This window comes from Leucobacter sp. MMO-125, assembly GCF_037148395.1.
Classification (GTDB): domain Bacteria; phylum Actinomycetota; class Actinomycetes; order Actinomycetales; family Microbacteriaceae; genus Leucobacter.
Window position 1 is genome coordinate 170,986 of the sequence record NZ_JBBCTL010000004.1, and the last position, 57,671, is coordinate 228,656.

Consider the following 57,671-nt stretch of genomic DNA (forward strand, 5'->3'; position numbering starts at 1 on the left):
CGCCCGCTGCGCATCGAGCATCGTGAACGCCGACGACGAAGCGATCGGTGCCTCGCGGATCAACGCGATCGCCTCGTCCACGGAACGGCACTCCGACAGCACCACGCTCGAAAGCACATGCATGGGCACCCCATCGGGGCCGTCCTGGCGGTGCCCGAGGATGTTGAAGTGCAGCGCAAGCCCGGCCTCGTTAACGCCGATCTTCGACAGGATGCCCTGCTCGGTGAGACCGGCATAGCGCAGGCCGGGGCCGATGACGGAGTGCGTGTGCCAGAACGGCTCCAGCTCGATGTGCCAGTCCCAGGTCTGCACACCGAGTCGGTGCCCGCCAATCTGCGCGGTGAGCGTCGAGCATTCGCTGCTCGCCGCCCCACCGAGGGCGATGATCTCGGTGCGCGCGTTCAGCGCGATCACCTGGGCGACGTCGACCCCGGCACCCTCGGCAATGCCCGCGAACTCCTCGAGCAGCGCCGGCCGCCACGGCTGCAGCGCGGCGATGACGCGTTCGGTGCCCTCGCGCTCCAGCTCCTCGCTCACGCCCAGCAGGCGGAACAGCTCGGCGTACTTGGCGTATGCGGCCGGCAGGGTGGCCCGCAGCGCGGCACCCCGGCTCAGCCCCAGCTCACGCGGGGTGGCGCCGGAAACATCGATGTGCAGGCGTTCGGGTCTGGTGGTCATTGGGATTCCTTCTGGGTGAGTGCGGGGTCGGGGCGGGCGGGTGCGGATCAGGATCAGAATCGGAGACCGCACGCCCGCGGCCCGGACCCGATATCTCGGCTATCGGATCCGGGCCCGGATTGTCACGAGGCTCAGGCCTCGTCGGTGAGCAGCGCCTCGCGGAGGCCGCGCTGCGGATGCCATCCGGGGCGGGGTGCGGAGGCGATGAGCAGCTGAGTGTAAGGCTGCTGCGGGCTGTCGAGCACGGCGTCGACGGTGCCCCGCTCGATGATGCGGCCCTTGCGCATCACCACGACGTCGTCGGCGATGTCGCGCACCACCGAGAGGTCGTGCGTGATGAAGAGATACGACAGGCCATGCTCGGCGCGCAGCTTCTTGAGCAGGTCGAGCACCTGCGCCTGCACCGACACGTCGAGCGCCGACACTGCTTCGTCGAGCACGATGATCTCGGGCTCGGCTGCGAGCGCCCGGGCGATCGCGACGCGCTGCTTCTGGCCGCCCGAGAGCGCGGCCGGCTTGGCGTCGGCGTGGCGTTCGGTGAGGCCGACCTCGGTGAAGAGTTCGAGCACACGGGCGCGGCGGCCCGCCTTGTCGAGGTCGGGGCGATGCGCGCGCAGCATCTCGTCGATGGTCGCCGACACCGGCAGCGAGCGGTTGAGTGAGCCCTGCGGATCCTGGAACACCATCTGCACCAGCTTCGCCCGCTCGCGCAGGGCGCGCCTCGCAGTGGTGGGCTTCACATCGTGGCCCGCGATCCTCACCGTGCCTGAATCAGCTGATTCGAGGCCGACGACCACGCGGGCGAGCGTCGACTTGCCAGAGCCCGACTCCCCCACAACGGCGAGGCAGGTGCCTGCTCGCAGCTCGCAGGAGACGTCGTCGAGCGCGGCCACGCTGGCTTTGCGGCTCAGGTGGAAGGTGCGCTTGAGGTGCTCGACCTCGATGATGGGCTGCCCGCTCATGCGCCTGCCTCCTCTGCGTTGTCGCTGCTCTCGACGCCCGCGGCGTGCGTTCCCGCTTCGGGCACGGGGTGGCCGGCAGGGTAGAGCAGGGGCCGCGCGGCCATGAGCGCGCGGGTGTACTCGGTTTTGGGGTGATCCCGGATGTCTTCCGGGGTGCCGATCTCGAGGATCTCGCCGTCTTTCATCACCGCGAGCCTGTCGCAGACCGCGGCGGCGAGGTCGAGATCGTGAGTGACGAAGATCATCGACAGGCCGTGTTCGCGGCGCATCTCATCGAGGATCGCAACGACTTCGGCCTGGGTGGTGACATCGAGGGCCGTGGTTGGCTCGTCGGCGAGCAGCAGTTTCGGCGATCCGGAAATCGCACCGGCGATCACCACGCGCTGCAGCATGCCGCCCGACAGCTGGTGCGGGTAGGAGTGGAGCACCCGCTCGGTGTCGGTGATGCCCACCTGGCGCAGCAGCTCGGCAGCGCGCGCCTGCGCGTCTGCTTTGCTCATGTTGCGGGCGTCGCTCATGCCCTCGATGAGGAAGCGGCCGACGGGCAGCACCGGGTTGAGTGCGCCGTGCGGGTTCTGCGCGATGAGCGCGAGATCGTTCGCACGGATCTTCCGCAGCGGCTCCCCGCTCGAAGCGAGCAGATCGGTGCCGTCGAGCTCGATCCGCCCCTCGACCCGAGCCCCTGAGGGTTCGATACCGAGGATGCACTTGAGCGTCATCGATTTGCCGGATCCCGACTCGCCGACGAGGCCAAGGGCCTCACCCTGCGCGAGCGCGAAGGAGTTGCCGTGGAGGATTTCAGTCTCGGCCCCGGTCTCGGGATCGGTGACGGTGAGGACGAGGTTCTCGATATGCAGCATCAGCGGGTCCTTCCTGAGGCGCGGCGACCGCCGAGCTGTTCGCCGACGTAGCCGAAGGCGGCAACGGTGATCACGATGGCGAGACCGGCGAAGATGCTCTGCTCCCAGTAGCCCTGCTGCAGCGACGCCTGACCGTTCGAGACCATGAGGCCCCAATCGGGGGTGGGCGGCTGCACGCCGAGGCCGAGGAAGGACAGCGCCGCGAGCTCGATCATGGCGTAGCCGAAGTTGATCGTCATGCCTGTCAGAATCTGCGTGCGCACATTCGGCAGGATGTGGCGCACGGTGATCACGAAGCCCGAGATGCCCTGCAGCTGCGCCGAGGAGACGTAGGGCAGGTTGCGCTCCCGCAGCGCGACGGAGCGGATGACGCGCGCCGAGTAGGGCGTGAAGCCGATGGCGAGCGCGATCGATGCGGTGAGCAGCGACGGCCCGAAGATCGCGACGGCGAGGATCGCGAGCAGCATGTTGGGGAACGCGAACAGGATATCGAGGATCCGGCTGATGAAGGCGTCAACCTTGCCGCCGAACCAGACCGCGGTGAGCGCGAGCGTCGTCGCGAGCACCGCCGTGACAACGATCACGATGAGCGGCCCGATGAGGCTGGTACGCGCACCCCAGATGATGCGGGAGAAGATGTCGCGGCCCGACTGGTCGGTGCCCATCAGGTGCGCGAGGCTCCAGGCCTCGTGACGGGAGGTGACGCTGCCCTCGTAGGGGTCGTAGGGTGCGACGATGGGCGCGAGCACTGCCATGAGCACGACGAGCACAATGATCCCGAGGCACACGATGCCGATGGGGCCGAGACGTTTCGCGAGGACGCGCCAGCCACTGACGGGCACGTCGTTGCGGTGCTTGCGGAGCAGCTGCACCGCAACGGTGTCCTGCGAGGTGGTGTTGGTTGACGGTTTGCGCGTGAACTTCTGCTGAGTCATCGTGCCGCTCCCTTGCTCAGCCGGACACGGGGGTCGATCACTGCATAGAGCAGGTCGACGATGAGGTTGATGAGGCCGAAGGCCAGCACCATGATGAGGGCGATCGCTTGCACCACCGCGAAGTCTTTCTTCTGCACGGAGTTGACGAGCAGCGAACCGATGCCGTCGAGGGTGAAGGCGTACTCGATCACGAAGGCGCTGGCGAGCAGGCCCGCAATCTGGGTGCCGAGCACCGTCGATACCGGCAGCATGGAGTTGCGGATCGTGTGGCGCCAGAGCACGAACTGTTTGGGCACACCGCGCGCGATTGCCATGATGACGTGCTCGGAGCCCTGCTCCTCGCGCACTGCGGTGCGCGTGATGCGTGCCACGACGGAGATGCCTGGGAAGGCCAGCGCGAGCGCTGGCAGGGTGAGGTGCCAGAGTCTGTCGGTGAATCCCTCACCGGATCCCGAGACCGGGAACCATCCGAGGTTCGAGCCGAAGATCGCCATGAGGATCAGCGCGGCGAAGAATGTGGGAACTGCGAAGCCGAGGTTCGAGCCGAACACCACGAGCTTTTCGAAGACGCCCGATCGGGTGGCGGCGAGCACGCCGAGGCCCACACCGAAGACGATGATGAGGATCGCGGCGAAGGCCGCAAGGAACAGCGTGGTTGGCAGGCGCGACATGACGAGGGTCGAGACGTCCTGCTGCGTGAGCAGCGAACGGCCGAGGTCTCCCTGCAGCACATCGATGAGCCAGTGCCAGTAGCGCAGCAGGAAGGGGTCGTCGAGACCGTACTGGGCGCGAATCGCGGCGAGTACCTCCGGGCTGACGGTGCGTCCCTGTACGAGGAACTGCTCCGGACTGCCCGGCGCGAGGTACATGCCCGAGAACACGATGAAGCTGGACACGACGAGCACTGCGATGAGCGCTCCGATCCGTTTCAGCACGTAGATCATTGACGATCCCTTCCTGCTGCGGTCACCGATTACTCGGCGGAGCCGAGGTCAGCGGCCCACGGGTAGTAGAGGTAGACGAACGAGGCGGGAGCGCCGGTGACGGCTTCGTTCATGTACATGCGGACGCTGAGGTCGTTGATGGGAACCCAGGGCTGCTGGTCCATGATGAGCGCCTCGGCCTTGACGGTGAGTTCGGCGCGCTTCTGCGGGTCGGCCTCGGCCAGCGCGGCGTCGAGGGCCGCGTCGACTGCGGGGTCGGAGAAGCCCGAGTAGTTCTGGTCACTGCCGGTCTTCGCAACGCTGACGAGGTGCAGCAGCGGATCGGGTGCGCTCATGTAGTTCGTGGTCACGAAGCCGTCGTAGCCCTCACGGGCGGCGGGATCTGAGAAGAACTGGCCGAACTGGGCGCTGGGCACCCCGACGGGCTCGAAGGTGATGCCGAGCTCCTTGGCGCCGTTGGCCATCTCGTTGAGGATGTCGGCGTAGAAGCTGCGCTCGCTCGGGTAGGCGATCTTGATGGGCTGCGAGAGGTCGACGTCGCTCTTCTTGAGGTCGGCCTTAGCGGCTTCGATGTCGAAGCTCAGGTCGGGCAGTTCCTTGTCGCGCAGTTCGGCGACACCCTCGATGGCGTTCCAGGGAGCCTGCGGCACCACGGAGCGCGACGGCGTGCCGGTGCCCTCGTAGACGGTGTCGGCGATGGCCTGGCGGTCGGTGGCGCGGGTGATGGCGCGGCGCACATCGGGATCACCGAAGAGACCGTTGCCGGTCGAGATGATCGCCATGATCTGCATGCCCTCACCGAAGTAGAGGTTGCCCGTGGAGCTGTCGGCGAGTTCACTCAGGGCGGGCAGCGGCACGTCGTAGGAGCCCTGGATCTCACCGGCTGCGAGCGCGGTCGAGATGGCGGTGGGGTCGACGACGAAGCTGATGTCGATCTGCTTGGCCTTGGCCTTCTTGTCGGCGTTCCAGTAGCCGTCGTAACGATCGAGGGTGATCGACTGGCCCTGCTTCCAGTTGCCTACCGTGTACTGGAACGGGCCGGTGCACATGACGCCGGTGTCGGGGTTGCCGTAGTTCTCGCCGGCGGCCTTGCGCTGCTTCTCCTGCACGACAACGCCGAGCACGGTCGAGAAGGACGAGGGCAGCAGCTGGTCGGGGGTGTTCAGCTTGACGGTGATCTCGGAGTCGCCGCTCTTGACGACATCGGCGATGTTCGCGGTGACGCCGCCGGTCCAGAAGCTACCCTCTGCGGGGTCGTTGTGACGCTTGAGCGAGTAGACGACGTCTTCGACGGTCATCGGGGTGCCGTCCCAGAAGGTGACATCGTCGCGAATGCCGATCTTCCAGCTGAGGCCGTCCGTGGTCTCGGCGCCCGTCGCGAGGTTGGGCTTGACCGAGAAGTCGGGCTGCATCTGGAAGAGCGGCTCACAGAGGTTCGCCACCACGGTGTTCTCGGAGTAGTTGAAGGCCTTGGCGGGATCGAGGCTGGCGAGCTCGCCGTAGGTCGAGTTCCAGGTGACCTTGTCGGCTTCACCCTTGGGGGCGGGGGTGGTCTGCAGCAGCTCGAGGTCGGCAGCGGCACCGCCGCTCTCCCCTCCGCCACGGCTTCCCGAGGCGCAGCCGGCGAGTGCCAGGCCCGTGATGGCAAGCAGGGCGATGGCCGCCCGTGTCTTTGCGAGAGTCACGTTGTTCTCCATTCGAAGTTTCGTCATTGAATCCTCTTGGTCCGGCACTGCGCTGGACGAAGACCCAGGAGGATCGTAACACCCAAAACGATTTGTGAAAAACGTTTTGGGTGCAACGTTTCGATAACGGAACTGGCCTTCTGCCCGGGTTCGGTACCCCACGCACCACCACCCTGCGGCTATCCTGACGAGGTGCAGCGCAGCAATGGCAGACCGACAATCAAAGACGTGGCGCGGGCCGCCGGCGTCTCCCCCACCACCGTCTCGCACGCCCTCAACGGCAAAGGGGTGGTGCGTCAAGAAACCGCAGAGCGCATTGAGCGCATCGCCTCCGAAATCGGCTACCGACCGAGCGCCATCGCACGCGGCCTGCAGAGCTCACGGCTCGGGCTGCTCGCCCTCGTGATCAGGCCTTTCCACAGCCTTGACACCTTCCTGCCCGAGGGCGTCGACTACTTCCTTCGCATCGCGGGCGCCGCCTCGCTCAGCGCTATGGAGCACGGCTACAGCATGATGCTCATCGACGATCCAACGCGCCCCGGAGTGCCCCCCAGCGCTCTCGCCGCCGACGCCTACATCGTGACGGAACCTTTCGAGAACGACCCCGTGCTCACCATGCTCTCCGAGCAGCGCATTCCCTTCGTCACCGTCGGCGCAGACCCCGCGCGTCGCGGCATGTTCCCCGAAATCGACGAGGGTGCCGAACTCCAGGCCAGGCTCATCCTGTCGCACCTTGCCGAAGCCGGCGCGCAGCGCATCGCACTCGTCACAGGAACCGACCTCAACGACTGGAACCTCGGCTCCCAGCGCACCCTCGCCGAGTGGAGCCGCGAACGCGGGCAGCGCCCGCTCGTCATCTCCCTGCCGGAGGCCGAGGGCGAGCGCGTCGGCGACACCGTCATCGACGCCTTCTTCTCGGGCGATCCCGCCGAACACCCCGACGGGATCTTCTGCCTCACTGGCCGGCACGCGGCCGGCGTCACCGAGGCCGCGATCCGCCGTGGCATTCGTGTGCCAGAGGATCTGCTCGTCGCCGCAGGATCCGGCGCGATGCAGAACCGCACTTCGAAGCCCACGGTCACCACACTCGACCTGCATCCCGAGGAGACCGCGCAACTCGCCGTCGAAATCGCCGTCGCGCTCGTCGAGGGCCGCCCCGTCGCGTCGCCGGTCGCCGTGCCCGCCGCAACCCTCGACATTCGCGAGTCCACCAGCCGCTAACGCACCTCGCGCAGCCGAGCGCAAGGGGCGCGAGCTGCACCACACACGCAAAAGGGGGCGGCGCCGCAGCGCCAACCCCCTTCGCGAACCGCGAGGCTACAGATCAGGCGAGTCGCTGCTGCAGGTTCTCGTCGATCGCCGCGAGGAACTCCTCGGTGGTGAGGTAGGCCTGATCCGGACCAACGAGCAGCGCGAGATCCTTGGTCATCTTGCCCGACTCGACGGTCTTGATAACGACATCCTCGAGGGTGTGCGAGAACTCGATCAGCTCCTGGTTCTCGTCGAGCTTGCCGCGGTGCGCGAGACCGCGCGTCCAGGCGAAGATCGAGGCGATCGGGTTCGTCGAGGTGGGCTTGCCCTGCTGGTGCTGGCGGTAGTGACGGGTCACGGTGCCGTGCGCAGCCTCGGCCTCGACGGTCTTGCCGTCGGGCGTCATGAGCACGGAGGTCATCAGGCCGAGCGAGCCGAAGCCCTGGGCCACGGTATCCGACTGCACATCGCCGTCGTAGTTCTTGCAGGCCCAGACGTAGCCGCCCTCCCACTTCATGGCCGAGGCGACCATGTCGTCGATGAGGCGGTGCTCGTAGGTGAGGCCGCGCGCGTCGAACTCGGCCTTGAACTCGGCGTCGAAGACCTCCTGGAAGATGTCCTTGAACTGACCGTCGTAGGCCTTCAGGATGGTGTTCTTCGTCGAAAGGTAGACGGGGTAGTCGCGCGACAGGCCGTACTTGAACGAGGCGCGCGCGAAGTCGCGGATCGAATCGTTGAAGTTGTACTGGCCCTGGATCACGCCGCCGCCCTCGGGCAGGGTGACCACGTCGAACTTCTGCGCCTCGGAGCCGTCGGCGGGCTCGAAGGTGATGGTGACCTTGCCGGGGCCGGCCTTGAAGTCGGTCGCCTTGTACTGGTCGCCGTGGGCGTGGCGGCCGATGATGATCGGCTTGTTCCAGCCCGGCACGAGGCGGGGGATGTTCGAGATGATGATCGGCTCGCGGAAGACGACACCGCCGAGAATATTGCGGATCGTGCCGTTGGGCGAGCGCCACATCTTCTTCAGGCCGAACTCCTCGACGCGGGCCTCGTCGGGGGTGATGGTGGCGCACTTCACGCCGACGCCGTGCTTTTGGATCGCGTGCGCGGCGTCGATGGTGACCTGGTCGTCGGTGGCGTCGCGGTGCTCCATGCCGAGGTCGTAGTATTCGAGCGCGACGTCGAGGTAGGGGTGGATCAGGCGGTCCTTGATGAACTGCCAGATGATGCGCGTCATCTCGTCGCCGTCGAGCTCGACGACCGTACCTTCAACCTTGATCTTCGCCAACGCTTCTCCCACTCTCGTATTCCATCTGTATGAAGCCGCCGCCTATCCTACCCGAGCGCGGCTGGGATATCTCGACATCGAGATAAATCGTCCTCTCGTCCGCCACGAATCACCTCGGCGACGCGCAGATCGCGGTCGAGCACCACGGCGTCCATGCGCCGCCCGACGGCAAGATCTCCCACGTCATCCCAGCCCATCGCCAGCGCCGGGTTCACGGCCGTCAGCTGCGCCGCCTCCCGCAGTGCATCGTCACGGTCGGCGGCCGCGCCCTCAACCCAGTCGCGCAACAGCCTGTCCATCGTGGCGGTGCTCCCTGCGATCGTGTCGCTTCCCGCCACGCGCGCAACGCCGCCCGTCACCTCCACATCGAGCGACCCCAAACGGTAGGCGCCGTCTCCGCACGCGGCGGCACCCATCGCGTCGGTGACGAGCATCGCCGCGCCGCCCTGCGCGGCCGCCCACCTCGCAAGCGCCGGGTGCAGGTGGGTGCCGTCGGCGATCAGCTCGACGGTGACCCGCTGATCCTGGAGCAGCGCGAGCACAGGCCCTGGCTCACGGTGGTGCAGCGGGCGCATCGCGTTGAAGAGATGGGTGGCCACCGTGGCGCCGGCGTCGATCGCGCGCGTCACGCAGGCGTAGTCGGCGTCGGTGTGCCCGATGGCGACCACGACTCCTGCGCGCACGAAGCGCTCAATGGCCTCGATCGCGCCGGGCAGTTCAGGTGCAATGGTCACCATCGCAATCGCATTGCGGGGTGCGGATCCGGCTCCGCCGCCCGCCACCGCCTCGGGCCGCGGCTTCGCTACTCGACCCGCACCCTGATCAGCGTGCGGATCCGCCAGCTGACCGGCGAGCGAACCCGCCCGCAGCAGCGCGTCGATCTCCGCAGGGTCGGGCGCGCGCAGCAGCGCCTGATCGTGCGCTCCGGCGCGCTCCGGGCTCAGCCACGGGCCCTCCAGGTGAATTCCGCGCAGCACCCCAGCAGCGACCAGCCCGGCGAGCATCCGCACCCCGGCGAGCATTCGCTCAGGGGTGTCGGTGACCAGGCTCGCAAGGCTCGTCGTCGTGCCGTGCGCGAGATGCGCAGCCCGCGCGCGCCGCGCGAGATGCGCTGAGCCCTCGGTGTAGCCGGATCCACCGCCACCGTGCACATGCACATCGACGAAGCCGGGCACGATGACAGCGTCACCGAAATCACGATCGACGGGCGCAGGCGGGCGCCCGCCGCCGACCGCCGTGATCGTGCCGCGCTCGAATGCCACCCAGCCCGGCGCGTGCACAGCCGCTGCCGTCACCACCGTGCCAGCAGCGATGAGGCCTGTGCCCGACAGTGCGCTCGTCACGCCGATCCCTCGGGAAGCTGATCCTGCACGTATTCGTAGTAGTCGGAGAAGCGCAGTTGCGAGGCCGCTGCCCGGTCGATCACCACGACGGCGTCGGGGTGCAGCTGCAGCGCGCTCGCGGGGCACACACTCGCGAGCGGCCCCTCGATCATCTGCGCCACAGCCTCGGCCTTGCCCTCGCCCTGCGCCACGAGCAGCAGCTGCCGCGCCTCGAGAATCGTGCCGAGCCCCTGCGTCACGCAGTGCACCGGCACGCTGTCGGGCGCGTTGAAGAACCTCGCGTTGTCGGCCCGGGTCTGCGGTGCGAGCGTCTTGACGCGGGTGCGCGACGCGAAGGAGGAGGTGGGCTCATTGAAACCGATGTGGCCGTTGGCGCCGATGCCGAGCAGTTGCAGGTCGACGCCGCCGGCCGCGCGGATCAGCCGTTCGTAGCGCGCGCAGGCCGCTTCGAGATCGGCGGCGGCCCCATCGGGCACATGCACCCGCTCGGGGTCGAGGCCGAGCGGCTCGGTTACGGTGCGGCGGATCACCGATCGGTAGCTCTCGGGGTGCGCCGGGTCGAGGCCGACGTATTCGTCGAGCGCGAAGGCGCTCACGCCTGTGACGTCGAGCTGCCCGGCGCGCACCCGGGCGGCGAGCGCGGCGTAGGTGCCCAGCGGAGAGGAGCCTGTGGCGACGCCGAGCACGGCTGGTGCTGCGGATTCAGCACGGGCGCGGATCACCCCGGCAACCCTCTCGGCGGCGTACTCGGCGACGGCTGCGGCGTCGGCGACGATGGCGATCTGCACGGGGCCTCCTTGGCGGGTTCGGTGTGCGTTGGCCTCGGCGGCGAACCGGAGACCTTCCCCGCCGCATCCACAAAAGGACTAGACCAATACCGTGGTGTTTAAGATAGGCGTAGACCAATCGAGGTGTCAAGCACATGACCAGCACGCCGAAGTACTACACGCAGAAACTCCGCATCCTCGACCTCATCGAGGAGGCGGCCCCCGGTGATCCGCTCCCCACCGAACGCGACCTCGCCGGACGCTTCGGCACCTCGCGCACCACCGTGCGCCAAGCGCTTACCGAACTCGTCACCGAGGGGCGTATCGAGCGCAGCCAGGGCCGAGGCACCTTCGTCGCGGCCCCACCGCTCATCACCGTGCGCCAACTCACCTCCTTCAGCGAAGACCTCAGCGGCGCCAGGCTCGACAGCGACGTACTCGGGATCACGCTCGAAGCAGCCGACGGCGAAACCGCCGCCGCACTCGCGCTCGCGCCCGCAGCCGAGATCACCAGAGTCGACCGGGTGCGCCGAAGCGACGGCGTCGCGCTCGCCCGCGAAACCGCGCTGCTGCCCGGCCACTACCCCGGGCTCGCTGCCGAACTCGCCCAACACGGGTCGCTGTACCGAGCCCTGCGAGAGCGCTACAGCGTCGCACTCGACGCCGTCGACGACGAAGTCGGCACCGAGCTCGCCGAACCGGCCGAGGCGCGCATCCTCGGCATCGAGGTCGGCCGCCCCCTGCTCGTCGTGCGCCGCACCGGCCGCGCCGCAGACGGCACTCCCGTCGAGTTCACGCGATCCGCATTCCGCGGCGACCGCTTCCGCTTCCGCGCGAGCACCGCCCGCGGCTGAACGGCGCGGCGCGGCGCTGCCGCGCAGCAGCACGCAGCCACGCCCAACCGCCGCCGCCACGCGAAGATCACGGTTCGGTCACGGGCGCGCAATCAGCAGGGGTCCGGGTTGCAAATATTTAGTTCGTTAGCTTTACTAACTCACATGACGGTCGCAACGCCGCGCTCCGAGTTCACTCCAGAGCCCCCCTCACGCATCCAGACGCCGGGCACGCCCGCGCACGGCGCCGCGCGCACGACAGCCGCCCCGACAGGCGCGGCAACAGCCGCAAACACCGCTCCAGCAACCACCACCGCAACCGCCGGCCCCGCAGCAGCCTTCGGCTCACGCGCCCTGCGCACCGGCATCAAAGCCACCCCCGGCGACGCGAAGCAGCACAATCGCACCCTCGTGCTGCAGACCCTGTACGTCACCGGCCCACTCAGCCGCGCTGAGATCGCCCGCACCACCGGGCTCACCAAAGTCACGATCTCCGTGATCGTCGCCGAGCTCATCGGCGACGGGCTGCTGCACGAGCTCGGCCCTCAGGAGTCGCAGCGCCCGGGCAAGCCGGCGATCCTCGTCGACCTCGCACGCGACGCGTTCGTGGTAGTCGCCCTCGACCTGAGTGACCACCGGCTGCTGCGCGGCGCGCTTATGAGCCTCGACGGCGAGATCGTGTTGCGCTCAGAGATCGAGCTCGGCGACGCCACCGGAGACGCAGCGTGCGAACTCGCGGTCGGGCTCGCAATTGCGCTCCGAGACAGGGCCAAGGTGCCCGTGCTGGGGCTCGGCGTTGGCACCCCGGGCGTTGTCGACGATGCCGGCACCGTGCGCACCGCACCGAACCTCGGCTGGACCGAACTGCCGCTGCTGCGCATCCTCGAAGAACGCACCGGGCTGCCCACCGTCGTCGCAAACGATGCGAACGTCGCAGCCCTCGCCGAGTACAGCTTCGGCGATTCGAGCGACAACTTCATTCTCGTCACCATCGGGCACGGCGTCGGCTCCGGCCTCATCATCGGCGGCCAGCCCGTCGCCGGCAGCCGATTCGCCGCTGGCGAGATCGGCCAGGTCATGGTGGGCACCGATCTCGGCCTCGAAGCACCGTATTCGCGCGAGCAGGTGCTCGAGCACTGGCTGTCGGTGCCCCCGCTCACCCGTTCGCTGCAGACCGCCGGCCCGGAGGGCCGCGACCGCGTGCTGCGCGAGGCGGGGCAGCGGCTCGGGGTGGCGCTCGCTCCCGTTGTGGGCGCTCTCAACCTCGCCGAAGTCGTGCTCGCCGGCCCACCCGAACTCATCGAGGGCACGCTCGCCGAGGCGACGCTTGAGATTCTGCGCCGCCGCACCATGCCGGACACGCACGACGGGCTCGTGCTGCGCACCAGCACGCAGGGTGACGACCTCATCCTGCGCGGCGCGACGGCGACGGTGCTGAAAGATCGGCTCGGCGTCACCTGATCCGAGCGCAGCACCCCCACAACTTCACATCCAAGGAACGAACGCGGTGCGGCCTCGGCCGGATCGCACTCCACGCCCCGCGGCCCGCTGGTCGGCGAGGTTCATCGAAAGGAAACACCATGAAGAGAAAGCTCACTGGCCTCACCGCGGCGGCCGTGGCCTCGGTGCTGCTGTTCACTGGTTGCAGCCAGGGCAGCAGCAACAACAGCGATCAGAACGCCGAAGGCAAGACGATCACGCTCTGGCTTGCCGGCGGCGACACCCCCGACACGCTGCGCGACTACCTCAAGAAGGAATTCAATAAGAAGACCGGCGCCACCCTCAAGATCGAGGAGCAGGGCTGGGGCGATATCGTCACGAAGCTCACCACGGCGCTGCCCGATGAGAACAACACCCCCGATGTCACCGAGATCGGCAACACCCAGTCGCCGACCTTCACCAATGTGGGCGCTTTCCTCGATCTCAGCGATATGTACGACGAGCTCGGCGGCGACAACCTGATCCAGTCCTTCGTCGAAGCAGGCAGCGTCGACGGCAAGGAGTATGCGCTCCCCTACTACTTCGGTTCGCGCTACATGTTCTACCGCAAGGACGTCTGGGATGCGGCGGGCGTGCAGGTGCCGAAGACCCTCGACGAGTTCAACACGACGGTCGCCACGATCACCGAGAAGAACCCGAAGGGCATCACCAACTTCTCCGGTTTCTACCTCGGCGGCCAGGACTGGCGCGACGGCATCTCGTGGATCTTCGCGAACGGCGGCGATATCGCGAAGCTCGAAGATGGCAAGTGGAAGGCAACCCTCGATTCGCCGGAGTCGTTGAAGGGCCTCGAGCAGCTGCAGCAGCTCTACCTCACCGCTTCGAACGCGCCGAACGACGCGAAAGATGCGAACCAGTACCAGTTCTTGAACGACTCGGATCAGGTCAAGGATGAAGCCGGCAACGTCACCGGCGACCTGTCGCTGGCTGCTGCAACGATCATGGCCCCGGGTTGGGCGCACTGGTCGATCGGTGATCTCGTCGAGGGCGAAGACGGCGAGCCCGCACGCGAGTGGAACGACAAGGTCTTCGGCACCTTCGTGCTGCCGGGCAACGACGGTAAGCCTGCCCCGGTGTTCGCCGGCGGTTCGAACATCGCTATTTCGGCGAAGTCGAAGGAGCCGGAGCTCGCCAAGGAGCTCATGCGCATCATCTTCTCCGAGGAGTACCAGACGATGCTCGGCGAGAACGGTCTCGGCCCGGCGAACCAGAAGTTCACTTCCTCGCTCGGGGACGACCAGTTCGCGAAGGCGCTCATCGAGTCGGCTTCGAACTCGAAGCTGACCCCGGCAGCCCCGGGTTGGGCCGCTGTCGAGTCGAAGAACATCATGGAGGAGTTCTTCGCGCAGATCCGCGATTCCGATGATCTCGCGCAGCTGGCGAAGGATACGAACGCCAAGCTCGATCCGCTCCTCAACCAGAAGTAACACCGCGGCCGCGCTGCGGCACCCGAGTCGCAGGATCCACAGCCGTCAGGCAGGATCTTGCGACTCGGGTGCAGCGGGCCGCACCCGCAGCGTCGCCCGTGCGTGACGCCCCCGATCAGAAAGGCCGGCGATGACCGCAACCGGCACTCCGCGAGCGCCCCGCCGGCGCCGGATCCGCATCACCCCCTACGCGCTGCTGCTGCCCGCGACACTGATCGTGCTGCTCGCGCTCGGGTATCCGATCGTCTGGCAGTTCGCGACTTCGATGCAGCAGTTCGGCCTCGCCCAGCAGTTCGGGCAGCCCCCGGAGTGGGTGTGGTTCGCGAACTATGTCGAGCTGTTCTCGAACCCTGCGACCTGGCTCGTGGTGGCCCGCTCGGTGGCGTTCTGCTTGATCACCGCGGCGGTGACGATGGTGATCGGCGTGGGTTTGGCTCTGCTGATGCAGGCCGTCGTAACCCCGCTGCGCCTCACCCTGCAGATTGCGCTGCTGCTGGCCTGGGCAACCCCGGTGGTCGCGGCGATGACGATCTGGAACTGGATCTTCGACTGGCGCCGTGGGCTCGCGAACTGGGTGCTGTCAGGTCTCGGGCTGCCGATGCAGGGCCACAACTGGTTGCAGCACCCGCTGAGCTTCTTCGCGGTGGCCCTCATCATCGTGGTGTGGATGAGCGTGCCGTTCGTGGCGTTCTCGGTCTATGCGGGTCTCACCCAGGTGTCCGGCGAAGTACTAGAAGCCGCTCAGATGGATGGCGCGAATCGCTGGCAGCGACTGCGCTTCATCATCATCCCGATCATCAAGCCCGTGCTCGGCATCGTCATGCTGCTGCAGATCATCTGGGATCTGCGCGTCTTCGCTCAGATCAAGCTGCTGCAGGATCGCGGATCGATCGCCAGCCAGACCGATGTTCTCGGCACCTACATCTACCAGCTCGGCGTCGGTTCGAGCGATTTCGCTATGGCGAGCGCGATGTCGATTTTCGTGCTGCTGCTCACCATCGCCCTGAGCTGGGCGTATGTGCGCAATCTGCTGAAGGAGGATGAGCAATGACTCGCACGGATACCGCGGCGATGACCGCTCCCGTCGAGGTCGTGCGGCGACGCGGCCGAAACCGTGTGGGCGGCCGTGTGGCGCGCTGGCTGTTGGGCGCGCTCGCCCTGGTGGTGGCGGCTCTCTGGGCGTTCCCCGTGTACTGGATGCTCAACTCTTCGCTGCTGCCGAACGCGGTGCTGGAGAAGACGACACCGACGCTGCTGCCGTTCGGCGGCTCATTCCGCAATTTTCAGTCGGTCATCGCCGACGGCTCGTTCTTCAGCGCGCTCGGCATCAGCTTGGCTGTTGCGGGGATCGCGGTATCGTGCTGCCTCATTTTCGCGTTTCTGGCGGCGCTGTCGATTAGCCGTTTCCGTTTCAAGGGTCGCCGTAGTTTCGTGCTCGCGGTGCTGTTCATTCAGATGCTGCCCGCTGAGGGCATGTTCATCGCGCAGTACAAGTTGATGGGCTCGCTCAATCTGTTGAACTCGGTGATCGGGGTGAGCATCATCTACATCGCGGCGGTGGTGCCGTTCACGATCTGGATGCTGCGCGGTTTTGTGGCGGGTGTGCCTGCCGATCTTGAAGAGGCCGCGATGGTTGACGGGCTCAGCCGCACGCAGGCGTTCCTGCGCATCACCTTCCCGCTGCTCGCGCCGGGCCTCATCGCGAGCGGGGTGTACGCGTTCTTGCAGGCGTGGAACGAGTTCACTGTCGCACTCGTGATCCTGCAGGATTCGGGGTCGCAGACCTTGCCGCTGTGGTTGCGCGGGTTCATTCAGCAGTCGGCGTCTCGCGCGATCGACTGGGGCGATGTGATGGCGGCGTCGACGCTTGTTGCGGTGCCGGTGATCATCTTCTTCCTCTTCGTGCAGGGTCGTATGACGAGCGGTCTCGTGAGCGGCGCGGTGAAGGGATGAGCGAGTTGGAGGGTCTTGCGCGGGAAGTTCGCGCCACGCTGATGCCTGGCTTCGACGGCTATTCAACGCCTGCCTGGGTGGTGCAGGCGCTGGGTGATGGGGTGCTGTCGGTCTGCGTGTACGGCGGCAATGTGCGCGATCGCGCGCAGTTGACGGCGCTCGGTGCCGAATTGCGGGCGGCGGCGCCGAACGCGCTCATCGCGATCGATGAGGAGGGTGGTGAGGTGACGCGGCTGCACTATCTTGAGGGTGCGCCGTACCCCGGTGCAGCAGTGCTCGGCAGGATCGGCGATCTCGCCTACACAGAGGAGATCGGCCGCCGGGTCGGCAATGACATTCTCGCTTCCGGGTTCAATCTGGCGCTCGCGCCGGATGCTGACGTGAACAGCAATCCCCGCAATCCTGTGATCGGCACGCGCAGTTTCGCTGAGGATACCGCGGTGGCTGCGATGCATGTGGCGGCCTGGGTGCGGGGGCTGCGCAGCACGGGCGCGAAGGCCTGCCCGAAGCATTTTCCGGGGCACGGCGACACCGCCCAGGATTCGCATCTTGCGCTGCCCACTATCGACGCCGATCTTGCTGTTGTGGAGGCTCGGGATCTGCCGCCGTTTGCGGCGGCGATAGCGGCGGGGGCCGAGGCGATCATGACCTCGCACATTCTGCTGCCGCAGCTCGATGCTGATGCGCCGGCGACGTTCAGCAGGACGATCTTGCAGGGGCTGCTGCGCGAGCGGCTGGGGTTCGAGGGCGCCATCGTGTCGGATGCTCTGGATATGCAGGGCGCGAGCGGTGGGATCGGGATCCCTGAGGCTGCAGTGCGCGCGCTTGCGGCGGGCTGCGATCTGCTCTGCCTGGGCACAGGCACGACGGCTGCCAGTTTGCGCGAGATCGAGGATCATGTGCTCGCGGCGGTGCGCGACGGCAGGCTTTCGGAGGCGCGGGTGCGTGAGGCGGCGGATCGGGTGCGGCTGCTGGCCCGGTCTCGCGAGCACGGCTCAGAGGCCGCAGTGGTTGCTTCGCCCGAGCCCTCGGCTGAGGAGGTATCGCGGATCGCGGCCTCTTTCGACGGCGGAGCTGCGGCACGCGATTGGCTGCGCGAGCACCCCGAGGCTTCGGTGCTGCGCGTCGAGTCGGAAGCGAACATGGCTGTCGGCTTCGCCCCGTGGGGGCCGTTCGCCGCTGCCGCCCACCCGCTGACTCATCAGCGCGCTGCCGTTGCGGCGTTCTCGCGGCGGGGCAGCGCCAGCGTCGACGAGTCGACGCCGACGCCGTGGCCGCTGCGCGCTGAGGCGCGGAACGGCCTTATCGTGATCGGGCGGGAGCTGCACCGGCACGAGTTCTCGCGCGACGGCATCGACGGCTTGCGGGAAGCCGATGTGCCGCTGCTGCTCATTGAGATGGGCTGGCCGGAGGCTGCGGAGGGCGGAACCCGCCGCTACGCTGATGTCGCCTGCTTCGGTTCGTCTGCGCTTGCGGGCGCGGCGCTGCTCGCGCTGCTCGCGGAGCCGGCGGGAGGCGGGGCATGACTGATACGTTGCGGATCGGCATGGACATCGGCGGCACCAAAACCGAGGCTGTTGCGCTCGATGGTGCCGGCGGGGTCGTGGCTGCGGCGCGCATCGCAACCGTTGCGGGGGCGGATGGTGTGGTCGGCACGGCGGAGCACGTGATCGCGTTGCTCTCCGAGCAGACGGGGTGCGCGGTCGCCGATTTCGCGTCGGTGGGTGTCGGTATTCCCGGTCGTATCGACCGCGAGCGGGGCGAGGTGCACAACGCCTACAACCTGGGTCTTGCGCGGCTGCCGTTGGCGGCTCGACTTGCTGAGGCTACGGGGCTGCCGGTGGCGATCGATAACGATGTCACGGCTGCCGCGATCGGCGCGGCCCACCTGATGCGTCTTGACGGCGTAGTGGCCTACTTGAATCTGGGCACTGGTCTCGCAGCCGGCCTGGTGATCGATGGCGCCCCGCTGAGGGGAGCGCACGGGGTTGCGGGCGAGATCGGTCACCTGCCGATCGATGCGCTGGGGCGCCCCTGCCCCTGCGGGCAGCGCGGTTGCCTCGAAACGGTGGCGAGCGGCTCGGCGCTGAAGCGCTACTGGCCTGCCGGCGGAGACCATCCCGGCAGGGTGCTGCTCGCGGCGGTCGACGCAGGCGACGTCGAGGCCGCCCACGCCTTTGAACAGTTGGTGCGCGGTGCGGCTGACTGCGTGCGACTGCTGTCGTTGACGCTCGATCCGCACACGGTGATCATCGGCGGGGGCCTGCGCTTTCTGGGGTCTCGCTTGCTCGATGGGATTCGCGACACTCTCGACGGCTGGGCGGCGCAGTCGCCCTTCCTCGGAATGCTCGATCTCTCGGGCCGAGTGGAGCTGCTCGCCGCCGACTCCTCGGCGGCCGCGGTGGGCGCAGCACTCGCCAGCGAGGGCGGGAGACGCTAGCCTGGGTACATGAGCGCTCTCAGACTCGAAGAACTGTCCGCCGCGACAATCGTGGCCGTGAACATGCTCGGCCTGAAGCCTGGTCAGGAGCAGTTCATCACGCCCGTCTCGTACGCAGCGGCAGCAGCTGTGACGCCGGCGCACACCGCTTGGCAGCGCGTGGTGCTCGACAACGACAGGGTTGTCGGTTTCGTGCACGGCAATTTCGACCCTGATGCCCCGCAGGAAGAGTTCCGCGCTGCTCTCTGGCGAATCAATATCGATGCTGAGGCGCAGGGCATGGGTGTCGGCGCGTTCGCGGTGAACGCGCTCGTCGAGGAGGCGCGTCGGCGTGGTGTCGACCGCCTCACTGTGCTGTGGGAGCCCGGCGATGACGGCCCCGAGGGCTTCTTCCTGCGCATGGGTTTCACACCGATCGGTGAAACGCCCTACGGCGAGATCATCGGCGCAATCGACCTTTCAGATTGACCCGCGCGCTCCGTCCGGGCCCGCTCGGCTCGGGCGGTCGCGGCATTCTCGTCTCTGTCGCCTCTTCGGTGCTGTTCGGCGGCATCTACTTCGTCACACCGTTGCTCGCTCCGGCGTCGGCTGAATCGATCTGGGGTATTCGCAACCTCATCACGATCCCGGTGATCGCGTTGGCGCTGCTCGCTATCAGGCAGTGGCATCTCATTACCGAGGTGGGTCGGCGCCTGAGGCGGTCACCGCTGCTGGCGCTCGGGGTGGCGCTCTGCGGTGTGCTCGTCGCGGCGCAGCTGTGGGTGTTCACCTGGGCTCCGCTGCACGGGCGTGGCATGCAGGTGGCCCTCGGCTATTTCCTGCTGCCGCTCGTGCTCGTGGTGGTGGGGCGCTTCTTGTACGGTGATCGTTTGGTGTGGTGGCAGTGGCTCGCAGCGGCGTGCGCGGCCGCCGGTGTGGTCTTCGAGGTGATCCGAGTGGGCGGGGTGTCGTGGGAGACGCTGCTCGTGGCGCTCGGCTACCCCGTCTATTTCGTGCTGCGGCGGGCACTCGGCATTGCTCACCTGGGCGGCATGTTCTGGGAGTTCTTGGCGCTCGCTCCGGTTGCTGTGGTGATGCTGGTGGCTGAGATCGCTGGCGGATCTGCAACGGCCGCGAATCCTGCGTTGTGGTGGGCGGCCCCGCTGTTTGCCGTGGCCTCGGGAGTTGCGCTCATGTTCTATCTCGCGGCTTCGCGTCTGCTCACGATGAGCTTGTTCGGCCTGCTCAGCTATCTCGAGCCGGCACTGCTGATGATCGCTTCATTGCTGAACGGCGAGCGTATTTCGCCGGAGGAGTCCGTCATTTACGGAGCCATCTGGGTGGCGGTGCTGGTGCTGGTGGCCGGTGGGGTGTCGCGCTTGCGGAGGGGGCGCGGATCGTCTCCTGCGGATACTCCGCGGCACGACGTGTAAGGTTCTGGCATGAGCGACGCCACAGACGCCTCCTGCGAGCACGACAGCCACGGCTACATCGATCACAAGGATGATCTGCTGAAGCGGCTGCGACGTGCCGAGGGTCAGGTACGAGGCGTGCACCGCATGGTCGAGAACGACGAGTACTGCATCGATATTCTCACGCAGGTATCGGCGGCGACGAAGGCCCTCGAACGGGTGGCACTCGCCCTGCTCGACGATCATCTCGCGCACTGCGTGGCTTCGGCGGCCGCGGAAGGCGGAGAGGTCGCAGCTGAGAAGCTGCATGAGGCTTCCGCAGCCATCGCCCGCCTGGTGCGCTGAGACTCTGCGGTGCCGAGGTTCTACGGCACCGAGCTTCTGCGGCGAGCGGTGTTGCGGCTCCCTCCAATCGGCGGGTCACTGAACGGCAACGCGTTGGAGGTGTCCTCGGTGTCTGCTGTGAGCGAAGCATGCCCGCCGTAGACTGGGAAGCGCGCCCGCGCTGATCCACCCGAACCGAAGGAATCACATGGTCAACGGCCCCGAACACGCGCCCGCAGACGACACCTTCGAGATGGCCGCTCCCGGCCAGATCGACGTCACGCCCGAGATCGACGAGATCGCCGAGCTGCGGCGCAAGGGCCGCGCTCCGAAGCTCGACGACGGCCCGGATGCGGCGTGGCGGCAGGGCTACCCCTACGACGTGAAGATCTCCCGTCGCGCGTACGAGCGCGAGAAGCGCAAGCTGCAGATCGAACTGCTCAAACTCCAGGCCTGGGTGAAAGAGACGGGCCAAAAGATCGTGATCCTCTTCGAAGGTCGCGATGCCGCTGGCAAGGGCGGGGCCATCAAGCGCTTCACCGAGCACATGAACCCGCGCGGTGCGCGCGTGGTGGCGCTCGAGATTCCCACTGAGCGCGAGCAGACGCAGTGGTACTTCCAGCGCTACGCCGCGCATCTTCCCGCGGGAGGCGAGATCGTGATGTTCGACAGGTCCTGGTACAACAGGGCCGGGGTTGAGCGGGTCATGGGCTACTGCACGCCTCAGCAGTACCTCGAGTTCACCCGATCCGCCCCCGAGTTCGAGCGCATGCTCGTGAACTCGGGCGTGCACCTCATCAAGTTCTGGTTCTCGGTGGGCAAGGCCGAGCAGCACGAGCGCTTCGTATCGCGCTCCTCCGACGAGGTGAAGCAGTGGAAGCTCTCCCCCACCGACCTCGCTTCGCTCGACAAGTGGGATGACTACACCGCCGCGAAGGAGGCAATGTTCTTCTACACGGACACCCCTCACGCGCCCTGGACCGTCGTGAAGTCAAACGACAAGAAGCGGGCCCGCCTGGAGGCCATGCGCTGGGTGCTCTCCCGCTTCGACTACCCGGACAAAGATGTGAAGCTCGTGGGCAATCCGGATTCGAAAATCATTGGCCCGCCCGCCACGGTTTACGATGAGGGTGAGACGCCCACCGGCACCTTCCCGGTGGTGGGTTCGCCGAGGTAGTCGGGCCCGCTCGCGCGGCGCCCGCTGACATCCAAGGAGCAGGCCATGACCGACGATCGAAACCCCGCATCGTCAGCTCCGGGTCGCACGGGTGCCGCACCCCGCCGCATGCGCCGCGGCCTGCGCAACACGCTCATCACGCTCGGGGTGCTCGTGATGCTGCTCGGCATCGCCGCGGGCGTCGCCTACGCTTTACTGTCGAGTAGCTACAACGAGGTGCAGCGGGTGAGCATCACGCAGGATCCCGCCCTCGAACGACCAGCTGCGGTGCAGCCCGCCCCCGGCGAGCACGCGCCGATCAACATACTGCTGCTCGGCTCCGACTCCCGCGAGACCACCGACCCGACCGCAAAGGCAGCTGATCTTCGCGGCTTCCGCAGCGACGCGATCATGGTGGCGCAGATCTCGCCCGACCGCCAGCACCTCACCGTGATGTCGATCATGCGCGACAACTGGGTCGAGATCCAGGGGTACGGCGAAGCGAAGATCAACGCTGCGGTGGCCTTCGGCGGGCTGCCGCTCGCGGTCAACACTGTGGAGAACTTCATCGGGGCGCGCATCGACCACGTCGCGCTCGTCGATTTCGAGTCGTTCAAGGGGCTCACCGACGCCGTTGGTGGGGTGACCTTGCACAACGATGTTGCGTTCACCTCGCTGCACGGCGGCTTCGACTTTCCGGCGGGCGAGGTGACGCTCAACGGCGAACGGGCACTGGGCTTTGTGCGCGAACGCTACGCCTTCGCCGACGGCGACTACCAGCGGGCACGCAACCAGCAGGCGTACCTCAAGGCGCTCGCGCAGAAGGTGCTGAGCGCTGAGACGCTACGCAGCCCCGGGCGCCTCGTCGATACCTTCCAGGCCGTGAAACCCCATCTCATCCTCGACGAGGGCCTCGACCTCGGCACCGCGGTGGCGCTCGGCTACGACATGCGCGATCTGCGAGGTGACGACATCGAGTTCTTCACGAGCCCCACACTGGGCACGGGCACCTCGGCCGACGGCCAGTCGATCGTGCTCCCCGACTGGGCCGAGATGGCGAAGGTGCAAGCTGCGTTTCAGAACGGCACCCTCAACGAGTACGCGGCGACCCGCACCCCGGGCTCCGAACTCCCCCAGGGCTGAGCGCCAAGCGCCCACCCCACCCCACCCACACCACGCCCGTTCAGTCGGTCTGTTCGTACCGAGCCTGCCCACAATTCGCGCGAAAAGCAGGCCGACTCGACACGAATAGGCCGACCCAGTGGGCGAAGGCTAGCCCTGCAGCACGGCGACGGGCGCGGTGTCGAAGCGAGCGGCCGGTGTGTCGAGCCGTTCGAGGGCGCGGCGCAGCGCGGTGCTCGAGGTGTGCGCGGTGTACGGGAAGTAGACCACCTCGACGCCCACCGCAGCGAAGCGACGTTCGAGCTGCATCCCCTTCTCGGTGCCGCGCCAGTCGTCGCCCTTGAAGAAGTGCGTGAAGCGCACCTCCCGCCACACCTCGAGCTTGTCGGGCACGCGCTCCACGTACACCTCGTCGACGAAGTCGATGTGGCGCACGATTTCCTCGCGCTCTGCGGTGGGGATCACGGCTTCGCAGCCCTTCACCTCGCGCAGCATCTCATCGCTCACCACCCCCGCGACGAGGTAGTCGCAGTGCTGTTTCGCGTGCCGTAGCAGGTTCAGATGCCCGATGTGAAACAGATCGAATGCCCCCGCTGCGTAGCCGATGCGCGTCATGGTGCTCCCCTTCGCCCCGCCGGCTGCCCCATTGCAGAACCGTGCGCTTCACGTCAGCGTAAGTTCGGCGCCCCCTGCGGCGCATCGGCGGGAACTACGTAAGCTGCGCGTGCGATGCGGCGGATTGCCGAACTGCGCCCGGCCCCGGCTCGATCCGGTGCTCGGCGTCGCGCGATCCGCCCCCGCCTCGCTCACCGACGTCTCGTTCTCGCAGCGCGAGCGCCGCGACAGCGAAGGAGACGATCAGCCCGTTGGGCAGCAGGCCGTAATATGTGCTCTCCACAAGTGTCACCAGCTGCACCGTGTGCAGCACGAGCACCACAGGCCCCTGCCATCGCGCCGTGGCCACCACGAGCCAGACGAGCGCGAGCACGAAGCAGATCAGTGCCGGCAGCCCGTGCGAGAACATCACCATCCACACATGTCCCTGCGTGCCGACGGCTGGCGGCGAAGTGTATGAGGGCCGTGGAGCACCATAGCCGAAGAGCGGCGAGTCGAGGGTGCGCACCCAGGTCTCCTCGTAGAGGGTCGAGCGGGTGGTCGTCGACCCGCTCACCTCAACGCGCTCGGTGAGCCGCGAGAACAAGTCCAACCCCACCGCGAAGCCGGCACCGAGCAGGCCGAGCGCACCAAGCAGCAGCACCTCGCGGGTGCGGCCCACAATGATGAAGCGCACCAAGCAGTAGGCTCCGGCGACGATGAGCCCGATGAACATGCCCCGGTTGAGGGAGAGGATCGCGGGCACCAGAGACACCGGAACCGCAATGAGCACGCACCAGAAGCGCCAGCCTCTGCGCACCACGTCGAGGTAGGCGATCGCGATCGGCAGGGTGACGGAGTACACATTGCCCCAGGCGTTCGTGTACAGGAACGGGGCGGAGGGCCGCGGCGCGAGTTCGAGCCAGCCGTCGGGGTTGTACTGCGCGGTGCGGCGCACCGCCATCTCGTCGATCAGTTCGTTCTGCAGCAGCGGCGGCGGCAGAATGTAGCCGAGGGGCGATCTGAACGAGAACTCCGGGAAGAACACCCCCGCATAGCCGCCCAGCCAGGTGTAGATCCAGAATGCGGTGAAGACGCCGAGCACATAGCGCATCGTGAGCCGTTCACGAGCGTTGTAGACGTACACGAACACGATCGTCACCACGAGGTAGAGCAGCGCACGGTAGACGAACCCGACAAGCCGCCCGCTCGTGTCGATGCCGATCACCGAGACCAGCATGAGCACCAGGAACAGCAGCCAGATGCCGAAGCCGCGGGGTGCGCGGATCCCGCCCCGCCTGATCATCAGCACCAGCATGCAGCCCGCAAGCGGAATCCAGGCCATCTCGGCGATGCCCAGCACCCACCACAGCGGAAACCAGACAATCATCGCGGTGAGCGGCCATCTCGGCAGCGCAGCGCGTTCGACGGCCATCGCCGCCCCGGTCACGCCCCCTGATCGCATGCTCTTCTCATTCCCCTGCTTTCCCTTAGGATAAGCACACCACCGGGTTCTCGGGCGTTTCGTTCACGAGATCCCCTGCCGAAGGAGGCGGAGCGTCAATGGGCGGCAGCACAGCATACGACCAGACCCTCGGGATCTCGAGGTATCTCGCGGTGCTGCGGCGGCAGCGCTGGGTGGCGATCACCGGCGTTGTCGTCGGCGTTGCGGCGGCGGGCATCTATCTGCTGGTGGCCCCGCATACGGTCACCGCAACAACCGCGGTCAACCTCAACGTCATCACCACGGAGCCGTTCAACCAGCAGCGGCCGGCCTCGGGGCTGCTCGACGCCGCGACGGAGGCCGACATCGCAAGTTCGCACGCCGTCGCGGAGGGCGCCGCCAAACTCCTAGGCGGCGCATTCTCAGCGTCTCAAGTGCGCGCCCTGTCGCGGGTCTCCTCCTCAGGGGGCGCCTCGGTGGTGCGCGTCTCCTTCACCGCGCCGACTGAGAAGGAGGCGGTGCGCGGCGCCGACGCGATCGCGCAGGCCTACCTCGAGTTCCGCAGCGACCAGGCGCAGCAGCGCATCGACACCATGCTGACGAGCATGAACTCGCGCGTCGAGAAACTCAATGACGCACTGCTCGAAGCCAATCGCGAGCTGGTCTCGGCCCAGCCGGGCAGCACCGACTACGCGCAGGCGGTCTCGCAGCAGCAGCAGATTCAGGTCGAACTCGACAGCCTGCTGTCGCAGCGCAACGCGCTGTCCACCGTCGACACCACGGGCGGCATCGTGCTCACCTCGGCCCGCGACAGCGAGCTTGAGCAGAGCCCTTCGGCACGGACAACGCTTGCGACCGGGCTCGCGGGCGGGCTGGTGCTCGGGATCATTGCCGCGTTCGTGCGCAACCCCTTCGACAGGCGGCTGCGATCCGCCTCCGATATTGTCGACGCGCTGGGCGCGCCCGCGCTCGCCGATCTCGACCCGAGACACGGCGAGGTTTCCGACGATGCGGCGCAGGAGCAGATGCGGATCGTGTTCGAGCGCTTACGCAGCGATGCAGCGGCGACTCCAGGCCCCGTGCTGGTGTTCGATGCGCGCAGGAGCGAGCAGGAGTCCCGCGCCCTGCAGCGTCTCGAAGCGATCTCAGACGGCTCAGTGCAGTTCGAGCGGGTGGACGCGGCGGGGAGCCGTGCGGATGGGCTCGCGATGTTGCGGGAGGCGACGGCGGTGCTGGTGCTCTGCTCTCGGCGCACCGCCCTGGTCGAGGATATGCGCTGGATCACGGAGGAGGCGCGCCGCGCCGGCACCCATGTGGTGGGGTTCGTCTCAGAGCCGTAGCATCACCGAACACGACCGTTGCAGCGAGGCGGACGGCTCCAGAGGCTCTGGAACTGTCCGCCTCGCTGCAACGGTCGCTCTCGCCGACGGCACTCGCCTCAGAGCGCGCGCAGCTTGCGATACTTGCGCCGCATCGACACCGCCGCGTACACGGCGTTCACCGCGAACAGCAGGAGGTAGACAGGCACAAACAGCACGGGCGCACCCCACAGCGCGAAGCTCCAGCAGAGGGTGCCGGTGTCCGTGGGAATCAGCGCGATCGACTTGCGCCTCCCTGACGGCTCCGGATCCTCCCCACCGCGCTGGCGCACCAGCTGCTCGGCGAGAATCTGACTCATGAACTGTCCCGCCGCAACCACGGCGTAGGCGAGGGCGACCCCAGCCAGCCAGATCAGCTCGGGGCGGTGCACCACGAGGGCCACCGCCACAGCGATATGGGTGAGCGGGGTGCGGATCGCGTCGACAACGTGGTCCATCCACTCGCCGGCAGGCCCGCCCGCCCCGGTGAGGCGGGCGAGCTGACCGTCGGCGGAGTCGCAGGCGAAGCCGAGTGCGAGCAGCAGGGCCACGGCGATGCCGGTGCCGATACCCGGCTCAGCGACGACGAGCAGCACCAACCCGGCGAGCGAACAGAGAGCGCTGATGGCGGTGACTCCGTTGGGGGTGAGCCCGACCACGGCCGCGGCTGCCGCGATGCGCCGCCCGAGCCACCGGTTGACCCAGCGCATGTAGGCGGGCACACCGGCTCCGCTCTTCTGAGCGTGCTGCAGCGTTACGACGTTTTCGCGGTATGAGCGCGGGCCGCGGTCGAGCATGATCTCATTCCTTTCCGGGAACCGCGGGGGCGGGGGCGATCACAGATCGCCCCCCGCCCTCCGGCGAGGATCCGCCTGTAGCCGGGGGAACGGCCGGGGAAGGAGCGGCGGGATCCTGTGTCACCTCAGGCGATGGGGTCGCCTGAGGAGCTGGGCTGCTCGGGGTCTCGGCCTGCGGGGCGGCAGGCGCGGGATCGGCAGGCGCTTCACTGGGCGCCTCAGCCGGTGCCTCGGCCGGTGCCTCGGCCGGCGCTGCGAGCAGCGCGGGCGGCGCAGCCGCCCGCAGCGGGGTCGGGCTCACGGTGCCGATGGCTTGCAACTCGAAGCTGTGGCTCGGCGTCGTGCGGTAGCCCGAGTGCACCGACACGGCGATCACGTTCGTGCCGGTGACGAGCAGTTCGCCTGGCACCGTGATCGTGACCGGGTTCGCGAGCGCGGCCGCGGCGCTTGGCGAGGCGGTCGCGTAGCTGTTCACCCCGGCCGGCCCGGCGGCCATGTTCTGCCGGCCGACCTCGGTGCCGTTGACGTACACCACAACCCCGTCGTCGGCGCGCGTGGTGATCTGCATCGACTCGACTCTCGTCGCGTCGGCCACCTCGAAGGCCCGCCGGTAGAACGAGGCGTAGGGTTTCGGCGCGGGCGCCGAAAGTGTCGTTGCGAGCCCGGTCTGGCCCCACCCGATGGGTGCAGCCCCTGATGCCCAGCCCGTGGTGTCAGCGGCGATGGCTGTCCAGTCGCCGCTCGGGCCTGCAGTGTTATAGAGGTATGCCCACTCCGAGCCGGGGTTCACATAGGCGACGGTTTCGTTACGCACCGGTTCGGCGCTCAGCGTGCCCACCGCTTGCAGATCGAAACTGTGGCTGGGGGTCGTGCGGTAGCCCGAGTGCATCGACACCGACACCACATTGGTGCCGGTCACCAGTAGCTCGCCGGGCACGGTGATCGTGACCGGGTTCGCGAGCGCGGTCGCCGCGTTCGGCGAGGCTGTCGCGTAGCTGTTCACCCCGGCCGGGTTGGCCGACACGTTCTGCCGCCCGACCTCGGTGCCGTTGACGTAGACCACGACACCGTCATCGGCGCGCGTGGTGATCTGCATCGACTCCACGCGGGTGGCGTCAGCCACCTGGAACGACTTGCGGTAGAACGATGCGAGCGGCACCGGGCTCGGCGCTGTCAGTGTCGTCGCAAGGCCTGCGTGGCCCCACCCAAACGGTGCGGCGCCCGTCGCCCAGGCGGAGGCGTCGTAGACGATGCCGGTCCACCCGGCGGTCGGCCCTGCTGCATTGAACAGGTACGACCATTCGTCGCCCGAGTTGATGTAGTTGACGGTGTCGGGTGTGACGGGCGGATCCTGGGCGAGCACGGCCGCGGTCGATGCCGACTTGTTGCCTGCGGCATCAACGGCGCGCACGAAGTACTTCGCCCCCGAGGCCGCCGGCGGCAATTGGGCGCTGGTGCCCGTGACCGTGGCGACAACTCGGTCATCGCGCATCACTTCGTAGGCGGTGACGCCGGTGTTGTCTGTCGCCGCGGGCCAGCTCAGCGAGACCGATGAGACGTCGCCGATCGCGGTGAGCGCGGCCGGGGTGGCAGGCGGGGTGACATCGCGTTGGGCGTGGCGTGTGAAGCCGCTCGTCCACTGCCGCACGTAGCCTGGTCGTGTCGAGTACGACCAGTCGCCGCCCTGCCAGAGCGTGCCGTTCGAGTCGACCATCAGGGCCCAGGAGCCCGCTCCGCGGTACGTGCTGAAGGTGCCGTTGAACTGCGGGATCCGCTCACCGGTGCTCGCACTCCAGGCCCCCGTGCCCCAAACCGCGTTGGCGGAGGTCCAGCCAGTGCCGATGTTCGGCCACAGCGTCTCGCCCTCGTATTGGGTTTCGAAGCAGTGGCAGCCGCCGTAGACAACGCCGTTGTACTCGGCGATCGCTTGGAAATCGCCACCGGCGTTGCCGATGGTGGTGCTCAGCACCGAGAAGTCGTCGCGCGAGTAGCTGAAGAGCGAGTGCTCGGCGCCACCGAGCCACACCCGGTCGCCCACTTCCTTGACGGCCTGCTGATAGCCGGACCTGCCGCCAGTGCGGTTCGAGAAGAGCACGTTCCAGGTGAAGAGGTCGGTGCTCGTTGACGACAGCGCGGCGGCCTTGTCGGCGTCACGGCCGCGGGACTGGCTGAAGTACCCGGCAAAGTAGGCTCGGTCGCCGCGCGCCGAAGCATCGACGGCCATCACGGTTCCGTTGAACTCGGGGTTCCACAGGTCGGGCGTGCCATCGGTGACCGAGAGTCGGCCGCCGGCTCGCATGTAACGTTCCTGGCTTGTGGAACCGCCCGTACCGTGAGTGAAGGAGCCGCCGACGTAGAGCCAGCCGTCTTGCACGTCGAGCGCCCGCACGAGCGGGAAGCCTCCGCTCAACTTGTTGATGAGCCGACCCGTGAACTGCGGGTCGAGCTCCCCGGTGGTGCCGTTGAGTACGGCGAGGCCTTCGCGGGGCTGCCCGTTCACCTCGGTGAAGAAGCCGCCCACAGCGATGCGGTTGCCAGGGAGGGCTGCGAGTGCGCGGATTGCGTTGTTGAAGGTGGGCCGGAAGCCAGGATCCCATTCCCCGGTGTCGCGGTTGAACGCGGCGAGGTAGGGCTGCTGTTGGGCGCTACCTCCGGCCGCCGTCTTCTGCACGGTGGTGAAGTTGCCGCCCACGTACACCTTGCCGTTGTCCTCGGTGAAGGCGGCGACCTCGTTGTTGCCCTCGGTGGTGAGGGGACCGTTGCCGAGGCCTGCGACGCTCCATGGCTGCGGCAGCGCGAAGCTGTCGACGACCGAGGTGGTGGTGACGGCGGGGGTGCCGGTGTCGGGGATCGGTTGGTAGATTTGCGCGCTCATCAGCTTCGGCCTGATGAAGACCTGCGTGAAGGGCCTGGCGTAGCCGGTCGAGGTGTCTTTCGACCAGAGGTAGCTGGTGTCCGAGGGGTTGCCGCGGATCTGCGACCCGAAGCCGAACCCCATTTTCCAGCCCTCATTGGCGCCGGTCACCATCCGCACCCGGTTGTACGAGTTGTCGCTGCCGAAGTTGGCGGTCTCACCGCCGCTGCGGGTGGTGTTGCCGATCTTGTATGTGGCGACGCGCTGCTTGTTATTGAACTGCCAGGTCCAGTCGGCGCGGGGGCTGGAAAGGGTGAACGTGAGATCTTGCCAAGTGGTGCCCTGCTGATTGGTGGCCCGCACGAGGCGGATGCCGTCGGGCAGATCCTTGATGGGGGTGTTGTTCGCGAGCTGTCCGATGATCTCTGACGACAGCTGACGCGGCAGGAATGCATCTGGGCCGGTGACGGTGCTGCGCACCTGTTCGGGGGTTCCGGATCCGGCGTTCGCGACCCCCCAACCGTCTCGGCCGCGCCCCACGAGCACCCAGCCACCGCCGTTGCGATCCTGGTCGCAGTAGAACTGCTGCGCGCCGCCCATGGCGGGTGTGGCGATCCAGTAGATGCCGCTCGGCGCGGCGGGGGTGGTTTGCTTGATCTCCCAGCAGGATGCTGCGGCGGTGGCCTCGCTCAGCCCGTCGACGACGGGCGGGGTGGGTGCAGCGGTCGCAGCAGTCGGAGCCGACAGGAGGCTCGCGGTGAGTGCGGCGGCGAGAGCGACGGCTGCAGTGCCGCCTCGGCGCAGCCGGCGCCTGGTCTCGCTTCGGTGTTCGAACATGGTCGTGTCTCTTTCCTTGCTGCGGCTCAGCAGGCCGGATCGTCGGGGAAGTCGTGTTGAGTCACTCGCCAGACGTCGTCGTCTCCGCGGGTGAGGGTGAAGCGGTGCAGGGCGCGGTTGTCGCTCGCTGCTTCCGGGGCAATGGGTTTGCCTGCGGCATCGAGGGTGCGCACCGCGGTGGCGTCGACGCAGCTGACTGCGACGGCGCTACGCTCGTCGGCGGAGGTTTCGACCGAGGTGGTGACGATCTTGGGTGTGCCCGAGATGCTCCACCCGTTGACGACGAGTTCTTCCCACTGCACTTCGAGCTCGGAGGCGAAAGCGCCAGCCGCGAAGCCCGCGATCTGCTGGGCGAGGGCCGCTTCGTCTTCGCTGCTGGTGAGCGGCGTGCCGATGGCTGTCGCGATGAGTGTGCTCGCACTCTTCTCGGTGAGTGAGCCCGCACCCCCCGAACCGCCCGCAGTTTCAGGGGAGTTCGGCGGCTCGGAGGATGCGGGGGCTTGTGTGGGCGGCGATGCGCCCTGGGGTGCGGGGCTGGCTGCTTCGGGCTGCTGCGCTCCTGCGGTGCTGAGCCAGATGCCACCGGCGGTGGCGGCGAGCACGGCCGCGATGATCACGGTCAACGCCCACTTCCTGCGCGGTGGCCGATCTGGGTCGTGTGTTTCGGTGGTCATGGTGTCCCTGATTTCTGCGTGTGATGGGCCGGACGAGCGGATCGCCGGCTGTGTTGACCGGGGCGACGGTGCTCCGGTGGTCTGGGGGCGGGCGGGGTGAAACCCACCAGTCTGAGCGGGATTCTGCCGAGGCGGCAGACCGCGGCGAACAGCACGAGACCGATGGCCGCGGCGACGAGGAGGCCTGTGAGACTCGGCCCGATAACGGTGCGGGCGATCACCGCTGGCAGGCCGACACTGCCGACACAGGCGACGAGCGCGGCGAGGCCGGCATCGGGCGCGATCCGCACCCGCAGTAGGAAGCGGATCTCGCACCAGGCGAGCACGGCGTCGATGACGCAAGCGATGGTCCAGGCCCAGGCAGCCCCGACGATCCCCCACATGGCGACGAAGGGCGGGATCAGTGCGACATTGACGGCGACGACCACGGCCTTGTTGATGGCGGCGAGGCCGCTGCGGCCGGCTGTGAGCAGGATGGTCTGCACATTGCCAGCCAGGAAAGCGACGAGCGCGCCGACGCACATTACTGCGAGGGTGGCCGCGCCGGAGGCGAAGTCTGGGCCGAGCACCGAGAGGGCGACCGGCGCGAAGATGGCGAGCAGCAGGAAGACCGGAGCGCTGAACAGCACGAGCCAGCTCGTCGCGGTGCGGTGCAGCTCGCGCACCTCGCCCTCAGCGCCGCGGTGCTGCATGCGGCTGAACACGGGGGCGAAGACCACGCGGATCGCAGAGTCGACGATCATACCTGCGGCGACGAAGCGGCTCGCAGCACCGTACACGCCGGCGGCTGCGGCACCGGCGACCGCGCCGACGACGAGCACCGAGATCCAGAGCAGCATCTGTTCGAGTGCGGCCGAGATCACGCGGGGGCCGGCGAAGCCGAGGGTGCGGGTCGGCAGCTCGGTGCCGAAGAAGCGGGCACCGGCGCCGGCACCGAGGCCGCGCAGCTGACGGGCCACCACCACGAAGGCGAGCGCGAGGGCGATCGCCGCGGGCAGCGCCCACGCAAGCATCACTCCGCTCAGCGCGGCCCCCAGCAGCACAGCGGCAAGAACCGCGAGCAGGCGGGCGGCAGGCAACCCGACACCGCCGATGAGCACGTACTCGGCGATGCGCCCCAGTGCCCGGCTGACGGCGAGAGCGGTGAGCAGCATCGCAGCGATCGGCAGGAATACCGCACTCACACGCACCACTGGGGGCAGCGGATCGGCGGGGTTGCCCTGCGCCGCGATCCCCGCCCCGATCCACACCACCACAGCGCACAGAGAGCCTGCGACACCCGACACCGCGATGAGGAACCACGCCGTGGCCCGCAGCTGCTGCGGCTCATCATCGGCGAGCCTGGGCAGCAGCCACACCGCGGTTGAATCCATGCCGAAGCGGGCGAAGCCGAGCGCAATCATGAACACCGCAATGGCCTGCAGCACAATGCCGGAGTCGGCGTCGCCGAGAAAGCGGGCGAGCACCACCACCAGCAGGAAGCCGAGCAGGGCGCTCGTCGCCGACCCTGCGAAGCTCAGCAGGCTTCGGCGACCCAGGCCCCGCTCCTCGCGCACGGGCGTCGCTACGGCGGTCATGCTGCGCTCGCCGTCAGACGTTGCCGCGCGAGCGCGGCGATGAACTGCACATTGCCGATCAGATAGCGTTTCGCCAGCCGCCGCGGCTCGAGGCCCAGCCGCCAGAACCATTCGAGGCCTGCACGGATCATCCACTGCGGCGCACGACGGTTCGATCCGCTGAGCCAGTCGAACAGGCCACCGCAGGTGAGCACAGCCGGCGGCAGCAGCTCCTCATGCTCCTGCACCCAGCGCTCCTGCACCGGATCGCCCATGCCGACGAAGAGGATGCCGGTGCCGTGCTCGGCGATGTCGGCTGCGATACGCGGCACATCGCGCTCGGCGAAATAGCCGTGGTGCGTGCGGATCCGCACCCCCGGAATACGGGCGCGCAACCGTTCAGCCGCAGCCTCCGCCACCCCGTCTGCCGCACCGAGAAAATAGACGGGCACACCCGCCTCGGCAGCGGCCCGCAGCACTGGCTCGGCAACATCAGTGGTCGCCAGGCGCTCCGGCAGACGCCGCCCCAGCAGCCTCGCACCCCACACCACCGACTGCCCGTCGGCGTAGGTGGTGTGCTGCTGCAAAAAGCCGCGCAGCTGCGCATCCCTGCGAGCCAGATTGCACACGTGCGCGTTCACCCCGACAGCGACATCGACGCCGGGCCTCGCAGCCCACTCGATGACAGTTTCGGCGAAAGACCGCTCCGTGAAGGGGTCGACGACCACCCCGGCCACCTCAACCGAGGCATCGCCATGAGCGTGCACATTGAGCAGCGACATGATCAGTACGCTCCCTCTCGGTGCACCATCACTCGGGCCGTGCGCCACATGATCTGCAGATCGTTCATGATCGACCAGTTCTCGACATAGCTGAGGTCGAGGCGCACACTCTCATCCCAGGAGAGATCGCTGCGACCGCTGACCTGCCACAGGCCAGTGATGCCCGGCTTCACGTAGAGCCGCCGCACCACGGTGCCGTCATAGGCGGTGACCTCGGCTGGCAGCGGTGGCCGCGGCCCCACCACGCTCATATCGCCCCGCAGCACATTCCAGAACTGAGGCAGCTCATCGAGCGAGAGCCGCCGCAGCACACGGCCCACCCGGGTGACCCGCGGATCCTGTTTCATCTTGAACAGCGGACCGGATCCCTCGTTCTGCTCGCGCAACTCAGCAAGCCGGTCTTCGGCATCAACGGCCATCGTGCGGAACTTGAACATGGTGAACAACCGCCCGTCACGACCGGCCCGCTGCTGCCGAAACAGCACCGGCCCCGGCGAGTCAAGCTTGATCAGCAGCGCCAGCACCGGTGTCACCAGCGCGATCGCGGCGAGCGCGAACACGGCCACGCTCACGTCGAAGCCCCGCTTGAGCAGGTGGTGCCCGCCCTCATACGACGGGATCGCGATCTGCAGCATCGGCAACCCCTCGACAGGGCGAAAGGAGATGCGCGGGCCGACGACATCGGTGACCCTGTTGGAGAGCACCAGATTCGCCGCGGTGCCTTCGAGCCGCCAACTGAGCTCCCGCACGAACGAGGGCGCGTTCTCGGGATAGCTGGCGACGATGATGGTGTCGGCCCCGGCCTGCGAAGCGACCGCAGCCACCTGATCGGCGCTGCCCCTCACCTGATAGCGGTGGCCGCCGACCACCAGCGGGCCCCGGTCGGTTCCGAAGAGCGTCGCCGCGACCACCTGGTAGCCGCTGCCGCGATCCGCCTGCAGCGTGCTGATCACATACTCGACATCTGCCCGCTCACCCACCACCAGCGTGCGCGAGGCGTAGTGGCCGATGCGACGCTGCTCGCGCAACCAGCGCCGCCACTCCCACCGCGAGATGAGCAGCGCGATGAGCCCGATCGGCAGTGCGGCGAAGATGAGCACCCGGTCGCCGCTCCAGTCGGCGATCAGCGCGGTGATGGCGACAGCCCCGACGGCGAGACCGGTGGCGTGCGCCACCCGACGATACTCGATCGTGCCGGCCCCGAGGCAGCCGATGTCGCGGCTGCGCATGCCCGTCAGCGCGAGAATCCAGAGCGTCACGAGCGCCGCGGCAACCACGGGCGTCGACGGGCTCTCACCGACGAGCAGGCCCTGCAGCAGCAGCGCAACGCCGATGGAGGCAAGGATCACGAGCGTGTCAGACACCCGCAGGCACCAGCGGAAGTTGCGCTCCCAGCGCCGCCGCCGCTCAAGAGTGGGCGTGCGCCTCGGCGACAACGCGACCGCTCCTGTGAACGTGTCCAGCCCGCTTTCCACAAGCATGCCAACTCCCCTAGCTTGCACTCCATCGTGAATCTGGAGTCAGGCTAAGAAGGATGCTGGCCTCTGCGGGGGGAAGTTACGCAAGCCCTACGGAGGGGTTCGGCGCTGTTCTCCGAGCACGTCGTGGGAAGTTCGCTCTGGCTACGCATTCCTCCGCGGGTGCCCGGCCCGGCCGCAGATATGGGATCTGCCGCAGATATGGCAGTTTCCGCCTCTCCGACCATATACACGGCAGATCCCTGAGGAACGGCCGCGCCGGAGCGCGCTGAGGGGGGCGCTGCGCGCCTACCGTGAGAGGTGCTCGCGCCTGAACCACTGCCGCAGCTCGTCGCGACCGCTCACCCGCAGCTTCGTGAAGACGTGCCGCAGATGGGTGTCGACGGTGCGCACCGAAAGGTGGAACTGCTCGGCGATCCACCGGCTGGAGTAGCCGAGCGAGGCGAAGAGCGCGATCTCCCGCTCCCGCGACGACAGCTCATCGGTGATCGGCAACGGAATCCACATACCGTACTCGGTGAGTCGCCTCGCGGATGGGGTGTCCAATCCGTCGAATCCGTCGAGCAGTTCTTCGCAGTGCGCGCGCAGCGCACTGCCGAAGTCCGGGTCGATCACGGCGGCGAGCGCCTCGATGCGCCCACGGTAGGGCGCGGCCGCCACGCGATCCTCGATCGCGAGCAGTCGCAGCGCGCGCAGTTCGACCAGTTCGAGCTGCTGCGTGCGGGCCCATGAGGCGAGGCGCTGCGCAAGCTCGACGTTCTCAGGGTCGCAGTTCCACTGTCGCGCCTGCAGCGTCAGCAGCCGCAGAAAACCGGTGACGGCCTGCGATATGCCGTAGTGCCTGCTCTCTGCCAGGCGGATCGCGCGCCGGCTCGCGGCGTGCTCGCCGAGCGCGGCGAGCGCGAGTGCCAGCGCGGCGTTGACGAGCCCGATCACGCCGTGTCTGTCGTACAGGCCGAGGCGTTCGCGCAGCCGTTCGGCGCGCTGTGCCGCCAGTCGCCATTTGCCATCGGCGAGGCTCATCAGCACCGCACAAGTGTCGACCAGGCCCGAGTAGTGCATGTCAGAGAAGGATTGCTGCACGGCTTCGGCGAGCATCTGCCGCGCCGATTCGAGCCCGCCGCACCCCCAGGCGCTAATGAACCCGCAGAAGCGCAGCAGGTCGGCGCTGTCGATCTGCGGTTGCTCACCTAGGGAGGCGAACGATTCGGCGTATTCCGCGATCTGCACTGCGGTGTCCTGTCGCCCGCGCTGCGCGAGGATTAACGAGGAGATCGCCCGGCTGAAGGTGCGCTCCCACTCGATCGGCATGGTGCCGAAGTCGCCGGGGTCGGGCACCAGTTCGGCGGCTTCGCGCAGTCGGCCGGTGCGGGAGAGAAAGAGCACCCGTGCGTTGCGCACCACCTCGATGACGCGCGTATCGGCCTCCGCGAACTCGCGTTCGAGTTCGTCGAGCAGCGCTTCGGCTCCTTCGGCGTCGTCGCGGTCGAGGGTGAGATGTTCGACGAGCGCGAGGCGCAGTTTCGCGCGTAGCAGCGCCGGCACACCAGTTACGCGGCGCGTGCGTTCCACAGCGTGGCGCACCTGGTCGAGTGCTTGGGCGAGCCGGTGGCGGTCGCCGAGGAAGCGCGCGATCTGACTGGCCTGCTGTGCGCTGATGGTGAGCTGCAGGGTGGAAGCGTCCGGGTGGGCGGCCACCGCGAGTGCGACGCGCAACCGCAGCTGCAGTTCGTGGCCGCTGCGCAGGATCTCGAGCACTTCCCACAGCCAGCCGAGCGGCACGTTGCGGTCGGCGTCGAGGCCCATCGCCACCAAGCGGAACAGGTGCCGCGGGGAGCGGTAGGGATCTTCGGATCCGAGCTCGTCGTGCAGAGCATCGAACAATTGGTTACTCACCTCGACGAGCCGGGTGGGGCTCATCTGTTCCCGCACCGCCGTGGTGAGCAGCTGATGCTTGAGGCTCAGCGTCAGCCGCCCGTTCGGCCCCGTTCCAGCCGTCAGCAGCCCTTTGTCCGTCAGGTGGGCAAGGTGCACGGGGTCGATCAGCTGGATGAAGGCGTTCTCGAACATCGACTCGACGTGGGCGACGAGTTCGAGGGTGCGCAGCTCCTCTGCGGTGCAGGTGCTGTGCAGAAACTCGTGAAACTCGGTGGGCACCGCCTCCGCTCCGGGCCGCTCATACACCACGCCGCGGGTGCGTCCTACGAGCCCCCGGCGGTCGAGCGTCAGTGCGAGAAGGGTGAGCGACAGCGAGTTGCCCTCCGTGACGCGGTACCAGCGGCGCAGCGTCTGCAGTTCGACGTGCTCGGCGCCCAGCAGTTGCACGAGGAAGCGCTGCGCTTCGGCGACCGAGAGCGGGGGCACCGAGAACTTGCGCACCTGCGGGTCGCGCGCGAGTCTGCCCGCGGCGCCGCTGAGTTGGCGGGTGGTTCCGATGACTCTGATGCGATGCGAGCGCACCAGTCTGTCGAGCATCATCGCCGCCATCGGCGAGTATTGGTCGAGCCCCTGTGCAATGAGCAGCGGGGTGCCGTCCTCGCTCACCCGTTCGACGGCTTCGATGAGGCGGCTCGCGAGCACCTCGGGTTCTTCGACGTTGAAGTGGTCGCTGTTGTCGAGGGCGTCTGGCGCGCCGAAGAGTTCGGGAAAGTAGAGGCCGAAGTGAGAGGCAATGCCGGTGAGCGGGCTCGGCGGGGGTTCCAGCGAGATCACGGAGACCGCTGCTCCGAGCATTCCGCCGAGCGCGGCAGCAGCCTCCTGCGCGAGGCGTTTCTTGCCGGTGCCAGCCTCTCCGATGAGCAGCGCCACGCTGCCCGGGGCGATCAGCGATTGCAGCAGCGCTTCTAAGCGCTCCGGCGTGCTGCTCGCGTCCACTGCGAGGCGCGACTCGGCTGAGACCGTGAATTCGCGATCCGATCCGTCTCCATTGAACAGTTCCATGACCTGACTCCCCCAGGGGAGCCGATCGGCCCCCCACTGCCGCCCGAAAGCCATTTCAGAGTAAGTCCGGCTTTTTCGCTCCGCTTTCGACTTTACGTGTTTTGCACGTACGCAAGTCTCCGCCCAGATGTCACAACACGTCAATGATGTTTTTGAGATCTTGTTCCATGTGTGATAAAGGTGTACGACTTTCTCGGCGTATGTTGCCTGGCCGTGCAAAGATGAGGATCCGGCCGTCACGATTCGAAGGAGCATCATGGCCCAGCACGCAGACCCTGGCGCGCGGTCGGCCGCGGCGCCCGCGGCGCTGGTGATCCTGAGCTCGGTGAAGTGGAATTTCGCTTGGCAGCGTCACCACTCGCTCGCGCGGGCTGCTGCGGGGGCGGGAACCGCCGTCGTGTTCGTCGAGCCGCAGTTGCGCGATGTGCGGCAGATCTTCGCGAGGCTTCGGCGGCGGCGCGGCAGCGCTCCCCCGTCGCAGCAGCTTCCCGAAGGGGTGCAGCTGCTGCGCTGGTCGCCGGTCGATCTGTTGCCTGGTGCCACCTTGCGCCGCATTCGGCGTCGTCTTGGGGCAGCGGCCGCACACGAGACCATGGTGCTGCAGTATGTGCCTTCGCGCCGCAGTCTGGCGCTCGCGCGGCGTCTGAGCGCGGGGTGGATCGTCTACGACAGGGTGCTCGACTGGTCTCAGGTGCCCGCGAGCTGGCACCCGCCGCGCGCCTGGCGCAGCGTTGAGCGCACGCTCGAACGCGAGGCGCGGCTGGTCACCGATTCCGCTGCGATGCAGCAGGCGTGGGCGGATCGCGGCCTCGATTCGCTCCTCTTGCTGCCCGCCGCCGATGACGAGTTCACCGGGTTTCGCTGGTCGAACCCGCAAGCTGACGCTCCGATCGGCTACTTCGGCACAGTGCAGCAGGGCATCATCGATGTGCCGGCGGTCGCGGCCGTTGCCCGCGCCCGGCCCGTGGAGATCGTGGGCGAGGTAGACGAGGCTTCACGCACCGAATTGCTCGCAGCGGGGGTGCGGATCGCCTCACCGGTGCCGGTCTCCGAGTTGCCGCCCATACTCGACGGGTGGAGTGCGATTCTGCTGCCGTATCGCGTGGGCGAGCGCCAGCAGACGCTTGTGCCCGCGAAGATCTGGAACGCGCTCGCCAGCAGCCGCCCGGTGCTCACCCTGGGGTTGTCGCTGCCGCCCGATATCGCGCAGCACACGGTGCCGCTCGACGGCGCGGCGTCGTTGCCAGAGGCCGCGGCCGCAGCGCTCGCGCGGTCGCGGGAGGCACCTCCGGGGCGGGCACCCAGCTGGAGCGATGCGTGGCGGCGAATCGCGGCGCTCGACCGCTCAACCGACTGATTGCCGGGAGACTGTCCTTCGCCTCTTGCGCAGGCTTCGGTGAGGGAGCACGATGAGACCATGAACTCGTCACCGCTCCACGCCGTCCCGGATCGCAACGCCGCCATCGACGTCGATTTCGAGGGCGCCTCTGATGAGCCCGCCTTCACGCTTTTCGCGGTGTTCCGGCTCAGCTCATCGCATCCCGTCACCGTCGACGGCCGCGATGTGCCGGAGGCGGTGCGGGAGCTTGAGGGCGTTGTCGAACTCATCGAGGACGAGGGCGTCACGCTGCGCGGCTGGTACGACGTCAGCGGAATGCGCTCGGACGCCGATCTCATGGTCTGGCTGCACGGCACGGCCGCCGAGGATCTGCAGTGGGCGCTGCGTGAGCTGCGCCGCTCTTCGCTGCTGAAGCCGCTGATCCGCACCTGGGGCGCGATGGGCGTGCACCGCGATGCCGAGTTCAACCGCGGCCATCTGCCGGGTTTCGCGCGCGGGGTTCCTCCGCTGCAGTGGCTCGCCGTGTACCCCTTCGTGCGCTCCGCCGAGTGGTATTTGCTGCCGCCGGAGGAGCGTCGCGCGCTGCTCGCGGAGCACGGTAGCGCGGGGGCACAGCACGCCGGGGTGGTGTCGAACACGGTGTCGGCGTTCGCGTTGGGCGACTACGAGTGGTTGCTGCCGATGGAGGCCGACGAACTCACCGAGCTTGTCGACATGATGCGTGATCTGCGCGGTGTCGATGCGCGCAACTATGTGCACCTCGAGACGCCGTTCTACACCGGTCGACGCATCGAGCCCATCGAGATTGTCGAAGTGCTTCAGTAGTCCCACCCCCGCGCACGCGGGGTGAGTAGGAATCACGGCTTTCCGCTGCTGGCAGGGCCGCGGGCTTCTACGATCTGCGGTGTGGGAGCAATCGCAGTGCAGCATCGGAGTGTCGTGCGCCCCGACCGCAAGGCCGGGTACATGCACGAGATCGATGGTGTGCGCGGGATCGCGCTCACACTGGTCATGCTGTTCCACGTATTCGGTAATGGCAGGGTTTCCGGCGGCGTGGATGTGTTTCTGGTGCTGTCGGCGTACTTTCTCACTCGCAAGCTGCTGGGCTTCTTCGACAGGCCCGAACCGGAGGGTGCCCGCAAGCGGCCAGGCGTCTGGCTGCGCAAGCACTTCATCGGGGTATCGACCAGGCTGATTCCGAGTGCGGTGATCGTGCTCGCCGCGGTGCTGATCGCCACTTGGTTGTGGCTTCCGGCGACGCGCTACCTGCAGACGTTCCGCGAGGTGTTCGCCTCTGCGCTGTACTACGAGAACTGGGAGCTCATCTCTTCGCAGCTGGCCTATGGTGCCGCGGGGCCGGATTCGAGCCCGGTGCAGCATTTCTGGTCGTTGGCGGTGCAGGGGCAGTTCTTCCTGGTGTGGCCGTTTCTGGCACTTGCGCTCTACGGCGTGTTCGCGCGCGCCGGGGCCGGGCGATCGACGTTTCGCAGGGTGTTTCTCGGCACGACGCTGGTGCTGACGGTGGCCTCCTTCGTGTGGGCGCTGGTGCTGGTCGATGCCGACCAGACCGTCGCCTACTTCAATACCTTCAGCCGCTTCTGGGAGTTGGGGGCCGGCGCGATGATAGCGTTCATCCCGGCGAGCGTGTTCGCGTATGGCTGGGTGCGCGAGGCCGGTGTGTGGGTGGGGCTCGCAATGATCCTCGTCTGCGGGTTCATCTTCGACGGGGCCCGCGAGTTTCCCGGCGTGGCGGCCCTGTGGCCCGTGGGCGCGTCGCTGCTGGTGCTCTTCGGGGCGACGCGCGGGGCACCCGACGGTTGGGCGGCGCGCGCGCTGAGCGTTGGCCCGGTAAGGTTTCTCGCCCGGATCGCCTACCAGCTGTACCTCTGGCACTGGCCGGTGCTGGTCTTCACGATGCGGGTGCGGGGCGAGACAACGGTGAGCTGGGGCACCGCGGTCTTCATCGCGGTAGTCTCGTTCGCGCTGGCGATCGCCACTGAGCGGATCGTATCCACGGTGTCACGGCGCTCGCTGGGCGAGTGGTCGTGGCCGCGGGCAGCGGCGGTGCCGCTGGTGCCGCTACTGCTGCTTGCGGTCACGACGGTCGGCTGGGCGGAACTCGTCGACAGGCAGCGCCACGTCGACCTCGCTGCGGCGGCGCAGTTGTCGCCCGAGCAGATTGGGGCCGGCGCGCTGCTCGACGCAACTGAACCCCTCGACCCAGATCCCAATGTCGGCTTCCTCCCCACCCCCACCTCGGCGTTCATCGACCTCGCGCCCATCTACAACAAGGGCTGCATTCAGTCGCACCGCGACGAGCCAGGCGACGGTGCAGTGCTCGTCTGCGATGTCGACGATTTCGGCCGCGAGCGCACGGTGGTGCTGACAGGCGGCTCGTTCTCGGTGCAGTGGTATCCGGCACTGCGCCGCATCGCGGAGCAGCAGCACTGGCGTCTGCTCGTCATCGAGAAAGACGGCTGCCGGCTCACGACTGATCAGACCGGAGACACCTGCAGCGAGTGGAACAGTGACGTGGTGCGCACTATTGCGTCATACCACCCGGACCTCGTCTTCACGCTCGGCAGTGTGGTTTCCTTCGAGCCTGGCACCCCGGAGGAGATTCCGCGCGGCATGATCGAGCAGGTGCAGCGGCTCGGCGAGCACGGTATCAAGGTGGTGGGGATCCGCGGTACACCGAAGTTTCCGTTTGATGTGCCCGAGTGTCTGGTTGAACACGGCGCCGATATGAACGCGTGCTCGCTACCGCGCACCAGCAAGCTGACGCCCGACTTCTTCGGCACGCTGGCGGCAGATCTGCCGACGAACTTTCACATCATCGACCTCTCCGACGCGCTGTGCGGGCCGACGAGGTGCGAGCCCGTGGTGGGCAATGTGCTCGTCTACCGCGACGACGGGCACATGACGAACACCTACGCTCGCACCACGGAGCCGGCGCTGCTGGCAGCACTGCGCGGGGCAGCGCCGCAGCTCTTCGCAGCCGAGCCCGCACAAGGTTGAACCGAGCGCACCCCATCTTGGCGGGTGACCCACATCGAGGTCACCCGTATGGCCGTTTCACCCCTGAGATAACGACCACACGGGTGACCTCGATCACGAGCGGGCGACGCCATGGCCCGCCATAGGATCACAGCCCTGAGTAGGCGTGCAGTCCCTTGAAGAAGACGTTGACGATGGTGAAGTTGAAGATCACTGCGGCGTAGGCGATCATGTTCAGCCATGCCGAGCGGGTGCCTCGCCAGCCGCGCGTCGCACGCGCGTGGATGAAGCCGGCGTAGAGCACCCAGATCACGAAGGTCCAGACCTCTTTGGTGTCCCAGCCCCAGTAGCGGCTCCACGCGGCCTCGGCCCAGATCGAACCGGCGATGAGGGTGAAGGTCCAGAAGACGAAGCCGATGATCGCGAGGCGGTAGGCGATGTCTTCGAGCCGCACCGCGTTGGGGAGCGTGGCGAGGAAGCGCAGCCCGCCAGGCTCCTGCGCCGCGATCTTCGCCTCCCGCCCGGACTGGAGCACCTGGAGCAGGGCGAGCCCGAACGACAGCGTGAAGAAGCCGACCGCAAGCACTGCGACGAGGATGTGGATCACGAGCCAGTACGAGTCGAGCGCGGGCTGCAGCGGCACGATCTCGACATAGTAGTTCACCTTCGAGACGCCCAGGAAGAGGACAACGAGGCCGGTGACGAGCGTGCCGAGGAACCGCAGGTCGATGAAGAGCTGCGCGATGAGGAACACGAGCATGATCGCGCAGGTGGCGGTGAGCGCGAACTCGTACATGTTCGCCCACGGCACTCGCGAGGCGGCGATGCCGCGCAGCACGGTGGCGGCGAGGTGCAGCACGAAGGCGAGCACGGTCAGCGAGAAGCCGATCCGCAGCGAGCGAGAGCGGGGCTGCCGCGTTTCGGTGCGGGGGCTCGCGGTGCGGGTGAGGGTGGCGACGCCGCCACCGCCCGCAGCGGCCTGCTGGGCCCCAGCCCCGGTGGCCTGTTGGGCGGTGTCGCCGCTGCGATTCGCGAGGTCGACCGCGTAGAAGACGAACGCGATCGAATACACGATCATGGCGGAATACAGCGCGATCGTCGAGTAGTGTTCCAGCTCACTCAGCACAGTGCCCCAGAGTACCCTGCGTCCCTGGGAAATCGCAGGCGCGGGTGCCCTACTTTCGGGCCGTCACCTCGACGGTGAACGTGAGGGGCTGGATCCCTCCCTGCTCGTTGAACATGGTGACCTCGGTGCTGCCAGGTGCGAGCGCGGTGACGCCGGGGTTGAACTCTGCGGTGTCGGCGATGCGGCCCGGCGTGAACTCGGCGATGTCGGGGTGGGCAACCTCAGCTGTGTAGCTGTCGACGGCCAGGCTTGAGGTGTTGATGTTGAGCACCTGTCCGGTGACGAGTTCGACGGTTGCGCCTTGCAGCTCGTGTACGCTCATCGAGACCGGCGCGATGGTGTTCTTGCCGATCGGTTCGGTGTCGGCGGGCTTCGATGCGCCGCAGCCGGCGAGGGGCAGGGCCAGCAGGGCGACGGCTCCGAGAGTGGCCAGAGTTGTGCGTCTCATGGCATCAGTGTGGCACTGCACTCAATGTTCCCCAAGTGGGTTCGGCGAGTTCGCAGGGATCTGCCTCCTCATACACTGAGAGGATGCAGATCGAGAGGCCCGGCATTTGGCGCGAGAGCGCAACGCTGTTCACGAGGGGCTGGAGCCTGGTGCGGGCCGGCGGGGCGCGGTTGCTCGGCGTGATCCTGGTCTCGCAGCTGGTGATTCTGGGCGTGGCCATGCCGGTGATCGGCTGGCTGTTTCGGGAGGCGTTGCGGGCGAGCGGCATGACGGGCCTCGACCTGGGGGCGTTCGCGCCGGGGCGTGGTGTGACGCTGACTGTGGGGTTGATCGTTGCGATTGTGGCGCTGGCCTTCTGGCTGATCTCGTTGCAGTTCACGGCGCTCGTGGTGTTGCTGCAGTGGCCGGGGATCGGCTGGCGGGGGCTCGGGCGGGAGCTGGGCCGGGTGGCTCGCAAGCTGTTGCGCCCGGGGTCGCTGTCGTTGCTGCTCTATCTGTTTCTGCTGTTGCCGCTCACGGGTTTCGGCTTCACTTCGGCGCTCACGCGCGGCATTGCGATTCCGGCGTTCATTTCTGGCGAGCTGATGAAGAGCGCGTCGAGCGGTGTGGCGCTCGGCGTGGTGCTGCTGCTGCTCGCGGTGTTGAATGTGCGGTTCGCGTTGACGGTGCCGATCTTTGTGTTGACCACGGGTGGGCGGGCTTCGCGGTCGAGTTGGCGGCTGACTCGCGGGGTGCGTGCCTGGCTGCCGGTGATGTTGGCGGTGGCGGCGGTGCTGTTGCTGGGTGGTGCGGCGGTTGTGGTGCTCACGGTCGCTGCGGTGGTGCCGACGGCGGTCGCCGATGAGGTCGCTGCGGGTGCTTCACCCACGATTGCGGCGTTTTCGCTCGGTGTTGGGCAGGTGCTGGGGATGCTGCTGAGCGGTGTGGTGACGGCGTGGATTGCGGCGGTGCTCATCACGCGGGTGCAGCGGGGTGCGGATCGCCTCGCGCCGGGTGTGGAGCTGGTGCGCCCGCAGGCAGCTGCAGCCTCGGGTTCGGCGCGGCGCAGCACCGCGAGTGCGAGGCGGTCGGTGTTGCTCGTGGGGGCGCTTTCGCTCGTTGCGGCGCTCGGCTTCGGCACGGCGGCTCTGGGCACGATGCAGCGTCTGTCTCAGTCCCCGGAGACCTTGGTGCTCGCGCACCGCGGTTTCTCGGGTGGCGGGGTCGAGAACACGATCAGCGGTCTCGAGGCCGCGCACGCCGCGGGCGCCGATCTGGTGGAGATGGACGTCATGCAGACGCAGGATGGCGAGTTCGTCGCGATGCATGATGCGACGCTCGCGCGGCTCGCTGATCGGCCGGAGGCCGTGAAGGATCTCACGCTTGCCGAGCTCACCGCGATCACGGTGCATGATGTGCAGGGTCATGAGGATCTGATCCCGAGTTTCAGCGACTATGTGGTGCGCGCCCAGCAACTGGGGATGCCGTTGCTCATCGAGATCAAACTCGGCGGGGCCGATACTCGTGATCATGTGGAGCGTTTGGTGGCCGAGCTGGAGCGGCTCGACGCGCTGGAGAGCAATATCTATCACTCCCTCGACGCGCCGAGCGTGGCCCGCTTGAAGCAGCTGCGCCCTGATCTTTCGGTGGGGTACACGATGGCGCTTGCTGCGGTGGCCGCGCCCGACACCCCCGCTGATTTCATCGTTGTCGAGGAGTGGAGCGCGACCGAGGAGTTGCAGCGTTCGGCGTGGGCGTCGGGGCTGGGCTTCATGGTGTGGACCGTGAACGAAGAAGCTGGCATGCGCGAGCAGCTGCGTCGCAGCGTGGATGGGATTGTCAGCGACCACCCCGATCAGCTTGTTGCGCTGCGCTCCGAGATGCAGGAGGAGACGGGTCTCGTCGATGTGCTCGTCGACACCCTCACCCGCTTCGTCAAGATCTGACCGGTTACGCCCCGATCACCTCGGATTCGAGTCTGGCGTAGCTCGCCTCCATGCCGTCGACCATGCCCGTGGCGAGCACCATGTCGCGCGTCGCGGTGTCGGGGTAGGTGATGAGCAGCGAGAGCAGGGTGCCGCCTTCGACGGGGGTGAGGGTGAGTTCGTTGCGGGTTTCGGGGCTGCCTGCGGCTTCTGGGTCTTCGGGGGTCCACATCTTCTCGGTGGCGACTGCGCGGTAGGGTGCCGAGACCTCCAACAGCTCTCCTGTGAATCCGAATTGCTGCCCGTCTGCGGTGTTCTGCCAGCCGCTGCGGTGATGCTGGCCCACTTCTGTGGGGACCTCGCAGATCGGCATGGTCCAGCCGTCGGGGCCGAGCTGCCAGCGGCGCAGCAGATCCGCATCCATGTGGGCCCGCCACACCTGTTCGACAGTGCCGCGGATGACGCGCGAGACGCGCGCTGCGCGGTCGCCGATGAGTTGCAGTTCGGTGCCACGGCCTGCGGCGAAGGAGGCGAGGTCTGCGAGCACTGCGTCGATCTGCCCCATGGCGGCGCTCATGCCCTCCATCATGCCCATGCCCTGCAGCTGTTCGAGCTCTTCGAGTGAGGTGAAGTGGGTGGTGGTGACGAGACGGGAGCCGAGCGCGGTTTCTTGGAATTCGAACACCATGCGCATGTGGGGCAGTTCGGTGTTGGGGCTGCCATCTTCGTGGGCGAAGCCGTCGCGCACTTCGAAGAATCGGGGTGCGTCGACTGCGATCCACTGCCAGTAGCCGCAGCTGCGGTCGCCTTCTGGGCCTGTCATGCAGTATTGGCTGAACCCGCCGGGGTGGGCGTCGTGCCTGGTGAAGATGGCGGGGTACTCGGGCGGCCCCCAGAAGCGTTCGATCTGGCGAGGGTCGAGGTAGGCATCCCAGAGTCGGCTGACGGACACGGTGAAGTCGGCTGTCACGGTGAGCGTGAGCGCTTCGGGGTCGGTGGTGATGTCGGTGATGGGCATGATGTTGGCCTTTCGTAAGGCCCGTTGGGGCCTTGGTGGGGCAGGCGCGTCGCTGCGCCTGCTCTGGGGGTTATGAGGTGGGCGGATCGGCGCAGAGCAGCGCATCGAGTCGTTCGATGCGCCCGCGCCAGATCTGCTCGAAGTGGCCCAGCAGTTGCTGGGCGCGGCGGATGGTGTCAGGGTTGCCGCGGATGATGCGCTCCCTTCCTCGGGGGATGCGTTCGACGAGATCGGCGGCTTCGAGCACGGTGACGTGCTTCTGCACCGCCGCGAACGACATTTCGTAGCGTTCGGCGAGTTGCGAGATGGAAGCTTCTGCTCCGAGCGTGCGGCGCACGATGTCGCGTCTGGTCGCATCGGCGAGGGCGCGGAAGATGCGGTCGACCTCGGCGTCGTTGAGTTCGCGGCTGAGCTGCGCGGTGCGGGCGTTCGGGGGGATCATGAGCACCTCCTTAATATGCAACCATTTAGTTGCATATTAGCTCGCGCCCCACCACAGGTCAAGCTCCTCGAACCCCCTTCGAGGAGCAACCAGAAAGCGAAGCGCTCACACCCCGCGGGCGCTACTCGGCGGCCGGTGCCTCGGGTCGCTCCGGCGCCTCCGCCGATCCGCCCGGATGAGCCGCATCACCGAGCTGCGCAGCGCGGCGACGCGCGCGCCACGAGGAGAAGGCACGCCACATCTCAATGAGGATCGGAATACCTGGGATCAGCACCAGCACAATGATGAAGACCTCGCTGTACTGCTGCACAAAGGGGATCTGGCCGAGGTAGTAGCCCAGCAACGTCACCCCGACGGCCCACAGCAGGGCACCCACCGCGTTGTATGCCACGAAGCGGCGATAGCTCATGTGGCCCACACCCGCCGCGGCCGGCACGAAGCCTCGGATGATGGGCAGGAAGCGCGCGATGATGATCGCCTTCGGCCCGTGCTTCTCGAAGAACGCGTGCGTGCGCGCCACGTTCTCGGGATTGAACAAGCGACTCTTCTCGCGCTTGAAGATCGCAGGGCCGATCTTGCGCCCCAGCATGAAGCCCATCTGGTCTCCGAGGAAGGCGCAGATGAACAGCACCACACAGGTGATCCAGATCGGGATGTCGATGATCGGAGACCCACCGGGGCCCGTCGCACTGAACAACCCCACCGTGAACAGCAGCGAGTCGCCGGGCAAGAACGCCAGCACCACAACGCCTGTCTCAAGAAACACGAACAAGCAGGCGAGAATGAGCGCGGCCCATCCACCGGCCTGCAGCAGCGTCTCGGGGTCGAGCCAGTCGATGCCGAGGAGAGCCGGCACGACAGCGCCGAGGGCGAGATGGATCGTGGTCACGGGAGCTCTGCTTTCGTCGGAACGGCGGGCGGATCACGGCGACGCCGGGCTGCTCGGCGGCTGGCGCAAGTCTACCGGCAGCACCCTGACCACTCCCGGGCGTGCGCCGAGAACCGCGCCACCAGCACCGACCCTCATTGCCGGCGCAGCCGCATTCACCCCGAGGCTGGGCGCTTCCTGCGCACCGGCCGCGTCGGCGCCCACAGCAGCCAGGCCACCGCCCCGCTCCCCCCGACGAAGCCCACAGCCCACCACGGGAATCCGAGCTGCACCCCGTCGCCGCCGATCGCCTCATCCGCAGGGGCTTCGCCATCGGGGATGCGCACCGCGTGCACCATGAAACGGTGACTATTCACGCCGATCGGGGTGCAGGTGAACAGCGTCACCCAGTCTTCGCCTGCGACGATCTGCAAGCTGTCGGTCTGGCCGGGCACCACCACCTCGGTGGATTCCACACGGTAGTAGTGATCCTCGCCGAGCACCGAGATCCAGAAGGTGTCGCCGACCCGCGCCTGGTCGAGATCGGTGAACAGCTTCGAATGCGGCAGCCCCGAATGCGCGGTCAGCACGGCCCGCGTTGACGGGCCACCGACGGGCAACGAGGTGCCGTACAGGTGGCCGACGCCCTTCGAGATCGTTTCGTCGTCAGTGCCGTGGTAGATCGGCAACCCGATATCGAGGCGGGGGTAGCTCAGCGTGCCGATCGCCTGGCTGCCCGAGATCCGCAGCATCTCCTCATATGCGAGATACAGCGGGCTGCGAAGCGTCTGGTCCTCCTGCACCGTCGTGTACGGATCGGTCAACGGGCCGGGCCGCAGCTCAGCGTTGTAGCGGTACGCGGCATCGAGCAGTTGCTCCCGCTCCGCGGAGGGGGTTCCCTCGACCCCGCGCACATAGCCGGAAATCTCAGCGTTGTGGCCGATCCGCGCAACCCAGCTCGCGGCATCGGGATACACGAGCATGCCGATCGCTGCCATCGCCGCGAGTTGCAGCACCACCGTGAGCAGCCGCGATCCGCGCCGCCGCTTCGCCTTCGGCTTCGCCGCCCCAGTCACCACCGGCCCCGCCTGCGCACTCACCCGCGCACCGCCCGATTCGCGCGACGCCGACCCAGCAGCAGTGCCCCCACCCCGAGCAGCGCCGCACCAAGCAGCAGCCCGCCGACGATCCGGCCGCCGGTCACCGACAGCAACGGCGGTGGCGATGCGGGGTCTGCCCGCCACACCTCAGCGTGCAGAATTTCGGGGCGAGACACCGAACCCACCACCCCGCGCAGCACCATCGTCTCACCGGTCCACCCCGCCGGGTAGGAGGTGGGTGCCGCGAAGTAGAAGCGGAACAGCGCGCTGCCAGGCGCGCGATCGAGCCCGTCTGCGAAGTTCGAGAGACGCAGGCAGCCGATCATGATGAGGCCATCGGCATCAGTCGACCACGCCGAGACCCCGCCGACCGAAATGGAGTTGCTGCCTGACCTCGCATCTTCCGGGGTGAGGAAGAGCTCGAAGTCGGCACCCTTGATGAGGTTGCCCGGGTCGCCACGCTCGCTGACGAGAATGCCCAGCGGGCCAAACTTCGTGGTCGCCGTCGAACGCACAGGGTCGGCGTTCCCCGCGAAGAGGCGCACCTCGGTGGTGAACTCACCCATGCTCGTGACGTGCGTGTTGTAGTCCACGGCGAGCTGCGCTTCCGGGTGCGCCGCAAGCTTCGCCAGCCCCTGCGCGGTAAACACGGTCTCGAAGCCGTGCAACCCGTCGGCATCGACCGAACTGATCGTGTAATCGTCGCCAAACACGAGAGCACCGGCGCCCGTCAGCGACACCGCAACATCCGGGAAAGCGCTGTCGAGCACCACCCCGAGCGGCATCAGATGCTGCAGCCGGTAGCTGGCGATCTGCGCCTGCCTCGGAATCGCGGAGAGCGAGCTCCAGCTGACCGTGTCACCGCAGGAGATCGCGTCGCGGTCGCGCACCGTGAGCGTGACATCGACCACGGGGTTCTTGGGGTAGACGTGCACGGTGGTGAGCCACGCACCAGAGCTATCGGGGCTCGCCATCGGCAGCGGCACCAGAAACGGGGCGGCCCGCAGCACTCCGGGCGGTGCCGAGGTCTCAGACACGTAGTACAGGCCGACGCGAAGCCCGGCCATACGCGCCTCACCAGCGACATCGGTGCGCGCCGTTGCCGTCGCAGGCTGCCCGGCCACGAGCAGCGCCGCCTCTGCAGGAGTGAGCGCCGCAGCAGCGGCCCGCCCCTCGTCGGTGGAGAGATCGATACCGGGCACGAACGTCGCCGCGAAGTCGACCCCGCCGATCGGGGCGTGACCGGCGAGCTGCGCCGGGTCGATCGGCAGCCCGTCTACCGGCGAGCCAGGCACCTCCGGCTGGGCATACTTGTGCAGCACCAGCGTCATCGGGCCGGTGGGCAGATCGGGGGCCGCATAGGCGGCTGCCCCGCCACCGGTGGGCGCAGCGAAGACAGCGATCACGGCGACACACGCCCAAAAGGCGCGGAGCCGGGATCGAAGGCGGAAAACGGCGGTCGTGAGGTCAGTTCTCATGGGCGGATCCGGCGCGGGTTGGCGCTGCCACGTCGAGGCCGCTGCTGCACGGCAGCGGCACCCTTGACGCGTCGACCGCGACGCGGGCTCGGCGCGAAGAGCAGGGCCGCGACAGCGGCCGATCCGCCAACAAAGCCCACAGCCCACCAGGGAAAGCCCGCCGCCCGCCCGTCACCCACCAACGCCACCTCTGCGGTGGCAGGGGCCGGCACCCGCACCGCGTGCACCAGCAGCCTGTGGCTGTTCACTCCGATCGGGGTGCAGGTGAGCAGCGTCACGCGATCCTCCCCCTCGACGATGCCGAGCGAGCGCGTCTGCGCTGGCAGCACGGTCTCGATGCGATCGACCTCGTAGAAATGCAGCTGGTCAAGCACGCGCACCGAGAACACGTCGCCCTCCCGCGCATCGTGAAGGCCGCTGAACAATTCGGCGCTCACCAAACCCGAGTGCGCCGTCAGCACCGCATGCGTAGAGGGGCCACCCACCGGCAACGATGAGCCGTAGAGGTGCCCGGCACCCGTGCGCAGCGCATCTTCACCGGTGCCGTGGCGCAACGGCAGATCGATGCCGAGCCGCGAATACTGCAGCTCCCCCATCACATCGGTGCCCGGCACGCTGAGCAGCCGCTCATAGGCACGATAGCCTTCGTTCGACTGCCCGGAGCTGCCGGCATCGGGGCCGTACGGGTCTACGAGCGTGCCGGGCGGCAGCCTGCGGTTGTACTGCTCGGCCTCACCGATCATGCGGCGAGTCTCCGATCCCGGCATGCCCTCGATCGAGCGCACATATCCCGACACCGCGGCATTGTGCCCGAGCCTCGCGAACCAGTCAGCGGCCGCGGGCATCAGAATCGCTGCAAGCCCGATCATGGCGAGCAACTGCAGCAGTATCGGCACCGCGTCGACACGCCTGCCCCCGGCACCGCGCTGAGGCGGTGCCGGGGTCGGCGCGGTCGGCGCGGAGGTGCCCGCTTCGGGCTGCGGGGAGACACGGTACGCCACGGGCACCTCCTTTCCGGGGTGTGATCACGACCGCTGGGGCCGCGACGGGGATGGAACTACTGCTCGAGCGCAGCCTCAGCGAGGCGGCGACGACGACGCGCCACGATCAGCACGACGGCGAGCACCGAGATACCACCGATGGTGAGCAGTGCGGTGCCGGTGCCACCGGTCAGCGGCAGCACGAAACCATTGCGGTTGTACTGGTTGACGATCGCTTCGGTCTGCGTGCTGGTGCTGGCCGAGTCGGCGTTCACGAGGAACGGGTGCGGTTCGGCGAGCAGCTGGTGGTTCTGCAGCGCCTTCTTCTCTACCAGCCAGTAGGTCTGGAACTTCGCGTTCGCCACGCAGGTAGCGCTCGCCGGGCCGAGGTTCTTGTCGGCGCAGGTCTCGCCCGGGGCGTCGACGAACTTCGTCTGCAGCACGCCGTCGGCGAAGTCGCTGTAGCGCAGGCCCGAGATATCCACACGGCCCTGAGCGTCGGTGGTCCAGACGCCGGTGGGGTTGCCCGAAGGCTTGATCGCGTCGGCAGGGTCGCCTGCGCGGGCCGCGGCCTCGTTCGCGAAGACCATGAACTCGGCGCCGGCAAGGTTCGGGGTGGTGCCGTTGGGGGCGCCCTCACTGGTCTTGCGCAGCGCGTAGCTGCCGTACTTCACAACGCTCGGCTGGCTCTCCAGCGGCTTATTCTCGGTGATCGAGCTGCCGTTCGGGAAGACGAGGGCGGTGTTCTGAATCTCGCCGACCGACTTCACGAGGCTGTCGATCTTCACCACGACGCGCGGGGCCGGGCCCTTGTCGGGGTCGGTGTCAGCGGCGTGCGCGGCGAGCGCCGCAGCGAGCTTGGCGCGGCCGCTGGCGGTGAAGACGACCTTCCAGGTGGTGGTGGCGGAAGCGCCGGAGCCAGCCGCAACCGACTCAACGGTGTAGTCCCCTGCCGCGCCCTTTACGAAGCCACCGGGCGAGGTCACATTCACACCCGCAGCGGTCGTGCTGAGCTGGGTGTCGGTGAGCGTATCGTGGATCTCGAAACGGTCGGTTGCGAGGAATGCACCCGTACCGGGGTCGCGTACATCGGGAATCGAGGTGTCAATCGACCAGGTGACGGTGTCGCCCACCTTGAGCTTCGACGCATTCTGCACGCTCTTCTGCACATCGCTGCGGCCGTTCTTGGGGTACACGTAGATCTCGGTGAGCCAGTTGCCCGCAGTTGCGGGATCGGTGAGCGGCACGGAGACGAGGAAGTCGCCTGCGCGCACCACACCGGCGGGAGCGCTGGTCTCGCGCACGAGGTAGAGACCGCGGGGCACGGTGTTCCAGCGGATCACGCCTGCGGCGTCAGTGGTGCCTGTGAATGAGGCCGTCGCACTGGCGGTGGCCTGCGCCTGGGCCAGCGTCGTGCCTGCCATGGCCTGCTGCCAGGCGTTCGTGCCGGGGGTTCCGGCGACGGGCACCGGGTAGGCGGCGAACTGCACATCCTTGATCGGCGCCCCGGGAGGGGTCTGCGGCAGGCCGTTTGCGGGCACGCCGGTCGAGGGCTGCTCGGTCTTCGTGATGATGATGTCCGAAGATTCGGGCATCTGGTCGACGGGGGCGGCGTTTGCTGCGACGCCCCCTCCGAGCGCGAGTGCCGCCGCGACGGCGAGTACGCCGAGGCCCGTGAGGAGGCCTCGCTGTGTGCGTGTGGACATGTCTTCCCTTTCTCGAAAGCTGATAAGTGTGTTCGGTTATCCGAGGTTGTGAGGTCTGTCGTAAGACGTGGAGGCGGATCTGCGCCTGCGAACCCAGAGGGCCCCCGCAACCGCGGTGAGGATCGCGACGGCGCCTGCGCCGGTGAGGACACCGAGCCACATGCCGCCGGTGAACGGGAGCCGGCGCGCGGCGGTGTCAAACACCGGCATGGTCCACCCCGTCGGCATCACGCAATTCGGCTGCAGGTCGGCGGGGAGCTGCCACGGGTTCTCGCAGCGCACGCGGAGCGGGGTGCCGGCGCTCGAACCGGGCATGGGGGTCACACCGGCGGTGCTCTCTCCCTGCCCGACAGAGGGCAGGGAGAGGCGGCCCTGGAAATCGTAGTAAGCCTGGGTGCCCTGGGCTGGGTTGCCCGTCACGGGCGAGCTGGGGGCCACCCACATCTTCATGGCGCGAGGCAGCAGTTCATACCCGGCCGGCGCCTGCGTCTCGATCAGCCAGTAGGTGCCGCGCCGCCCGCAGCTCGTGTCGCTCGGCGTGGTGTCGCAGGCGTTGAGCCCGCTCGTGGTGCGCCAGTCGACCTTCGGCGGATCCTGCGGATTGCCGCCTGTGGTGTCGCCGCCGCGCACGTTCATCGCGCGCCACGACCCTTTGGCCTGCCCCTGGTCGTCTGCGGTGAGCCTGAAGAAGGTGCCGCACTGCTCGACCTGCGCCTGCCCGGGCAGCAGGCCGGCGGCACCCTTGCCCGCCTCGTTGTTCCACGCCTGGATCGCCTTGGCCGTGGCCGAATTGGCACCGAAGTCGGAGGCACCGCTCGTGCTCGGCAGGCTGCCTGGCGCGCGATAGACGGCCCCGCCGGGGCGGGTCGCAACTCCCAGCGTCGCCGCAACGGGCGAACCGCTGGGGAAGGGGTTGTTGTTCACGCGGCAGAGCCAGCGCGAGGGCTCACCCGCTTTCGCCAGCGCCTCGGAATCGGCGAGCAGAAAGTTGGCACCGTCGAGGTTGTTAGGGGTTTCGATGGGCACGGGGCCGTACTTCTTCCAAATGTGGAAGTAGCTCTCACCGATGAGGTGATACGTCTTGCAGGCGCCCCACTTCTGCTCGAAGGCGGGGTCGTTGTTGTCCCAGCCGACGGGCACGCCGCCGTTCGCGGCGCTGCACGCGCTCGGGTAGACCTTCCGCTCCTGCGGGGTGCCTGCCGCGAAGGTCGCCTCACGGCCCTGCGCCGTGTTGACCCAGCTCGCGTTCGAGCGGATGGGAGCGCTGCTCGCAACCGTGGGCGTGGCAGCCGCTGCCGCTCGACCGCCCTTCACCGCGTACCCCACGATGGCGTAGGCGATCCGCTTGCCGTTGATCATGGCGGGCAGGGTGAAGGCCGGTGGCGTGTAGGTCCAGCACCCCGCCGCCGCACCGGGAATGTCGCCCGCGAACTGCGCGGAGAGCGAGCACCCGCCTTGCCCATCGGCCCGGTAGTTGACCGTCGGCAGGGCCGGATTGGGGGTGCCTGCTGGAACGCCGTTGTTCGAGACGTTGACAGAGCTCCAGCTCTGGTCAAGTGCCGAGGCGACCCGGTTGCCGTTGGCCTCGTAGTAGGTGATGCCGTTTGGCACCGCGACCGCCGGGGGCGCGGCCGGATCGATCACCGTCGCAGCGAGTGTCTGGGTGAGATCGTCGTCGAGCAGGATGCCGCTGATGTCCGTGGCTCCGAAGTTCGTCACCTTCACCCGGTAGTAGATGTTGCCGCCGGAGTGGATCATCGCGCCGTCCTCCGGCTGCGAGGTCTTCTCGATCGTCCACGCCGCGACCGAGTGCTCGGTGCACATCGCGCGCTGGCCCTGGGCGGGGACCGCGCACGTCGCGGGCGGCGTCGTCACCGTGCCCGGCGTGAGGTAATTGCGCAGCAGAAAGCCCTGGAGCGGGGCCGCCGCGCTCTGCCGTGCCGCGGTATTCACATCGTTGCCGAGCACTCGCACGCGAAAGCTCAGCGTGCCGACCGCGCCCGCGGGCACCGCGCCGGACACATTGATGCGCGCGTTCGCCGCGTCCCAGGCACCGGAGACGCCGTTCGTCGCCGCGGGGTACCAGACCGGCGCCGAAACCGTCGCGCCGGCCGCGTTGATGAATGCGGCGTCGTCGAGCACATCTCGCAGGAAGTCGCGGGAGTTCACCGTCGCCGGCCCGAGACCCTCGCTGTTGTCGAAGCGGAGCGTGTAAGTGACGATCGCCTCGGCGTCCACCGGGGTGAGCGACACCGGATCCGCGGTCTTCTCCGGCTGCATGATGCTGTTCACGAACTCGCAGACGAGCTGCTCGCCGTTCACGAGACCCGCGGTGCTGAACTCACCTGCGGTCCCGGATCCGCTCGACCGCGGCGTCGATTCGCCATCGACGGTGCACTGCCACCCCGAAGCGTAGTTAGCCGCGCTCGCGCCATTCGTGAAGGTCTCCGCGAAGGTGACCCGTTCGCCGGCGGTATTGGGGAAGGCACCGACGCTCTGGTCTTGCACCCCGCTCGCCGGGCTCTGCGCGGTCGCAGTGCCGAGCACGGTACCGCCCGAAATGGTGCCACCGCTCACGGTGCCGCCGTATCTCAGCTCGAGCCCGAAGCGGTCGGCACCCGCCACCCGCCCGTTCGGCAATCGCTTCTGCAGTTTCACTGTCGGCGGGTAGGAGCAGGAGGCGAGGTCAGTGCTCACCATCGTCTCTCCGCTGAGCGTCACCGAGTTGGCGGTGCCTGGGGACGGGAGCAACACCCAGCGCAGCGCATTCCCCGTGCCGAGATACAGGCGCCCGCGCAAGTCGAATGCGACGCCGTTCACCCCCGACATGAGGCTGTCATTGTTCGCGAGCTGAGTCACCGGGATCGCGGTGCCCGTTGTCGCCCCGGCGAGGTCCGTCGCACTCGCCCGAAAGATCGTCACCCTTGTCGTCGTGCCGGTGAAGTCGTTCCTGGCGAGGTACAGGTTGCCATATTCGTCGAAGGCGAAATCACCGTTGAAGGTTCCGCTCGTGGTGCCGGTCGCACGAATGTTCAAGTAGCCGCGACTCACCATCGCGGTGCCTGCCGCGTTCGTCGACCAGAGCGAGAAGTTGGCGGCCAACGCGCCGCTGGTCTCGAAGCCGCCGACGAAGTATGCGTTGTTCGGCGCAACCGCCCCGCCGACGAGCTGGAGCCCGCTCGCGCCGTCGATGTCCCAGGTATTCGTGCCCGTTGAGAGCGCCCGCGCCCAGGTCCCGGTCGAACCGCTGTATCGGTACACCTGCGCCTGGTCGGTATTGCTCCCGCGAGAGAAGGCCCACGCCGTGCCGGTGCCATCGGAGGCAATGCCGAGGCCATTCATAGCACTTGACCCCGTCGTGCCGCCGAGATTACGCACCGCACCGCTCGGCGAGATCTCCTGCATCTGACCGTTTGTCCCGCCAATCGCGTAGACGTACCCGGTTGCGCAGAGCGGCGCGACCCGTTCGAGGACCGGGGCAGCAGCGAAGGTGTGCACCATGTTCGAGCCCGAGTTCACCCACTGGCCTGCTGCGGCGTTCTGCTGCGTGCCCGAGATGGTCGCCACCCAGTTCTCGGAGCCCGTGCCCGTGTCTGTTGTCGCGGTCGCCGCCGGGGTGGTCCAGGCGTAGCCGCTGGGTGCAGTCGCCGAGGCACCGATCCGGTAGCGCGAGGTCGAACTGAGCTGAGCTCCGGCAGCGTTGCTGCGATCCACTTTGAAGACACCCGGCGCAGAATCTTGGTCGAGCGAGCTTGCGGGGCAGGGGTCGACAGTGCAGTCGGTCGCGCTCCACGCGGCGGGCCAGCGCGAGGTGGTGCCGCTATTGCCGCCGCTGTTGCGTGCGCCCTGCAGATTCACCGTCGCGCCAGGCACCAGATTGCCCTCGGTGTCGCGAACCGAGAACGCAAGATAGGGGCGACCGGCCACCGGCAGAGACAACGGCGCAATCGCGGGGAGCGACTTCGCTGCCATACCGGGCTCGGCCGAATCCTGCGGCGCCGCCTCAGCATCGGGGGGTGACGGCGCAGGCGTGCTCGGAGCTACCGTGTCGGATGTCTCTCCTGTTGCGGGTGGCGTGGCATCACCACTCGG

The 57,671-nt window shown here is 67.6% G+C and carries 46 protein-coding genes (2 of these 46 only partly in view); 18 read left to right on the forward strand and 28 right to left on the reverse strand.

Annotated features, from left to right (window positions below; all coding sequences use genetic code 11):
• The 6 genes from WFI54_RS10950 to WFI54_RS10975 form a co-directional block, all read right to left on the reverse strand.
• A protein-coding gene (locus tag WFI54_RS10950; RefSeq protein ID WP_336652827.1) for a C45 family peptidase crosses the window boundary here: on the reverse strand, window positions 1-678 show its 5' portion. The gene continues 387 nt to the left of window position 1, outside the view; 678 of the gene's 1,065 nt are visible here — the first part of the coding sequence; it begins with the start codon at window positions 676-678; its stop codon lies off the left edge, out of view.
• Between the two features lie 131 nt (window positions 679-809).
• Window positions 810-1,640: an ABC transporter ATP-binding protein gene (locus WFI54_RS10955; RefSeq protein ID WP_336652828.1), complete on the reverse strand. Its 831-nt coding sequence runs from the start codon at window positions 1,638-1,640 to the stop codon at window positions 810-812.
• On the reverse strand, window positions 1,637-2,500 hold the full coding sequence (locus tag WFI54_RS10960) for an ABC transporter ATP-binding protein (protein WP_336652829.1): 864 nt from the start codon (window positions 2,498-2,500) through the stop codon (window positions 1,637-1,639). The genes WFI54_RS10955 and WFI54_RS10960 overlap by 4 nt, the downstream gene beginning before the upstream one ends.
• Window positions 2,500-3,435, reverse strand: a complete 936-nt coding sequence (locus tag WFI54_RS10965) for an ABC transporter permease (protein ID WP_336652830.1) — start codon at window positions 3,433-3,435, stop codon at window positions 2,500-2,502. Before WFI54_RS10965 ends, WFI54_RS10960 begins: the two co-directional genes overlap by 1 nt.
• Window positions 3,432-4,379, reverse strand: coding sequence for an ABC transporter permease (locus WFI54_RS10970; protein ID WP_336652831.1), 948 nt, complete (start codon window positions 4,377-4,379; stop codon window positions 3,432-3,434). Before WFI54_RS10970 ends, WFI54_RS10965 begins: the two co-directional genes overlap by 4 nt.
• A 29-nt stretch (window positions 4,380-4,408) precedes the next feature.
• Window positions 4,409-6,091, reverse strand: a complete 1,683-nt coding sequence (locus tag WFI54_RS10975; protein WP_336652832.1) for an ABC transporter substrate-binding protein — start codon at window positions 6,089-6,091, stop codon at window positions 4,409-4,411.
• Between the two features lie 165 nt (window positions 6,092-6,256).
• Between WFI54_RS10975 and WFI54_RS10980 the strand changes: the two genes are divergently transcribed.
• Window positions 6,257-7,285, forward strand: a complete 1,029-nt coding sequence (locus WFI54_RS10980; protein ID WP_336652833.1) for a LacI family DNA-binding transcriptional regulator — start codon at window positions 6,257-6,259, stop codon at window positions 7,283-7,285.
• Window positions 7,286-7,388: 103 nt separating this feature from the next.
• Here WFI54_RS10980 and WFI54_RS10985 read toward each other — a convergent pair whose 3' ends face one another.
• From WFI54_RS10985 to nagB, 3 genes are read right to left on the reverse strand one after another with little or no spacing between them, the layout of a single operon-like run.
• Window positions 7,389-8,603 (reverse strand): NADP-dependent isocitrate dehydrogenase, encoded by a 1,215-nt coding sequence (locus WFI54_RS10985; RefSeq protein ID WP_336652834.1) that lies wholly within the window; start codon window positions 8,601-8,603, stop codon window positions 7,389-7,391.
• A gap of 47 nt (window positions 8,604-8,650) precedes the next feature.
• Window positions 8,651-9,946, reverse strand: coding sequence for an N-acetylglucosamine-6-phosphate deacetylase (nagA, locus tag WFI54_RS10990; RefSeq protein ID WP_336652835.1), 1,296 nt, complete (start codon window positions 9,944-9,946; stop codon window positions 8,651-8,653).
• Complete coding sequence (nagB, locus tag WFI54_RS10995; protein WP_336652836.1) at window positions 9,943-10,734, reverse strand: glucosamine-6-phosphate deaminase; 792 nt, start codon at window positions 10,732-10,734, stop codon at window positions 9,943-9,945. Before nagB ends, nagA begins: the two co-directional genes overlap by 4 nt.
• 134 nt (window positions 10,735-10,868) lie before the next feature.
• Between nagB and WFI54_RS11000 the strand changes: the two genes are divergently transcribed.
• The 12 genes from WFI54_RS11000 (at window position 10,869) to WFI54_RS11055 (ending at window position 22,880) form a co-directional block, all read left to right on the forward strand.
• Window positions 10,869-11,567, forward strand: coding sequence for a GntR family transcriptional regulator (locus WFI54_RS11000; protein WP_336652837.1), 699 nt, complete (start codon window positions 10,869-10,871; stop codon window positions 11,565-11,567).
• 144 nt (window positions 11,568-11,711) lie between these two features.
• Entirely contained in the window at window positions 11,712-13,007 is a 1,296-nt protein-coding gene (locus WFI54_RS11005; RefSeq protein WP_336652838.1) for an ROK family transcriptional regulator, read from the forward strand.
• Between the two features lie 119 nt (window positions 13,008-13,126).
• Window positions 13,127-14,473: an extracellular solute-binding protein gene (locus WFI54_RS11010; RefSeq protein WP_336652839.1), complete on the forward strand. Its 1,347-nt coding sequence runs from the start codon at window positions 13,127-13,129 to the stop codon at window positions 14,471-14,473.
• A 130-nt stretch (window positions 14,474-14,603) separates the two neighbouring features.
• Entirely contained in the window at window positions 14,604-15,524 is a 921-nt protein-coding gene (locus WFI54_RS11015; RefSeq protein ID WP_336652840.1) for a carbohydrate ABC transporter permease, read from the forward strand.
• Entirely contained in the window at window positions 15,521-16,426 is a 906-nt protein-coding gene (locus WFI54_RS11020; RefSeq protein ID WP_336652841.1) for a carbohydrate ABC transporter permease, read from the forward strand. Before WFI54_RS11015 ends, WFI54_RS11020 begins: the two co-directional genes overlap by 4 nt.
• Window positions 16,423-17,952 carry a glycoside hydrolase family 3 protein gene (locus WFI54_RS11025; RefSeq protein WP_336652842.1) on the forward strand — a complete coding sequence of 510 codons (1,530 nt, stop codon included), beginning with the start codon at window positions 16,423-16,425 and terminating at the stop codon, window positions 17,950-17,952. Before WFI54_RS11020 ends, WFI54_RS11025 begins: the two co-directional genes overlap by 4 nt.
• A complete protein-coding gene (locus WFI54_RS11030; protein WP_336652843.1) occupies window positions 17,949-18,866 on the forward strand; it encodes an ROK family protein in 918 nt (305 codons plus the stop codon). Before WFI54_RS11025 ends, WFI54_RS11030 begins: the two co-directional genes overlap by 4 nt.
• A 9-nt stretch (window positions 18,867-18,875) precedes the next feature.
• On the forward strand, window positions 18,876-19,334 hold the full coding sequence (locus WFI54_RS11035; protein ID WP_336652844.1) for a GNAT family N-acetyltransferase: 459 nt from the start codon (window positions 18,876-18,878) through the stop codon (window positions 19,332-19,334).
• Window positions 19,331-20,278, forward strand: coding sequence for an EamA family transporter RarD (gene rarD / locus WFI54_RS11040; RefSeq protein ID WP_336652845.1), 948 nt, complete (start codon window positions 19,331-19,333; stop codon window positions 20,276-20,278). The genes WFI54_RS11035 and rarD overlap by 4 nt, the downstream gene beginning before the upstream one ends.
• 9 nt (window positions 20,279-20,287) lie before the next feature.
• Window positions 20,288-20,602 (forward strand): metal-sensitive transcriptional regulator, encoded by a 315-nt coding sequence (locus WFI54_RS11045; RefSeq protein ID WP_336652846.1) that lies wholly within the window; start codon window positions 20,288-20,290, stop codon window positions 20,600-20,602.
• 187 nt (window positions 20,603-20,789) lie between these two features.
• Window positions 20,790-21,758: a polyphosphate kinase 2 gene (ppk2, locus tag WFI54_RS11050; protein WP_336652847.1), complete on the forward strand. Its 969-nt coding sequence runs from the start codon at window positions 20,790-20,792 to the stop codon at window positions 21,756-21,758.
• 45 nt (window positions 21,759-21,803) lie between these two features.
• Complete coding sequence (locus WFI54_RS11055) at window positions 21,804-22,880, forward strand: LCP family protein (protein ID WP_336652848.1); 1,077 nt, start codon at window positions 21,804-21,806, stop codon at window positions 22,878-22,880.
• Between the two features lie 129 nt (window positions 22,881-23,009).
• Here the strand turns inward: WFI54_RS11055 and WFI54_RS11060 are convergent, their stop codons facing one another.
• Both WFI54_RS11060 and WFI54_RS11065 read right to left on the reverse strand, forming a co-directional pair.
• Complete coding sequence (locus WFI54_RS11060; protein WP_336652849.1) at window positions 23,010-23,474, reverse strand: adenylyltransferase/cytidyltransferase family protein; 465 nt, start codon at window positions 23,472-23,474, stop codon at window positions 23,010-23,012.
• Window positions 23,475-23,568: 94 nt separating this feature from the next.
• Complete coding sequence (locus tag WFI54_RS11065) at window positions 23,569-24,918, reverse strand: O-antigen ligase family protein (RefSeq protein ID WP_336652850.1); 1,350 nt, start codon at window positions 24,916-24,918, stop codon at window positions 23,569-23,571.
• 98 nt (window positions 24,919-25,016) lie between these two features.
• Here WFI54_RS11065 and WFI54_RS11070 point away from each other — a divergent pair, with 98 nt between their 5' ends.
• Window positions 25,017-26,237, forward strand: a complete 1,221-nt coding sequence (locus WFI54_RS11070) for a hypothetical protein (protein ID WP_336652851.1) — start codon at window positions 25,017-25,019, stop codon at window positions 26,235-26,237.
• 98 nt (window positions 26,238-26,335) lie between these two features.
• Here the strand turns inward: WFI54_RS11070 and WFI54_RS11075 are convergent, their stop codons facing one another.
• The 7 genes from WFI54_RS11075 to WFI54_RS11105 all read right to left on the reverse strand — a co-directional run bounded on the left by WFI54_RS11075 (window position 26,336) and on the right by WFI54_RS11105 (window position 38,173).
• Window positions 26,336-27,052, reverse strand: coding sequence for a CDP-alcohol phosphatidyltransferase family protein (locus WFI54_RS11075; protein WP_336652852.1), 717 nt, complete (start codon window positions 27,050-27,052; stop codon window positions 26,336-26,338).
• 4 nt (window positions 27,053-27,056) lie between these two features.
• On the reverse strand, window positions 27,057-30,743 hold the full coding sequence (locus WFI54_RS11080; protein ID WP_336652853.1) for a fibrinogen-like YCDxxxxGGGW domain-containing protein: 3,687 nt from the start codon (window positions 30,741-30,743) through the stop codon (window positions 27,057-27,059).
• A gap of 26 nt (window positions 30,744-30,769) precedes the next feature.
• Window positions 30,770-31,417 (reverse strand): hypothetical protein, encoded by a 648-nt coding sequence (locus tag WFI54_RS11085; RefSeq protein ID WP_336652854.1) that lies wholly within the window; start codon window positions 31,415-31,417, stop codon window positions 30,770-30,772.
• Complete coding sequence (locus tag WFI54_RS11090) at window positions 31,414-32,994, reverse strand: lipopolysaccharide biosynthesis protein (protein WP_336652855.1); 1,581 nt, start codon at window positions 32,992-32,994, stop codon at window positions 31,414-31,416. The genes WFI54_RS11085 and WFI54_RS11090 overlap by 4 nt, the downstream gene beginning before the upstream one ends.
• On the reverse strand, window positions 32,991-33,755 hold the full coding sequence (locus WFI54_RS11095) for a WecB/TagA/CpsF family glycosyltransferase (RefSeq protein WP_336652856.1): 765 nt from the start codon (window positions 33,753-33,755) through the stop codon (window positions 32,991-32,993). The genes WFI54_RS11090 and WFI54_RS11095 overlap by 4 nt, the downstream gene beginning before the upstream one ends.
• A gap of 2 nt (window positions 33,756-33,757) precedes the next feature.
• Window positions 33,758-35,236, reverse strand: a complete 1,479-nt coding sequence (locus tag WFI54_RS11100; protein ID WP_336652857.1) for a sugar transferase — start codon at window positions 35,234-35,236, stop codon at window positions 33,758-33,760.
• 285 nt (window positions 35,237-35,521) lie between these two features.
• Window positions 35,522-38,173: a LuxR C-terminal-related transcriptional regulator gene (locus tag WFI54_RS11105; protein ID WP_336652858.1), complete on the reverse strand. Its 2,652-nt coding sequence runs from the start codon at window positions 38,171-38,173 to the stop codon at window positions 35,522-35,524.
• 256 nt (window positions 38,174-38,429) lie between these two features.
• Here WFI54_RS11105 and WFI54_RS11110 point away from each other — a divergent pair, with 256 nt between their 5' ends.
• The 3 genes from WFI54_RS11110 to WFI54_RS11120 all read left to right on the forward strand — a co-directional run bounded on the left by WFI54_RS11110 (window position 38,430) and on the right by WFI54_RS11120 (window position 42,530).
• Entirely contained in the window at window positions 38,430-39,530 is a 1,101-nt protein-coding gene (locus WFI54_RS11110; RefSeq protein ID WP_336652859.1) for a hypothetical protein, read from the forward strand.
• Between the two features lie 60 nt (window positions 39,531-39,590).
• Window positions 39,591-40,337, forward strand: a complete 747-nt coding sequence (gene hemQ / locus WFI54_RS11115; protein ID WP_336652860.1) for a hydrogen peroxide-dependent heme synthase — start codon at window positions 39,591-39,593, stop codon at window positions 40,335-40,337.
• 81 nt (window positions 40,338-40,418) lie between these two features.
• Window positions 40,419-42,530: an acyltransferase family protein gene (locus WFI54_RS11120; RefSeq protein WP_336652861.1), complete on the forward strand. Its 2,112-nt coding sequence runs from the start codon at window positions 40,419-40,421 to the stop codon at window positions 42,528-42,530.
• Between the two features lie 127 nt (window positions 42,531-42,657).
• Here WFI54_RS11120 and ccsB read toward each other — a convergent pair whose 3' ends face one another.
• Both ccsB and WFI54_RS11130 read right to left on the reverse strand, forming a co-directional pair.
• Window positions 42,658-43,587, reverse strand: a complete 930-nt coding sequence (ccsB, locus tag WFI54_RS11125) for a c-type cytochrome biogenesis protein CcsB (RefSeq protein WP_336653095.1) — start codon at window positions 43,585-43,587, stop codon at window positions 42,658-42,660.
• A gap of 97 nt (window positions 43,588-43,684) precedes the next feature.
• Complete coding sequence (locus tag WFI54_RS11130; RefSeq protein WP_336652862.1) at window positions 43,685-44,083, reverse strand: hypothetical protein; 399 nt, start codon at window positions 44,081-44,083, stop codon at window positions 43,685-43,687.
• Between the two features lie 83 nt (window positions 44,084-44,166).
• Here WFI54_RS11130 and WFI54_RS11135 point away from each other — a divergent pair, with 83 nt between their 5' ends.
• Complete coding sequence (locus WFI54_RS11135) at window positions 44,167-46,008, forward strand: glycerophosphodiester phosphodiesterase family protein (RefSeq protein WP_336652863.1); 1,842 nt, start codon at window positions 44,167-44,169, stop codon at window positions 46,006-46,008.
• 4 nt (window positions 46,009-46,012) lie between these two features.
• Here the strand turns inward: WFI54_RS11135 and WFI54_RS11140 are convergent, their stop codons facing one another.
• The 8 genes from WFI54_RS11140 to WFI54_RS11175 all read right to left on the reverse strand — a co-directional run.
• A complete protein-coding gene (locus WFI54_RS11140) occupies window positions 46,013-47,005 on the reverse strand; it encodes an SRPBCC family protein (RefSeq protein ID WP_336652864.1) in 993 nt (330 codons plus the stop codon).
• Between the two features lie 70 nt (window positions 47,006-47,075).
• Window positions 47,076-47,447 (reverse strand): ArsR/SmtB family transcription factor, encoded by a 372-nt coding sequence (locus WFI54_RS11145; protein WP_336652865.1) that lies wholly within the window; start codon window positions 47,445-47,447, stop codon window positions 47,076-47,078.
• Window positions 47,448-47,568: 121 nt separating this feature from the next.
• A complete protein-coding gene (locus tag WFI54_RS11150; protein WP_336652866.1) occupies window positions 47,569-48,336 on the reverse strand; it encodes a VTT domain-containing protein in 768 nt (255 codons plus the stop codon).
• Between the two features lie 155 nt (window positions 48,337-48,491).
• Window positions 48,492-49,415 carry a class C sortase gene (locus WFI54_RS11155; protein WP_336652867.1) on the reverse strand — a complete coding sequence of 308 codons (924 nt, stop codon included), beginning with the start codon at window positions 49,413-49,415 and terminating at the stop codon, window positions 48,492-48,494.
• Window positions 49,412-50,893, reverse strand: a complete 1,482-nt coding sequence (locus WFI54_RS11160; protein WP_336652868.1) for a SpaH/EbpB family LPXTG-anchored major pilin — start codon at window positions 50,891-50,893, stop codon at window positions 49,412-49,414. Before WFI54_RS11160 ends, WFI54_RS11155 begins: the two co-directional genes overlap by 4 nt.
• Entirely contained in the window at window positions 50,890-51,894 is a 1,005-nt protein-coding gene (locus tag WFI54_RS11165) for a class C sortase (RefSeq protein ID WP_336652869.1), read from the reverse strand. The genes WFI54_RS11160 and WFI54_RS11165 overlap by 4 nt, the downstream gene beginning before the upstream one ends.
• 56 nt (window positions 51,895-51,950) lie before the next feature.
• Window positions 51,951-53,579, reverse strand: coding sequence for a SpaH/EbpB family LPXTG-anchored major pilin (locus WFI54_RS11170; RefSeq protein WP_336652870.1), 1,629 nt, complete (start codon window positions 53,577-53,579; stop codon window positions 51,951-51,953).
• Between the two features lie 36 nt (window positions 53,580-53,615).
• Window positions 53,616-57,671, reverse strand: the 3' portion of a protein-coding gene (locus WFI54_RS11175) for a DUF7927 domain-containing protein (protein WP_336652871.1). 156 nt of this gene lie beyond the right edge of the window; 4,056 of the gene's 4,212 nt are visible here — the last part of the coding sequence; its start codon lies off the right edge, out of view; the stop codon is at window positions 53,616-53,618.

Coding starts and splice junctions, on each gene's coding strand:
- WFI54_RS10975 (WP_336652832.1), bottom strand. CDS start 6,091: ATGACGAAACTTCGAATGGAGAACAACGTGACTCTCGCAAAGACACGG.
- WFI54_RS11060 (WP_336652849.1), bottom strand. CDS start 23,474: ATGACGCGCATCGGCTACGCAGCGGGGGCATTCGATCTGTTTCACATC.
- WFI54_RS11110 (WP_336652859.1), top strand. CDS start 38,430: ATGGCCCAGCACGCAGACCCTGGCGCGCGGTCGGCCGCGGCGCCCGCG.
- WFI54_RS11100 (WP_336652857.1), bottom strand. CDS start 35,236: ATGCTTGTGGAAAGCGGGCTGGACACGTTCACAGGAGCGGTCGCGTTG.
- hemQ (WP_336652860.1), top strand. CDS start 39,591: ATGAACTCGTCACCGCTCCACGCCGTCCCGGATCGCAACGCCGCCATC.
- WFI54_RS11090 (WP_336652855.1), bottom strand. CDS start 32,994: ATGACCGCCGTAGCGACGCCCGTGCGCGAGGAGCGGGGCCTGGGTCGC.
- WFI54_RS11035 (WP_336652844.1), top strand. CDS start 18,876: ATGAGCGCTCTCAGACTCGAAGAACTGTCCGCCGCGACAATCGTGGCC.
- WFI54_RS10960 (WP_336652829.1), bottom strand. CDS start 2,500: ATGCTGCATATCGAGAACCTCGTCCTCACCGTCACCGATCCCGAGACC.
- WFI54_RS11020 (WP_336652841.1), top strand. CDS start 15,521: ATGACTCGCACGGATACCGCGGCGATGACCGCTCCCGTCGAGGTCGTG.
- WFI54_RS11135 (WP_336652863.1), top strand. CDS start 44,167: ATGCAGATCGAGAGGCCCGGCATTTGGCGCGAGAGCGCAACGCTGTTC.
- WFI54_RS11005 (WP_336652838.1), top strand. CDS start 11,712: ATGACGGTCGCAACGCCGCGCTCCGAGTTCACTCCAGAGCCCCCCTCA.
- WFI54_RS11025 (WP_336652842.1), top strand. CDS start 16,423: ATGAGCGAGTTGGAGGGTCTTGCGCGGGAAGTTCGCGCCACGCTGATG.
- WFI54_RS11085 (WP_336652854.1), bottom strand. CDS start 31,417: ATGACCACCGAAACACACGACCCAGATCGGCCACCGCGCAGGAAGTGG.
- WFI54_RS11070 (WP_336652851.1), top strand. CDS start 25,017: ATGGGCGGCAGCACAGCATACGACCAGACCCTCGGGATCTCGAGGTAT.
- ppk2 (WP_336652847.1), top strand. CDS start 20,790: ATGGTCAACGGCCCCGAACACGCGCCCGCAGACGACACCTTCGAGATG.
- WFI54_RS11130 (WP_336652862.1), bottom strand. CDS start 44,083: ATGAGACGCACAACTCTGGCCACTCTCGGAGCCGTCGCCCTGCTGGCC.
- WFI54_RS10965 (WP_336652830.1), bottom strand. CDS start 3,435: ATGACTCAGCAGAAGTTCACGCGCAAACCGTCAACCAACACCACCTCG.
- WFI54_RS10970 (WP_336652831.1), bottom strand. CDS start 4,379: ATGATCTACGTGCTGAAACGGATCGGAGCGCTCATCGCAGTGCTCGTC.
- WFI54_RS11145 (WP_336652865.1), bottom strand. CDS start 47,447: ATGATCCCCCCGAACGCCCGCACCGCGCAGCTCAGCCGCGAACTCAAC.
- ccsB (WP_336653095.1), bottom strand. CDS start 43,587: ATGATCGTGTATTCGATCGCGTTCGTCTTCTACGCGGTCGACCTCGCG.
- WFI54_RS11075 (WP_336652852.1), bottom strand. CDS start 27,052: ATGCTCGACCGCGGCCCGCGCTCATACCGCGAAAACGTCGTAACGCTG.
- WFI54_RS11160 (WP_336652868.1), bottom strand. CDS start 50,893: ATGAGAACTGACCTCACGACCGCCGTTTTCCGCCTTCGATCCCGGCTC.
- WFI54_RS11095 (WP_336652856.1), bottom strand. CDS start 33,755: ATGTCGCTGCTCAATGTGCACGCTCATGGCGATGCCTCGGTTGAGGTG.
- WFI54_RS11030 (WP_336652843.1), top strand. CDS start 17,949: ATGACTGATACGTTGCGGATCGGCATGGACATCGGCGGCACCAAAACC.
- WFI54_RS11080 (WP_336652853.1), bottom strand. CDS start 30,743: ATGTTCGAACACCGAAGCGAGACCAGGCGCCGGCTGCGCCGAGGCGGC.
- WFI54_RS11045 (WP_336652846.1), top strand. CDS start 20,288: ATGAGCGACGCCACAGACGCCTCCTGCGAGCACGACAGCCACGGCTAC.
- WFI54_RS11065 (WP_336652850.1), bottom strand. CDS start 24,918: ATGCGATCAGGGGGCGTGACCGGGGCGGCGATGGCCGTCGAACGCGCT.
- WFI54_RS11170 (WP_336652870.1), bottom strand. CDS start 53,579: ATGTCCACACGCACACAGCGAGGCCTCCTCACGGGCCTCGGCGTACTC.
- WFI54_RS11140 (WP_336652864.1), bottom strand. CDS start 47,005: ATGCCCATCACCGACATCACCACCGACCCCGAAGCGCTCACGCTCACC.
- WFI54_RS11055 (WP_336652848.1), top strand. CDS start 21,804: ATGACCGACGATCGAAACCCCGCATCGTCAGCTCCGGGTCGCACGGGT.
- WFI54_RS11015 (WP_336652840.1), top strand. CDS start 14,604: ATGACCGCAACCGGCACTCCGCGAGCGCCCCGCCGGCGCCGGATCCGC.
- WFI54_RS11000 (WP_336652837.1), top strand. CDS start 10,869: ATGACCAGCACGCCGAAGTACTACACGCAGAAACTCCGCATCCTCGAC.
- WFI54_RS11105 (WP_336652858.1), bottom strand. CDS start 38,173: ATGGAACTGTTCAATGGAGACGGATCGGATCGCGAATTCACGGTCTCA.
- WFI54_RS11010 (WP_336652839.1), top strand. CDS start 13,127: ATGAAGAGAAAGCTCACTGGCCTCACCGCGGCGGCCGTGGCCTCGGTG.
- WFI54_RS10955 (WP_336652828.1), bottom strand. CDS start 1,640: ATGAGCGGGCAGCCCATCATCGAGGTCGAGCACCTCAAGCGCACCTTC.